Origin of the sequence: Aliikangiella marina (assembly GCF_007004765.1) — a bacterium.
GTDB lineage: Bacteria > Pseudomonadota > Gammaproteobacteria > Enterobacterales > Kangiellaceae > Aliikangiella > Aliikangiella marina.
Genome location: NZ_VIKR01000005.1, coordinates 403,700 through 461,370 on the forward strand (window position 1 = coordinate 403,700; position 57,671 = coordinate 461,370).

At 42.2% G+C, this 57,671-nt stretch carries 49 protein-coding genes (1 of these 49 cut by a window edge); 27 read left to right on the plus strand and 22 right to left on the minus strand.

What is annotated here, in order from left to right; genetic code table 11:
• Positions 1-164 precede the first annotated feature (164 nt).
• The 3 genes from FLL45_RS19065 to FLL45_RS19075 form a co-directional block, all read right to left on the minus strand.
• The gene (locus FLL45_RS19065) at positions 165-1,265 is read right to left on the minus strand and encodes a GGDEF domain-containing protein (RefSeq protein WP_142943649.1); all 1,101 of its coding nucleotides are present in this window, start codon (positions 1,263-1,265) and stop codon (positions 165-167) included.
• Positions 1,266-1,410: 145 nt separating this feature from the next.
• Positions 1,411-2,178 (minus strand): SDR family NAD(P)-dependent oxidoreductase, encoded by a 768-nt coding sequence (locus FLL45_RS19070; RefSeq protein WP_185964551.1) that lies wholly within the window; start codon positions 2,176-2,178, stop codon positions 1,411-1,413.
• Positions 2,168-2,893, minus strand: coding sequence for a helix-turn-helix transcriptional regulator (locus FLL45_RS19075; RefSeq protein WP_142943651.1), 726 nt, complete (start codon positions 2,891-2,893; stop codon positions 2,168-2,170). The genes FLL45_RS19070 and FLL45_RS19075 overlap by 11 nt, the downstream gene beginning before the upstream one ends.
• 310 nt (positions 2,894-3,203) lie before the next feature.
• Between FLL45_RS19075 and FLL45_RS19080 the strand changes: the two genes are divergently transcribed.
• From FLL45_RS19080 to FLL45_RS19100, 5 genes are all read left to right on the plus strand, one after another.
• Positions 3,204-3,821: a fused MFS/spermidine synthase gene (locus FLL45_RS19080; RefSeq protein WP_142943652.1), complete on the plus strand. Its 618-nt coding sequence runs from the start codon at positions 3,204-3,206 to the stop codon at positions 3,819-3,821.
• Between the two features lie 47 nt (positions 3,822-3,868).
• Complete coding sequence (locus FLL45_RS19085; RefSeq protein WP_142943653.1) at positions 3,869-4,747, plus strand: spermidine synthase; 879 nt, start codon at positions 3,869-3,871, stop codon at positions 4,745-4,747.
• A gap of 121 nt (positions 4,748-4,868) precedes the next feature.
• A complete protein-coding gene (locus FLL45_RS19090) occupies positions 4,869-6,980 on the plus strand; it encodes a tetratricopeptide repeat-containing diguanylate cyclase (protein ID WP_142943654.1) in 2,112 nt (703 codons plus the stop codon).
• Between the two features lie 119 nt (positions 6,981-7,099).
• Complete coding sequence (locus FLL45_RS19095; protein ID WP_142943655.1) at positions 7,100-8,182, plus strand: GGDEF domain-containing protein; 1,083 nt, start codon at positions 7,100-7,102, stop codon at positions 8,180-8,182.
• 276 nt (positions 8,183-8,458) lie between these two features.
• A complete protein-coding gene (locus FLL45_RS19100; protein ID WP_142943656.1) occupies positions 8,459-10,633 on the plus strand; it encodes a pre-peptidase C-terminal domain-containing protein in 2,175 nt (724 codons plus the stop codon).
• Between the two features lie 68 nt (positions 10,634-10,701).
• On the opposite strand, the gene FLL45_RS19105 is transcribed toward FLL45_RS19100, so the two are convergent.
• Both FLL45_RS19105 and FLL45_RS19110 read right to left on the minus strand, forming a co-directional pair.
• Entirely contained in the window at positions 10,702-11,310 is a 609-nt protein-coding gene (locus FLL45_RS19105; RefSeq protein ID WP_142943657.1) for a GDSL-type esterase/lipase family protein, read from the minus strand.
• A 204-nt stretch (positions 11,311-11,514) separates the two neighbouring features.
• Positions 11,515-11,886: a VOC family protein gene (locus FLL45_RS19110; protein WP_142943658.1), complete on the minus strand. Its 372-nt coding sequence runs from the start codon at positions 11,884-11,886 to the stop codon at positions 11,515-11,517.
• A gap of 312 nt (positions 11,887-12,198) precedes the next feature.
• On the opposite strand from FLL45_RS19110, the gene FLL45_RS19115 reads away from it, so the two are divergent.
• The 4 genes from FLL45_RS19115 to FLL45_RS19130 all read left to right on the plus strand — a co-directional run bounded on the left by FLL45_RS19115 (position 12,199) and on the right by FLL45_RS19130 (position 15,391).
• Positions 12,199-12,774, plus strand: coding sequence for a hypothetical protein (locus tag FLL45_RS19115; protein WP_142943659.1), 576 nt, complete (start codon positions 12,199-12,201; stop codon positions 12,772-12,774).
• Between the two features lie 726 nt (positions 12,775-13,500).
• The gene (locus FLL45_RS19120; protein ID WP_142943660.1) at positions 13,501-14,037 is read left to right on the plus strand and encodes a hypothetical protein; all 537 of its coding nucleotides are present in this window, start codon (positions 13,501-13,503) and stop codon (positions 14,035-14,037) included.
• Positions 14,038-14,280: 243 nt separating this feature from the next.
• Entirely contained in the window at positions 14,281-15,009 is a 729-nt protein-coding gene (locus FLL45_RS19125) for an SIMPL domain-containing protein (RefSeq protein ID WP_142943661.1), read from the plus strand.
• 142 nt (positions 15,010-15,151) lie between these two features.
• On the plus strand, positions 15,152-15,391 hold the full coding sequence (locus tag FLL45_RS19130; protein WP_142943662.1) for a TIGR02647 family protein: 240 nt from the start codon (positions 15,152-15,154) through the stop codon (positions 15,389-15,391).
• Positions 15,392-15,407: 16 nt separating this feature from the next.
• Here FLL45_RS19130 and tesB read toward each other — a convergent pair whose 3' ends face one another.
• A complete protein-coding gene (tesB, locus tag FLL45_RS19135) occupies positions 15,408-16,268 on the minus strand; it encodes an acyl-CoA thioesterase II (RefSeq protein ID WP_142943663.1) in 861 nt (286 codons plus the stop codon).
• 149 nt (positions 16,269-16,417) lie between these two features.
• Here tesB and FLL45_RS19140 point away from each other — a divergent pair, with 149 nt between their 5' ends.
• The 10 genes from FLL45_RS19140 (at position 16,418) to FLL45_RS19185 (ending at position 26,851) form a co-directional block, all read left to right on the plus strand.
• The gene (locus FLL45_RS19140) at positions 16,418-18,481 is read left to right on the plus strand and encodes a S9 family peptidase (protein WP_142943664.1); all 2,064 of its coding nucleotides are present in this window, start codon (positions 16,418-16,420) and stop codon (positions 18,479-18,481) included.
• A gap of 236 nt (positions 18,482-18,717) precedes the next feature.
• Positions 18,718-19,176, plus strand: a complete 459-nt coding sequence (locus FLL45_RS19145) for a hypothetical protein (protein WP_142943665.1) — start codon at positions 18,718-18,720, stop codon at positions 19,174-19,176.
• A 17-nt stretch (positions 19,177-19,193) separates the two neighbouring features.
• Positions 19,194-21,359, plus strand: a complete 2,166-nt coding sequence (locus FLL45_RS19150; protein ID WP_142943666.1) for an alpha/beta hydrolase — start codon at positions 19,194-19,196, stop codon at positions 21,357-21,359.
• 19 nt (positions 21,360-21,378) lie between these two features.
• Positions 21,379-21,924, plus strand: a complete 546-nt coding sequence (locus FLL45_RS19155) for a DUF1569 domain-containing protein (RefSeq protein ID WP_185964552.1) — start codon at positions 21,379-21,381, stop codon at positions 21,922-21,924.
• A gap of 246 nt (positions 21,925-22,170) precedes the next feature.
• Complete coding sequence (locus FLL45_RS19160) at positions 22,171-22,545, plus strand: VOC family protein (protein WP_142943668.1); 375 nt, start codon at positions 22,171-22,173, stop codon at positions 22,543-22,545.
• A gap of 201 nt (positions 22,546-22,746) precedes the next feature.
• Positions 22,747-23,085 carry a hypothetical protein gene (locus FLL45_RS19165; protein ID WP_142943669.1) on the plus strand — a complete coding sequence of 113 codons (339 nt, stop codon included), beginning with the start codon at positions 22,747-22,749 and terminating at the stop codon, positions 23,083-23,085.
• A 488-nt stretch (positions 23,086-23,573) separates the two neighbouring features.
• Positions 23,574-23,780 (plus strand): cold-shock protein, encoded by a 207-nt coding sequence (locus FLL45_RS19170; protein WP_142943670.1) that lies wholly within the window; start codon positions 23,574-23,576, stop codon positions 23,778-23,780.
• A 137-nt stretch (positions 23,781-23,917) separates the two neighbouring features.
• Positions 23,918-24,853 (plus strand): aldo/keto reductase, encoded by a 936-nt coding sequence (locus tag FLL45_RS19175; protein ID WP_142943671.1) that lies wholly within the window; start codon positions 23,918-23,920, stop codon positions 24,851-24,853.
• A 59-nt stretch (positions 24,854-24,912) separates the two neighbouring features.
• The gene (locus FLL45_RS19180) at positions 24,913-25,512 is read left to right on the plus strand and encodes a GNAT family N-acetyltransferase (protein WP_142943672.1); all 600 of its coding nucleotides are present in this window, start codon (positions 24,913-24,915) and stop codon (positions 25,510-25,512) included.
• A 235-nt stretch (positions 25,513-25,747) separates the two neighbouring features.
• Positions 25,748-26,851, plus strand: a complete 1,104-nt coding sequence (locus FLL45_RS19185; protein ID WP_142943673.1) for a 1-acyl-sn-glycerol-3-phosphate acyltransferase — start codon at positions 25,748-25,750, stop codon at positions 26,849-26,851.
• Between the two features lie 34 nt (positions 26,852-26,885).
• On the opposite strand, the gene FLL45_RS19190 is transcribed toward FLL45_RS19185, so the two are convergent.
• From FLL45_RS19190 to FLL45_RS19230, 9 genes are all read right to left on the minus strand, one after another.
• On the minus strand, positions 26,886-27,752 hold the full coding sequence (locus FLL45_RS19190; RefSeq protein WP_185964553.1) for a DUF3750 domain-containing protein: 867 nt from the start codon (positions 27,750-27,752) through the stop codon (positions 26,886-26,888).
• A gap of 791 nt (positions 27,753-28,543) precedes the next feature.
• Complete coding sequence (locus FLL45_RS19195) at positions 28,544-29,710, minus strand: NAD-dependent epimerase/dehydratase family protein (RefSeq protein WP_210247232.1); 1,167 nt, start codon at positions 29,708-29,710, stop codon at positions 28,544-28,546.
• A gap of 79 nt (positions 29,711-29,789) precedes the next feature.
• The gene (locus tag FLL45_RS19200) at positions 29,790-31,109 is read right to left on the minus strand and encodes an NTP/NDP exchange transporter (RefSeq protein ID WP_210247233.1); all 1,320 of its coding nucleotides are present in this window, start codon (positions 31,107-31,109) and stop codon (positions 29,790-29,792) included.
• A gap of 308 nt (positions 31,110-31,417) precedes the next feature.
• Positions 31,418-32,725, minus strand: coding sequence for a fumarylacetoacetase (gene fahA, locus FLL45_RS19205; protein WP_142943675.1), 1,308 nt, complete (start codon positions 32,723-32,725; stop codon positions 31,418-31,420).
• A gap of 161 nt (positions 32,726-32,886) precedes the next feature.
• Positions 32,887-33,720 carry a formyl transferase gene (locus FLL45_RS19210; protein WP_142943676.1) on the minus strand — a complete coding sequence of 278 codons (834 nt, stop codon included), beginning with the start codon at positions 33,718-33,720 and terminating at the stop codon, positions 32,887-32,889.
• A gap of 179 nt (positions 33,721-33,899) precedes the next feature.
• A complete protein-coding gene (locus tag FLL45_RS19215; RefSeq protein ID WP_142943677.1) occupies positions 33,900-34,082 on the minus strand; it encodes a hypothetical protein in 183 nt (60 codons plus the stop codon).
• 356 nt (positions 34,083-34,438) lie between these two features.
• Entirely contained in the window at positions 34,439-35,200 is a 762-nt protein-coding gene (locus FLL45_RS19220) for a dimethylarginine dimethylaminohydrolase family protein (protein ID WP_142943678.1), read from the minus strand.
• A gap of 10 nt (positions 35,201-35,210) precedes the next feature.
• A complete protein-coding gene (locus FLL45_RS19225) occupies positions 35,211-36,311 on the minus strand; it encodes an aromatic ring-hydroxylating oxygenase subunit alpha (RefSeq protein WP_210247234.1) in 1,101 nt (366 codons plus the stop codon).
• A gap of 92 nt (positions 36,312-36,403) precedes the next feature.
• Positions 36,404-37,828 carry an aldehyde dehydrogenase family protein gene (locus FLL45_RS19230; RefSeq protein ID WP_142943679.1) on the minus strand — a complete coding sequence of 475 codons (1,425 nt, stop codon included), beginning with the start codon at positions 37,826-37,828 and terminating at the stop codon, positions 36,404-36,406.
• Positions 37,829-38,033: 205 nt separating this feature from the next.
• On the opposite strand from FLL45_RS19230, the gene FLL45_RS19235 reads away from it, so the two are divergent.
• A complete protein-coding gene (locus FLL45_RS19235; protein WP_142943680.1) occupies positions 38,034-39,347 on the plus strand; it encodes an amino acid permease in 1,314 nt (437 codons plus the stop codon).
• Between the two features lie 12 nt (positions 39,348-39,359).
• On the opposite strand, the gene FLL45_RS19240 is transcribed toward FLL45_RS19235, so the two are convergent.
• Positions 39,360-39,887, minus strand: coding sequence for a 2'-5' RNA ligase family protein (locus FLL45_RS19240; RefSeq protein WP_142943681.1), 528 nt, complete (start codon positions 39,885-39,887; stop codon positions 39,360-39,362).
• 556 nt (positions 39,888-40,443) lie between these two features.
• On the opposite strand from FLL45_RS19240, the gene FLL45_RS19245 reads away from it, so the two are divergent.
• The 3 genes from FLL45_RS19245 (at position 40,444) to FLL45_RS19255 (ending at position 44,613) form a co-directional block, all read left to right on the plus strand.
• Positions 40,444-40,899 (plus strand): GNAT family N-acetyltransferase, encoded by a 456-nt coding sequence (locus FLL45_RS19245; RefSeq protein ID WP_142943682.1) that lies wholly within the window; start codon positions 40,444-40,446, stop codon positions 40,897-40,899.
• Positions 40,900-40,943: 44 nt separating this feature from the next.
• A complete protein-coding gene (locus FLL45_RS19250) occupies positions 40,944-41,429 on the plus strand; it encodes a P-loop nucleotide/nucleoside kinase family protein (protein WP_142943683.1) in 486 nt (161 codons plus the stop codon).
• Between the two features lie 154 nt (positions 41,430-41,583).
• Positions 41,584-44,613 carry a ligand-binding sensor domain-containing protein gene (locus tag FLL45_RS19255; protein ID WP_142943684.1) on the plus strand — a complete coding sequence of 1,010 codons (3,030 nt, stop codon included), beginning with the start codon at positions 41,584-41,586 and terminating at the stop codon, positions 44,611-44,613.
• A gap of 40 nt (positions 44,614-44,653) precedes the next feature.
• On the opposite strand, the gene FLL45_RS23150 is transcribed toward FLL45_RS19255, so the two are convergent.
• The 6 genes from FLL45_RS23150 to FLL45_RS19285 form a co-directional block, all read right to left on the minus strand.
• Entirely contained in the window at positions 44,654-45,106 is a 453-nt protein-coding gene (locus FLL45_RS23150) for a MarR family winged helix-turn-helix transcriptional regulator (RefSeq protein WP_142943685.1), read from the minus strand.
• Between the two features lie 144 nt (positions 45,107-45,250).
• Entirely contained in the window at positions 45,251-45,730 is a 480-nt protein-coding gene (locus FLL45_RS19265; protein WP_142943686.1) for a DUF2306 domain-containing protein, read from the minus strand.
• Positions 45,731-45,916: 186 nt separating this feature from the next.
• Entirely contained in the window at positions 45,917-47,065 is a 1,149-nt protein-coding gene (locus tag FLL45_RS19270; RefSeq protein ID WP_142943687.1) for an efflux RND transporter periplasmic adaptor subunit, read from the minus strand.
• 16 nt (positions 47,066-47,081) lie between these two features.
• The gene (locus FLL45_RS19275; RefSeq protein WP_142943688.1) at positions 47,082-50,231 is read right to left on the minus strand and encodes an efflux RND transporter permease subunit; all 3,150 of its coding nucleotides are present in this window, start codon (positions 50,229-50,231) and stop codon (positions 47,082-47,084) included.
• A 278-nt stretch (positions 50,232-50,509) separates the two neighbouring features.
• Positions 50,510-51,355: a LytR/AlgR family response regulator transcription factor gene (locus tag FLL45_RS19280; RefSeq protein WP_210247235.1), complete on the minus strand. Its 846-nt coding sequence runs from the start codon at positions 51,353-51,355 to the stop codon at positions 50,510-50,512.
• The gene (locus FLL45_RS19285; protein ID WP_142943689.1) at positions 51,352-52,416 is read right to left on the minus strand and encodes a sensor histidine kinase; all 1,065 of its coding nucleotides are present in this window, start codon (positions 52,414-52,416) and stop codon (positions 51,352-51,354) included. The genes FLL45_RS19280 and FLL45_RS19285 overlap by 4 nt, the downstream gene beginning before the upstream one ends.
• A gap of 293 nt (positions 52,417-52,709) precedes the next feature.
• On the opposite strand from FLL45_RS19285, the gene FLL45_RS19290 reads away from it, so the two are divergent.
• The 4 genes from FLL45_RS19290 to FLL45_RS19305 form a co-directional block, all read left to right on the plus strand.
• Positions 52,710-55,199 (plus strand): PQQ-dependent sugar dehydrogenase, encoded by a 2,490-nt coding sequence (locus FLL45_RS19290; protein WP_142943690.1) that lies wholly within the window; start codon positions 52,710-52,712, stop codon positions 55,197-55,199.
• Between the two features lie 57 nt (positions 55,200-55,256).
• Positions 55,257-56,018 carry an SGNH/GDSL hydrolase family protein gene (locus FLL45_RS19295; RefSeq protein ID WP_185964554.1) on the plus strand — a complete coding sequence of 254 codons (762 nt, stop codon included), beginning with the start codon at positions 55,257-55,259 and terminating at the stop codon, positions 56,016-56,018.
• 102 nt (positions 56,019-56,120) lie between these two features.
• A complete protein-coding gene (locus tag FLL45_RS19300; RefSeq protein WP_185964555.1) occupies positions 56,121-57,122 on the plus strand; it encodes a GGDEF domain-containing protein in 1,002 nt (333 codons plus the stop codon).
• Positions 57,123-57,249: 127 nt separating this feature from the next.
• Positions 57,250-57,671 carry the 5' portion of a tetratricopeptide repeat protein gene (locus FLL45_RS19305; RefSeq protein ID WP_185964556.1) on the plus strand. The gene runs 283 nt beyond the window's last position, so only the first 422 of its 705 coding nucleotides appear in the window; it begins with the start codon at positions 57,250-57,252; the stop codon falls past the right edge of the window.

A 57,671-nucleotide genomic window follows, 5' to 3' on the forward strand; every position in this document is an offset into this window, starting at 1 on the left:
TATTGCTATTATTCATTATAGATTACTTACGGCGAGTTAAGCGGGAAATGAGTTATTCGCGGAATTGAATTAGACAATCTTTATGATCGTAATACTTGGTATTTGTCTGTCATCAGTTTCATATTCAGCTAGTTAGACGACACCATTAAAAGAAACCTCTTAGGTTATTCAGCTATCTCTATTCGATTTCGGCCGTTTTCTTTAGCACGGTATAGCGCTTTGTCGGCTTCTCGCATGACCGATGCGACTCCTTCTCTGTCTCTAAATCGAGCAATGCCAATACTCACGGTAATCGAAAATTGTTGGTTGCCTTGTGAGAGTCTTATATCCGCAACAGCCTGCCTAATTCGCTCATAAACTCTTTCGCTAGAAATGTCGATAATTTCAGTTAAAATCACCAGAAACTCCTCGCCTCCCCAGCGGGCGACGTAGTCATTATGGCGTACGGTATTGGTAAGACACTTTGCGACCATTCTGATCGAGTTATCGCCTGCGGCATGACCATATTGATCATTCACTTTTTTGAAGTGATCGATATCAATTATTGCAACGGAAGCATAGCGTTTACTACGAATACCTCTAAGGTACTCGCGATATAGTGCCTCCTCAGCGCCGCGTCGATTCATAAGACCTGATAGCTCATCGGTTCTGGCGACCACTTCGAGTTTTTCGGTCAATAGCTTGTTGTGTTCATCAACTCGATAACGAGAAAGCTCTTGGATAAACAATAAAAAACAAACTACCGCAAATATGATCGGAAACCGGGTTTTTACTGTTTCGGGATAGTCAGCTTGCAAGAGAATAAAGTCATCAACATTTAGTATCAATAAGGAAATCGTTGATAGTACTAAAGTGATGAGCAATCCCCAGCGATGACCCAGAAAAAAGAAAAACAACGGAGCAATCGCAAAACACCAAAAGAGTCCTGTTTGATTTAAGCCACCGGTTAAAAACAAGTAAAAAAATACAATTAGAATTAAAATTGCAGCGATAGTCGCAGCGGCCCAAATATTTTTTGTTGTACGCAATAAAAAATAGTTGCCAATGTTCGCTACCGAAAGCATCGCCAAGAAGTAACCTCTTGAGTCCGCTTGATTGACGAAAGAAACATAAGCAAATATCGATATAATGACAAAACCAAAAACGGATAAAAAAGAGACACTAAAAAATAGTCGGATAGAGTCTGTATTAGCGTTATTAGCAGGTGGTTGGATCAAAAAAATATCCAACATTTTACGCAGCAACTTTTCGAGTTTTCGAATCATGAAGTGGTAAGTGCTTGTGCTATGTCGTTAGGCCTTTAATTGGCGACTCTAATGGTTAACTAAAAGATAGCAGTCGAAACCTAATACCACCACTAATTGCCAATAATTAGCGCGTTTATTCAGATTGCATCTATGGTGCAAGGTTTTATAGTCGATTAAAGAACCAGCCGGGAAGTAGCATTAAAAGCCAAGCAATCAGTCTCCATCGCTTGGTAACATATGCCACCGACCTTTTTTTATGAATCGCGCTAACAATCTGCTTTGCGGCTTTTTTAGGGCTCGCTTTCCAAAACTGGCCATCGCCCTTCGCCATAGCAGTATCAACGAAGCCGGCTTTGATGTCGGTTATGTGAATGTTGCTGTTAGTTTTAACAGCCTTCTTTTGTAATCCTTGCAGGTAATTTGATTGATAGCTTTTACTCGCATTGTAGCTCGGCGATACGTCACCCCCTCGCAACCCTGCTATTGATGTTATAGCGGCCAATTGGCCGGATTTCCGTTCTAAAAAATATTTAAAACCGCGATTCGCAATAGCGGTAAAGCCTTGTACGTTGGTTTCGATGGTTCTGTCTGAGATCGACCAGTCAAGTTCAGGGTCGATATCTCCGGTTCCTGCGCAGATAATCAAAACCTCCATACCCTGCATGTGGTCAATTAAGTAGTCCAGTTGAATACAGGCTTTTATCGGGTTGGTGACATCGATTTGTTTGATAAAGGCTTGGCCAAGGTGTTTTTGTTGGAATGCTTTGAGGCGCTCGAGACGGCGACCAGCAACGCCAACACGCCAACCCATATCGGCATACTGTTCTGCCAAGGCCAGCCCAATGCCGCTAGTGGCTCCAACGACCACCACTTTTCGTGGCAACTCTTCTTGTTTAGCTTGGCTTCGTGATTTTTGGTGATCATTTATCATAGGCCATAGACTCATCAAAATGATTTTCTTTCTCGTAGATAGCTTTCTGAATCGCGATATAGTCGTCGAGTGATTGTCCTTTAACATCAGCAATAGGCGTATTGCTTGGTTCAATCTGACTCATTCTGTCGATTCTAAACACTCTGAATGCGTTTCTTAAATGGCACCATGCAACCAATGTCCAAACCTTCCCCCAATAGTAAAGACCTAACGGTGATAAAGCGCGTTGGGAGTGCTCTCCGTTGAGTTTTTGGTAGTCCACTAACACCTGTCGCTTGTTGTTGATCGCTTGACGCAGGCTTTCGAAATTGGCTTTGTGCTGGTTAGGGATGGCAAATGTCGGCACAAATAGCTTGCTATTTTGGAGGTTAGTGCGCAATTCTGGTGGAATCACGGCTTCAATTTTGTCGAGTGCCGATAGCGCTGATTTAGCTAACTCGTTACCAGACCAGGCGGTAATCATTTTAACACCAAGAATCATCGCTTCTAGCTCGTCGGCATCAAACATAATCGGTGGTATATCGAGTGAATGGCGCAGCATATAGCCAACTCCAGCTTCCGACTCAATTGGAACGCCTGATAGGGATAGGTCTTGAATATCACGATAAATAGTGCGCTCGGAAACCTCCAAACGTTCGGCGAGCTGTTTTGCTGTGACTAAGCGCTTGTTGCGTAAAATCTGGGTGATTTGAAATAATCTATCAGCGCGCCGCATCGAGTATCATCCGAAATATTTGCCACAAAATATTTGATAGGTGGATCGGCAGTTTAACCTGCCTATTTATTGATTAAAAGCTGATTAACTAAATCTGTTGCTTGAGCAATCGTTTGCGGATTATAGGTGGTTTACAATTAATGCAGAGTTTCCCTGCAATAGTTATTGCTCCTAATTCTTAACCTCGGTATGGTATAGCCAAACGATAAAAATATCGCTGGTCGACTATGGCGTATACACGGCCTAACGCAAAGACACTGTTGAAGCAACGTACCAGTGGTTTTACCAACAATTATAAGCAGTAGGACGAATGAAAAAAGCAACCATTCTGTTACTCGCCTTCAGCGCGGGCTTTTCGATTATGTGTTTCCAATTATTGGGCGGACGTATGTTAGCGCCTTATTTTGGGAGTAGTGTTTATGTTTGGGGGAGTATTATTACGGTATTTATGCTGGCGCTGTCCATAGGTTACTTGAGCGGCGGTAAGTTTTCACTCTATAAGCCGAACTTGATCCGCTATGGGGGGATATTCGTTTCTGCAGCGCTCACCTTATTGCCAACAATTTTTTTCTCAGAATCTATATTTGAGTTTGTATTTCAACGAATTGAAGATCCTCGCTACGGTTCGTTAGTTGCTTCGACACTCATATTTTTGGTGCCTAGTATCATTATGGGGATGATTGCGCCGTATTCGGTAAGAATATTAACGGTTTCCGCAGACTCGTCAGGGCATACTGCCGGTTTCTTATACTTCGTCTCAACAATGGGAAGTGCTATTGGGACGATTTTGACATCATTCTATTTGGTGCTTTGGTTGGAAGTAAATCAAATTCTTTGGTTAACCTTTTCAACTTTGTTTATCGCTGGTTGTCTAGCCTGGATAGTTTCAAGTATTGACAAAAACGCGGCTCAACCTTCGGTAGCTTAAATCACTCACTGTTTTTAAATGTATATTAATTGAGAATAAAACGTATCATGAAAAAAATTCTTTTAATGGTTCTGGCTGCTAGCGTCACTTGGACAGTTAACGCAAAAGAAATAGTTAAAGAGCGGTCGATATATCGAAATGTCGTGATAGTCGAAGAAGGTGATTTGCGTTGCATGCGGTTTGAAACTCGCCGTCGACAAATAACCAATCAAGCTTGCATGGATATGACCGACAGCAATCGTCTCGTTTTTGAGTATGCACACGGGGCACTTGCAGCCTATGCAATTAATCCGCAACCTAAACGAATTTTGGTCTTGGGTCTGGGAGGAGGAACGCTGTCGAATGTACTGCATGAGTTGTCACCCGAGGCGGAAATTGTAAACGTAGATATTGATCCGGTCGTGGTTAAGCTAGCCAAACAATACTTTGATTATCGAGAAGATGAACGGGTCACTTCAGAGATAAAAGATGGTCGTGTTTATGTTAAACGTGCGATGTTAAAGAAAGAAAAATTTGATTGGATTATTTTAGACGCTTTCAATGGTGATTACATTCCTGAGCATTTGATGACCAGAGAGTTTTTAACTGAAGTAAAAAGCTTACTCAATGAAGGCGGTGTTCTGAGCGCCAACACCTTTAGTAATAGTCTCTTGTATGATTATGAATCTGTCACTTATCAAAATGTATTCGGTAAGTTGCATATCTTTAAAGCACCAACAAAGGGGAATCGAGTCATTTTTGCATGTAATTGTGATTTTGAAAAATTCCCAGAGTTTGATCAGCAGCTGGCCCAAAGAGTTAAAAAGTATGGAGTGGACTTAGCAAAAGTTTGGAGTCGTATTAGCGATAGAGTTGATTGGAATACTGATAGTCAGATTCTTACTGATCAATATTCACCAGCCAATTTGTTAAAGCAGCAAAACTAGGTTGTTTCAATCAACGCTTTTAAAGGTTGAAGTTTAGTCCGAGCCCAGGGTTAGTGGATTTATGCGCTAACTTGGGCTATAAGGGTTAAGAGTCGTATTTAATCGGTAGTCAATAATTATAATGAAGACTTTGGTAAACACTTGCATACTTGTTGCACTTTGGCTAAGTATCTCGTGCCAAGTCAGCGCTGAATCTGAAACCAATGATGACAGTCAACTTTCCGAAGCACTAACCTATCAACATGTTAATCCTCGACGAGCTATCCAGTTGCTTGAACAAGCGATAGCAACCGCCAGCCAACAAGATCAATTTATCGGAGAACCTGAAGCCATTAAGCGTCTTTGGTTAATTTACTTGCTTTATAAAGTCGGTTTAGAACAACAAGCCGAAAAGTATGGAGTACAGCTGTCTTCGAGAGAGGCTACCAGCAAAGCAAAACCCTGGGTCAATCTAGCCGAAGCGGTTGTTGAACTGAATAAGCAAGAAATCAATAACGCTCAACGGCTTTTGGATAAGGTCGCTTTATATTTAGATGAACATAACAATGAACGTCTCACTATGTGGCATTCACTCAGTTTAGGAGCGATTGAATCGAGAGGTAGTCAGTACGAAAAAGCCCTAATTCATCTTAATCAAGCAGAAAAACTAGCCAGTGAATTTAAGAATGCACTAGTACTTATGAACGTATTGTCGCAGCAGATTAATATCGAGTATTACATGAGACAATACAGCAAAGCTTTGGAGCATAATGAGAATTTTTTAAAGCAATCTAAACGCCTTCAAGATGAGTTTTATGAAGTTTTTGCCTATTCAAATGCAATGAATATTCACTATATGCTGGCACTTCAAGCGGAACAAGCAGCAGCCGAGATAATCGATGAATCTCTGCAAAAAACTAAGCTTCAAACTGCTGAACGTCACCGTAAGTTATCAGAGAAATACCGTGATTTGGTGCTTACCGTTGGGGAGGAAGTCGGAGCATTCAAACCCAGAATGCGAGCCTTAATCCAATTACAGAATCAGTTTATTCGAGATGAAAATTTAGACCAAGTAAAAGCCCTTGTTGCAAAGACGATAGAGATTGCCGATGAGCAAGGTGTTTTATATGAGAAAGGTGTTTCACTGAATAATCTTGCGATAGCCTATCGAACTGCCGGTTTATATCAAGAGGCACTTGAAGCTCTGGCTGAAGCCGACAAAATCTACCAGACGATACAGCATCCTCAATCAATGCTATGGGCACTAGAAGACTATTCTATTATTTATGAGTTAGCCGGCGACCATGAAAACGCTCTAAACTATTATAAACAGTACCATCAGAAGTCACTTGAGTTAATTCAAGAAACCAACAGCGAGAGAGTTCTTGAATTACAAGAAATTTTTGAAGCTGAGAAAAGTCGCCAGGAAATCCAGCGTCTCAATCAAGACAATACGCTTAAAGCGAGCGAGCTGAAAGCTCAGCAGCTGCAAACTGCGGTTTTTGTTGGCTTAGGGCTATTCTTGGCGACGGTATTGATATTTTTCTATAGTCGTAACAAATTGATAACAGAGAAAAATACCAAACTCGATCAGCTAAATGCTAAGTTGCAAGAACAAGCTTTTAGAGATCCGTTGACTAAATTACAGAATCGCCGCTTCCTCAAAGAAATTCAGCCACGAATGGAGAGTTCAGTTATTCGTCGCGTTCACAAGGATAGCGACTCAAAACAAAAGTTAGGAATAGTTATATTGGACATCGATCATTTTAAAAACATTAACGATCAATTTGGTCATGATATTGGAGATACCGTGATTAAAAACTTTGCCGATATACTGACGACAAACCTTAGAGAGGGGGATATTGCGATACGTTGGGGAGGCGAAGAGTTTTTTGTGACCTTATTTGATACAGACATCCTAGGCGTAGAAACATTTTGTCAGCGGATCATGCAAACTTGTAATCAAGAAACAATGAAAATCGATGAGCATGAGATTAAAGTGACAGCTTCCCTCGGCTACGCACTGTTTCCTTTAATCAGTGACAACCCTGATTGGTTTAACTGGAATGAAGCAATGCGATTGATCGATACTTATCTTTATGCGGCGAAAAAAGAAGGGCGAAACTGCAGTGTGACGGTGGATTTAGAAGCACTTGACGATAGTTTGAGAAGTAAACAAGTCATTCTTAGCGCGGACTTTATTGACAAGATTAGTACCACGAGCAGTTATAAAAAACTCACTATTCGCTATTAGTGTTACCAGCAAACTATGTCCAATTGAAGTTAGCTTTGTTCTCTTTACCTAATTCTGGATGCATCCCGCTTGGTGGACTACACTTGAAAGACTGAACTGTCGATAGAGCCTTTTCGTTAGTGACTCAAACGCTGCCAACCCATTCCGAATCCTTTAATGTTACCCGCGTAAGGGTCGTCTTAGCGATTGGTGGGTTCATGATTCTGGCGTTTATGTTCGCGGATCTCAGTTTAATTCCACAAGGATTGAAGGACACTTATATCGTCAGTCGGCTCGGGCTCCAGCTACCAGTCGTCATTGTTTTTTTTGCGCTTTCCTATTGGCGTCACTTCAAGCCGATTTATCAACCAGCGCTTTGCTTCGTATTGTTATGGCTTTCCTTTGTCAATTATGGATTTACCGTCATTTGTTGGCAGCAGGTTGGCTTTGTTTTTCCCTATGAAGGCGTACTGATGTATGCTTTTTTCGGCTTCTTTGCAATGCGTTTATCGTTTCGTTTTGCAATATATTTTGTGACAATCAATACGGTTGCTTTTTATTTTATTGTTCAGCTTTATCCGATTTACGGCGAGCGCAGCTGGGTTAACCTTGGGTTTGTGTTTGGCGCACAGCTGGTGGGACTAGTGGGCTTATATGATTTAAAACGAAAAATAAGCTCACTGAATGAAGCAAATTCTCGATTAAAGTCGTTAAGTGAAATTGATCAACTCACGGGGATCTATAATCGGCGCTATTATGAAAATAAATCGAAGGACTTATTTTCTTGGTGTAAAAGAGCTGGCGACACGCTCGCTGTATTTATGGTGGATATTGACCATTTTAAAGATTTTAATGATGGTTATGGACATCAGAAAGGCGATGAAACTATCGCCTTGCAGGCAAAGATATTACAGCAAATATTCAAACGAGATTGGGATCTCGTTGCACGATATGGCGGCGAAGAGTTTGTTATCGTTGCACCGCAATTAACCAGTGACCAAGCTCAGCATCAAGCAGAGCGAATTATCGCTGCTTGGCAGAAAAAAGCGGTTGAGCATACTCACGGTAATGGCACCGGATTAGTGAGTTGCTCGATAGGTATATTTTGTGGCGTGCCGAGTCAGACTCAAAATATCGAAGCTTTCGTCGACCATGCGGATCAAGCGCTTTATCAAGCTAAAGCTGATGGACGCGCTAGATTTTGTATTACGACCAATCCTTAAATACGACCAATCCTTAAAATCGATCTCATTCCACACTCACTCGCAGATTAAGATATCTCAATATTTTTTGATTTTTGTTTGCCACTGACATTTACGGCTAAATAAATGACACGTTCAGCCATGTAGCGTTTTTCATCTCTATGTTAGCGTCTTATTACACTTTTCCGTTTTTACTCGTCCTAACAAACGACGAGTATTTAACGGACGAGACAAGATGGATCGTAAATCTAAAAAATAATCGAATCGATAATAAAAAATTATTTCACGAGGCTGAACATGAGCAAAAAAATAATACTGGCTAGCGGGTTGTGCCTTGGCATACTCTTTTCTGTTACTTCAATCGCAAATTCTTCGAGCTCAAAATCTTCAGGTTTTACCGCTTCGCAAACTCGAAATTTGGCGAGCCTAGATAACTTACAGTCGCAAAAAGTGCGAACAGCAAAACCGCTAGATTTTAAAGCGTTGATTACCGATAAAAGCTTTGTCAGTAGCGATAAAATTTCCCAATACAGTGCGATTAATCATAAAAAGATCAAGATTCATCGTCCTGGCGCGAGCTTTATTAAAATTCATTTTAGCCGTCTATATTTATCTGAAGGCACTTATATTGAAGTTAGAAATTCTGATGGCACTCAAGTACATCGATATGGTAACGAGAATCCGTCTTTATATACGTTGCGCGATGGAGACAACGGAGTAACTTCATTTTCGGCATTAACAGTATTTGGAGAGACTGTGATCATTGAGCTCATAGATCCGAATAATTTAGCCGCTAATTATCATATTGAAGTTGATTCAATCATGGAAGGACTTCCAGAAAACGAACTGGAAAACGCCTATATTGAGTCGGATAGTTTAGATCTTGTTCCTCTCTCAACGTGTGGCGTCAATGAGCGTCGTGATGTTGCTTGCTTTGAGGATTCTCATCCGATTGAGTTTGAACGGTCGCGACCTGTTGCTCGGCTGCTGATTAATGGTTCTAGTTCCTGCTCTGCGTGGCGAGTTGGTGAGGATAATCGACTTTTCACGAATAACCACTGTATCTCTGGCGTTGCAGGTCCAAGTAAGACAGAAGTATGGTTCAACTACCAAAAATCTGGCTGTAACTCTGGTTCGACATCGGGAAGGGTGATTGTCACTGGTGATCAATTACTAGCGACCAATAAAGAGCTTGATTTTACTTTATTCACGGTTAAGAACTTTGAACAGATTCAACAGTTTGGGCATTTTGGTTTAGATGTTAGGGACCCGATTGAACAGGAAAGGATTTTTATTCCGCAACATGGTCGAGGACAGCCGAAACAGCTCTCTATCGTCAGTGATCAAAATAGCGATGGTATGTGCCGAGTTGATGTGACTTTGGCTGATGGTTCAGCGCCAAACACTGATATGGGATATATGTGCGATACCATTGGAGGAAGTTCTGGTTCACCTGTTTTAGCGGCAAGCTCAAATAATGTGATCGCGCTACACCATTTTGGCGGGTGTCCCAACCAAGGGGTGCTAATTAACCAAATATGGCCACAAGTCGCAGAGTTTTTTAACTATCAAATACCGGTTGGCGACAATTCGCCGGTTGTTGGTCGACCGAATGCAGATTTTGAGTATTCCGCGAACTCGTTATCAGTCTCCTTTACCGATAGAAGTAGTGATGATGGCAGTATCGTAAATTATCTATGGGACTTCGGTGACGGTCAGCAGAGCAGCTTAAGAAATCCGACTCACAATTTTAATCGTTCAGGGACTTATTCAGTGAGCTTAACGGTTACTGACAATGATAATCTCAATGATACATATACTGTCGATATAACCGTCGAAAATGAGCTCGACGGTATGTTACTGAAAGGAGTACCGGTAGAGGGGGTATCGGGGGCGACTGGTGATGAGGTCGAATTTTATTTTGATGTACCTGAAAATGCGCGCACTGCTTCATTTAAAATTTTGGGTGGAAGCGGTGACGCGGACATTTATGTGAGGTTTGGCGCCGAACCAACGACAAGTCGTTATGATTGTCGTCCGTATAAAAGTGGTAATAGCGAAACTTGTAGCTTTAATCCCGCTCAAGCGGGCCGCTATTTTGTCATGCTCAGAGCTTATCGAAGTTATTCCAATGTTTCACTAGTCGCGGATTACACTGAAGGTTCTGGTGATGAATTGCGATTCGATGAAACTGGATTGTCTGGGGCACGTGGCAGTTGGCAGCACTTTACCCTCGAGCTGCCAGAGGGTATGACTGAACTTTCAGCCGTAATGTCCGGCGGTAGTGGTGATGCTGATTTGTATGTGCGATATGGCTCTCAACCGACAACCTCTGGCTATCAGTGCCGTCCGTATAAAAACGGTAACAATGAATCTTGCAAGATTAATAATCCTAGTGCTGGAACTTGGTTTATTAGTGTTAGAGCGTACAGCAGTTTCTCGAATGTAGATTTAACGGGCGAAGCCCTTTAGCGATGTATTGTGCCAAGGAGGGCATTCTAGACCGACTAATTAACAGGGTGACTAGTCGGTTGATCACTTTAATCAATCGCTCCGCTGGTTTGCATTAGTTGATAGATCCGATTAGCAAGCGCTTGGTATCCCGCGCCGTTTAAGTGGATGGGGTCAGACTTGTACTGTCTTGAGCGGAGCAGCTCAGAAAGCGAGTCACCGTCATAGACTAGGGCGTACTGTTCTGCCAGTTCTTGATAAAATGGTGCGCTATCTGAAAACAATTTCTTTTCTGGAACTCCCATAAAAATAATTCTAATCTCTCTCGCTTGTGCAATTTCGATCATCGTTGCTAGATTTTGTTTAGTCGTTTTGGGGTTGTGGTTTCGTAGGATGTCGTTACCGCCTTCCATCAAAATCACCATGTCTGGCTGATGCTTATCTAAGACTTGAGCAAATCGTTGTAAGCCACCGGTTGTTGTTTCGCCAGAGATGCCTTCATTGACCACTTCAAATCCTGTTAACTCGGCGAGAGCTTGCGGATAAGTCGGCCCGTTTCCTGAGCCGACGCCATAGGTTAAGCTATCGCCAAAAGCCACAATTTTTGAGCCATACGCTAAGGGGGGGAGTTTTGGCTCGCTGCAGCCGATGACCGCAAAAGTAAAAATAATCAGTAAAACAGATTTTAGTTTTAACATTTGAGCGTCCTAAACTTTCAGCACTAAATGGTTGTTTGCGGATAATAGAGGAATCTACGGATTAAATCGATAATTGGGCCAAATTGGGAACACCATTGAACAGAAAAGCGATTGTTTCGGGTTTACAACCAATTCGATTAGTAAAGCGTGTTGATAAGACTCCACCAACTGACGTAGGTTGACGGAGCCCAGTTGGTAAAGTGCTTATTGTTTTGAGTAAAGACCGACTCGGTTGCCTTCACTATCAATAAATTGCGCGAAATATCCGCCAGCGCCATCTTGAATAGCGGTTTTAGGGACGACAACTTGGTTGCCCAGTTTAGTAATTTTGCTCAAGGGCTCGCTGATATCGTCACCGCCATTAAGGTAAATTACCGTGCCTTGAGCACTGGGTGAATAACCTTCACCTGCTACGAGCGCGCCTGATACCAAATCTTCGTCAGTCGCGAACATAGCGTAATCGTATCCGCTCATATCTTCTCGTTTAAACTCGACATTCAAGATATCTTTGTAGAATTTCATTGCTCTTTCCATGTCATTGACAGGTAGTTCTGACCAAGTAACCATGTGATCCATATTTTTATCCTCGTGATTATGTATTGAAAAGTGAATCAGGGGTGTGTCGAGTAGGTTAGCCTGAGCCTCCTGACAGGGTAGTGTCAGGAGGTTATAAAAAATTTTTTCAATAACAAAAAATTATCAAATTGAAGAGAACCAATTATTGGCTTACGCATACGAATCACTTAAAATACCCCTTCAGGTTTGGGAAACGCCTGCCCTACAAAAGAGTTATGCTCACTCCTTAGAAAGAAATAAACTTTACATGAGTGTTTATTTTTAAACGTAATCGATTGCTTTGGTAGGGGAAAGCGATAGTAGGAGACGTTTATGAATCATTCATTTCCACAAAGAAATACCCTCACTGAACCCGCGATTCTTTTGGGCAAAAATCTTAATTTTTATAAAGCACAAGCGGCTAAACTACACAAACAAATTAAGCAGTCTGATTTGATTTTGCAAAGCGATCTCAATATTAGGCTTGCCCAATTTAATATGGAGTATTGGCTAGAATCACCGAGTACTGTTAAGCGTAAACAAGTGTTGAACCTTATTGCCTTAGAGAACGGGTTTGCTAATTGGCAGGCACTCAAGTCAAGAGTGGAATTGGAAACTGCGCTGGATTTCCAAACCTTTTTCTGTCGTCACGGATTAGGTGGCTATTTAAATCATTGGTTCACAAATTACGCTGAAGCAAAAGCGCATCAAAATGCCTACGGTGGAATTTTGCTGCCATATAGACAGCAATTTTTTGTGACGCCGATAAACTTTTTGGACAAACTCGGTTTTGACCAGTCAGATGAAGAATGGCGAGCAATTGGCTTTGATTGGGTCGTTCCAAAATCAAATAGAGCCAAGTTAAGGATCATCAAAACGATTGTCACTCAATTTACCAGCGAGGAGTAATGAGAGAGGAGCAAGCTGTTCTCGAGACCCATTGGCTCGATCCTTAATCTTTGCGTTCCGGTGTTCTCAATCAAAGATTAAAAATGCCCGGCTTTCGCCGGGCTGACAAACCATAACCGAGTAGAGATGGGGTCACCGTTGGTTACGGTTTATATAGGCAACATAAAGCTTCAACAGTAAGGTAGGTCGATAATTGAGATGCCTGACTAATCTAACTATCGAAATGACAAGGAGTGATGTTGAAAACCCTAACATTGCATATATCCTGTTTACAGGTGAGCAGCAAAAGCTGCCTAAATAGTTGACGGATTTCTTGGTTACTCTGAGAGCCCTCGTTCGAGCCACTGTAAGTCCAAGATAAACAAAGTGATTGCTTAGTTACGTCATAGATTTTTAATGACGGTTTACCATCGTCCAAAAATGCTTCTATTTGATAACTCATCTATTCGTCTCGCGTATTCACAGTTTACCGCTTAACCTGAATGAGAATCATTCTAAACAAGAAAAAATAAAAATGCAAATGATAATTGTTCGCAATAAGGTTTTAGGCCAATAAGATAATTGATGAGATGTTTTAATATGCGCTCGACTTAGGTAGAGTGAGGCTTTAAATATACCTGTAGGCACGATTTTTAAGCTGTAGGCAATATTTTTAAGCTGTAGGCACTATTTTTAGGCTGTAGGCACGATTTTTAAGCTGTAGGCACTATTTTGAGGAGTAGCTGATTGTCCCCCGATGAATTCCCCATAAGGCTTAATGAGCCACGAGAGCGCCATTACGTGATGGCACATTATGCGTTCAGGCAAATTTGTCTCGATGATAGTGATTATTTTTTTTCCCTCATGGCCAGTAACCATCAACAGCAATTTTTAAACAATCTGATTCAACAGGTCGAATCGAATTGCCCTGATGATACCACTACTTTGCAAGCCACGGATTTTGATGTTGTTACTTCACGAGCTGGTGATCATCCCTTGGTATTGATCAAGATGCCTCCCCCGCAAGCGCATGCTGAGGCTGCTTTTGTGGGAGTAGTGTCAACACTAGATTTAACAACGCCTTTAGATGAGCAGTCACCAGAAGTGAGATATTTTACGTTGGAGCTTGGTGAGGGTGAGCAAGGAGCCTGTTTTTTCTTTTGTCAGTGGCACTTGGATAATCATTTAAATCTTGGTGAGTTGCAAGGCGAGTGCACTCGTGAAGCTTTTGCGACGTTAATCGAACAGAGAATGGAACAGTTAGCACAACGAACAGCGCACTAGCGTATAGCATAGACCTACTTGACTGGCTGGTACGTTCCAATCTGGTGCCGGCTATAAAGGCTGATGAAATAACTAAGTTTTGAGACTTAGATGAAACTTAGGAAAAACCCGAAATCGACGAAAAAATTGGAACTTTAGAGAAAACAGAAATATTACCAACAACACCATGCTTAAATCGGGCATTCGACTAGGGTAAAAAAATATCGAAAGCCAGAAAATACCTTAAAACAAGGAGTTCAAACAATGAGCAATACGAGCGAAAACTCACCACTGATTCCTGCCGCACTCTTTCTGGCGATCGGTATTGCGGTCGGAGGCTATTTTATTTCGCAGACGCTTTATAACTCGCGAGTCGCACTAAATACAGCCGATGTTAAAGGGCTTGCGGAGCGCAGAGTCGAAGCCGATAAAGCCTATTGGACAATTAGTTATACGGTTACGGGCTCCAGTAAAAATGAAATCCCCGCGCTCTATGAGAAATCCGAGGTCGATAAAAACACGATTGTCTCAACGCTGAAACAAAGTGGATTCACCGAGACTGAGATCTCACCAGGAATTATCCGCTACAACAAAGAAGAGTATCGTGATGAGAATCAGAAACTCGTCGAAGAAAAGCATTTTTTAATTGGCGAAATCGAAGTCGAAACCGAGAAAGTTAAACTTGTCGCTGAAGGCAGAGCAAAGCTTAACAAACTGATTGCCCAAGGCTTAGATGTTATTAATAATGAGCCTGCTTATCACTACACAAAGCTGAACGATATTAAACCAGACATGGTCAAAGAGGCGACCAAGAATGCGCGCATTGCGGCCAATGAGTTTGCGAGTAATGCAGGCGTTAAAGTCGGAGGGATACGTTCGGCCCGGCAAGGAGGTTTTGTGATTAGAGATGTAGGCGAAAGATATGGCGATACGCGAAAAATCGAGAAAGAAGTCAGAGTGGTTACCAATGTGACTTTCTTTTTGACAGATTAACTTTGCTGTTATCAAGGTCACTCGGGGTTAACTTAACAGGTAATGAACAATAATCCTCGGTAAGTGGACTGGCGCAATAACAACTACCTATACGTTAAAAAAAATGCTACGGTGAAGCCATCTTCTATGTTTGGAGAATCTTATGTCATTGACACCGCACCTTATTGAAGAGCTAGAGTTGCTGAATCTGTTTAACCTCAACTCAACTCAAGAGGGCATCAAAGTTCATCATGATGCTGATCCCAAAATGGTTGCTGCCGCGCATCGTCTCTTTGATAAAGGGATTATCTCCCAAATGGACGGTGGTTATTTAACCGATAGAGGCGTAGAGACGGCGGAGCATGTTCAACTATTGGTGAAAATGCTCCAAGCGGAAAGTTAACCTTCGTTACATTGTTTTATTTACGCTTCCGCATCACGCCTTCTTGCGCGGTGCTGGCAACTAATCTTCCCTGTTGGTCAAAAAACTGACCGCGAACAAAGCCTCTATCATGACTAGCGGAGGGGCTTTCAATTACGTGAAGTAACCAATCATCGAATCGGAAGTCACGGTGAAACCACATACTATGGTCAATAGTCGCCATCTGAAACTCGGGGAGCATGAAAGAAACTTTGTGTGGCTGACCAGCGACTGGTAAAAAGGCAAAGTCAGATGCATAGGCTAAAACGTATTTATGAACTCTTAAATCGTTTGGAAGTGGGCCATTGGCTTTCATCCAAATATGTCGTTTTGCAGGCGCCTGTTCTGGACTCAGTGGATTGAAAAACTCAACCGGGCGAATTTCTATCGGCTTTTCACAAGTAACGATGTTTCGAATCCGCTCTGGCACTTTATCGGCAAATTTTCGAGCGATATCGAGCTCAGACATGAGGTTCTCTGGGCCGGCAACATTAGGCATCTCTGCTTGATGTTCAAAACCATCGCTGGCTTCATGAAATGATGCGGTCATAAAGAAAATGCGTTTGCCATTTTGAATTGCTTTTACCCGGCGAGTTGAAATGCTGGCGCCATCACGGATATTTTCGACATCGTATACTATCGGTTTGGTCGCGTCGCCTGGCCGCAAAAAATAACTATGAAATGAGTGACAAGGGCGCTCTGATGCAAGCGTCCGTTTGGCGGCTGAGAGCGCTTGGCCAATGACCTGGCCGCCAAATACGTGGCCGAGTGCAATATCCTGGCTATCGCCTCGGTAGAGGCCTTCTTCAATTTTTTCCAAACTCAACAAGTCGAGTAACTCTTCCAAAACTTGTGACATAAGCGTCAGAGATCCTACAAAGTTAATTGATTAGTGGGTCTATTTTAGGTGAAAACGCCCTTCAGTCGCAAAATAAAAGTAAAAATGGAATAATGGGGTAATTTTTTACCCAAGTGCTTTAATTTTAATTATTTATTTAGGAGACTGAATTGAATCCTATCAATCAACTCAAAAGTCATCATTATTCTCGTGGCTCATTGTTAATCGCTTTAAGTGCTTTGCTTCTGAGCTTCGTAGTGACCACAAGCACTCAAGCAAAAAAGCTTCCCGGTTTGTCGCCAGATGACTATTTTGATTTCAAGTTTGTTGCTGATCCACAAATCTCTCCAGATGCATCGAAAATTTTGTTTGTAAAAAGGCAAGTAAGTGAAGACGGCCGAAAGCGCCATGCTTCGTTGTGGATGATTGAAGGAAATTCAGAGCCAAGACCATTTACCTTTGGCAACAATGATAGTAACCCCAAATGGTCACCCGATGGAAAACAGATTACTTTTACTCGTAAAAAAGATAAACAAACACAAATTTGGATGATGCCTGCTTCCGGCGGTGAGCCCAATGTAGCCACTGACATTGAAGATGTTTTACTAGATTATGAGTGGTTGCCCGATAATTCAGGTTTTATTTTGACTCTAGAGTCAGACCCGGAAAAAACGCATAAAGAAAATACAAAGAAAAATAACAAAGCAGCTGACAAAAAAAGTAAGCGTGCTAAGCCAGATATTATCGAAGTTAAACATGCGTTGTACCAATCTAATAGTATTGGTTTTTTAGATGAGAAACGAAGCCATATTTGGACCTTTGATCTCAGCACAAAAAAATTAACAAGACTCACTTCGGGTAAAGACTGGAATGACAATCATGCGCGACTTTCTAGCGATGGGAAGTTTATTTATTTCGACTCTAACCGAACTGGCGAAGAGTATGATGGAAGCGAAAACTCTGATATTTGGCGAGTTGCGACTAAAGGTGGTAACCCTCAAAAGATAACTGACCATGCCCATCGCGACAGTTCTCCAACGCCATCACCTGACGGCCGGTTAATTGCCTATTATCACGCTGAGGATACTTACGAACAAACCGATTTATGGGTGATGGACGCAGACGGAAAAAATAAAAAGAATCTAACGGAAAAGTTTGATAGACAACCTCAAAGTATTATTTGGTCGCCCGATGGTCAGCTGATTTATTTTATTGCTGCTGATCACGGCGCTACTCGATTATTTAAGGTTGATATTGCCAGCAAAGAAGTCAGCAAAGTCTTTGAGAAAAACATGTCTGTTTCTAATCTGGCGGTCGCAGCTAATCACCGCTTTTTAGTCTTTTCACTAGAAGACGCTACTCAACTGGCAGAGCTTTATCAGTTTGATTTAAGCAGTAAAAAATTAAAGAAGATAACGAGCTTCAATGATTCGCTATTAAAAAATCGTCAATTAACGACTTTAGAAGAGTTTTGGTTTACCAACGATAAAGGGATGAGAGTTCAGGGGTTTTACCAAAAACCAATTAATTTTAAAAAGGGTAAAAAGTATCCATTAGTGCTTAATATCAAGGGTGGTCCTGGCGGGATGTGGGGACATCGTTGGTTTCAAGAGAATCAAATGTATGCGGCGAAAGGTTACGCTGTTGCGTTTGTTAATTATCGTGGAAGTAGTGGCTATGGTATTGAGCATGCCAAAGCAGTGAGACTTGATTACGGTGGTGCTGATTATCAAGATAATATACAGTTTCTCGATAAGTTATTGGCCGAAAAAAAATGGTTGAATGCTAACAAACTCTATTTGACGGGTGGCAGTCATGGAGGTTTTTTAACCAATTGGATTACCACGAAAACCGATCGGTTTAAGGCGGCGGTAACGCAGCGTAGCGTAAGCTCATGGATATCTGAAGCGGGTACGCAAGAATTTACACCAAGAGCCATGCGTAAAGAGTTTGGTGGTAATTTATGGGAAAACTTTGACTACTACTGGAATCGTTCACCGTTACAGTTTGCCAATCAAGTTAAAACACCGACCTTGATTATTCATAGCGATAAAGATCTGATTACGCCTTTAGGTCAAGGGCAGGAATGGTTTTATGCCCTGAAAAACAATAATGTTGATACCGAAATGGTGATATTTAAAAATGAGACGCACAGCCTATCCCGTAGTGGAAAACCAATAAATTTAGTTGAGAGAATAAAAAGAATTATTGAATGGTTCGAACGCTATCAATAGCTTTTAGCGTAAAATGGCGGCAATAGTGTGATATATTATTTTCATCGCATCTTTGCACAAACGTAATTTGGTAAAATAACATTCGGCGAACCAATGCCAAGTCATTGATCATAGATCATTGATCATTGTGATTAAAGCAGTTCAAAGGCTCGCGCTTTTCCAATAGTGTGAGCGTTTTTATAAACGTTACTATCCAAAAATAACTAGCATGAAAAAACATTTGGAGGTAGTTGCCAATGCTGTGGGAAGAATACAAATCAGAATTTATCCCCAATGGTTTACAGCGAGATTTGTTGATTAGAGATGTTGATACTCAAGATTGGCAGTCTGTGATTCACTTTCTAAAAAGTAGTCATGCTCGGCTTATATTTTATGTCGATGGTAAAGAAGCTCCATTGCCGAATAATTTTGCCGCGTTTATCAATGATCCTTCCCACCAATATCTATTGTCAGTAAATTTAGGCGGGGTGGATATGAATTGTCCGTTTAACTCAGCCGATCAAATTGAATTACTATTTGACCCGGTAATGATTGACGATGAATTTAAGGCAAACTTAATCTTTCGATTAATGTCGACTATTGGCCGTACTTTGGATAAGCCTGTTTATTGTGCTCACGTCGACGAATATCGCGATCCTGTTTTTCAGTATACGCCGGGACAAAGTGTCGAATACCTCGCTAAACTCAAAAAATAATTACATAGGCAATTTTTATGAACTTTAATCTGTATTCCGTAGCGCTATTAGCAACCTTGATGATATTTTCAGTTAGTGCCATTTCTGCAGAGTCTCGCTCATTAGAAATGAATTCCAATGACAATGCCAGTATTGACAGTTCGCTGGATAATGTTACATCCGAATCAAGCGTTGATATTTTTGCTCGCGATACTTTCAAGCTAGATACAATCGTTTGTCCTTTTAAAGCTGAGCTTGATTATGAGCCGGGTGAAATCGAATGTAGTTTGCTCGAGGTCCCAGAAAATCGGGAGGATCCGAAATCAAGATATATTGAGTTACACGTTGTTAAAATAAGCGCGCAATGGTCGGAAGAAGACGAGGAGAAAAGCGCTAAGTTAGAAGCGGAGGACCCAGAAAAAGCAAAAGCCAAACCTGCCGCAGGCAAACGAAGCGATCCCGTAGTTTATCTCACAGGAGGTCCTGGCGCGCATGCGCTAACTTATGTTAAGCGATTTAAAGACCATGGACTAGTCAAACATCGCGATTTATATATTCTCGAGCAAAGAGGTATCGGTTTTTCAGATGACTTTTGTGAGTTTTACAATGCACGAAATCCCAAATTGAGCGATGTAGATACTTTTGCCGCTAACCAAATGGCCGGCGTTGAAGCGGCGGCGCAATGTGCGCGAAATGCCGCCAAATCAGGGGTTGATTTAAGTGGGTATAGTACAACCGAAAATGCCCGCGATGTGAAAGCGTTAAGAATGGCTTTGGGGTTTGAGCAATGGAATGTGTGGGGAATTTCTTACGGATCGATCCTTGGTCAAGCTTATATTAAACAAGACCCACAGGGTATAAAAGCGATTGCGCTCGACGCTATTATGCCGCTATTTGCTCGTGACGATGCGTTATTTTGGCGAGTTGCTAAATGGTATGACAGAGACCTAAAAAAGCTCGATGAGGCCTGTGTGGCACACGGCGATTGTGCAGAGCGCTTTCCTGAACTGGGGCAAAGAATACGACAAGCGGCTCAATCGGTGATGGGTAACCCAATTGTGGTAGAAGTGAAAGATACGGAAGTTTATCCAAGCGGCAAGGCATACGTGTTCGAAGATATGGCAGCAATGCTGCCTTTTATGATGCTGTATGAACAATCGAATTACCCCGCTTTGCCAGCGATTATTTATGCTTGGTCAGACATTGTTGAGCGAAGAGATGAGACTTATTTTAAGTTGCTTACCCAAATGACCAGTAACTTTTTCACCTCGAGTCCTGGAATGAGAGACGCCATCTTGTGTAATGACGGGGGCAAGGATTCAATCAAAAACTCGGGACTGCTGGATATTAAAGAGCTTCCGATATTGGGGGCTGCCATAGGTACAGAAGAAGCGTTAAAACGATCCGCGGAGCTGTGTTCGATAGTCGGTGCAGAGCCTCGATCTGCTTCTGAATATACGATGACTGAAACAGACCTTCCAGCACTCATCATTGAAGGTGATATGGATCCCATCACCCCACCGCCGCTGGCCAAAGCAATTTTACCTGGCTTTAAAAATGCGACCTATGTCGAGTTCCCCTATGCAGGACATGGTCCGTCTCGATCAGTAAAATGCGCAGGAGACATGCTCAATTTATTTTATGATTCGCCGAATACAACGCCCGATTTAAGCTGTGTTGAATCAATGGAATTACCCGACTTTGTTGGTCCACTGTTTCATACAACTTTTCCGGCAAAAATCGCTTTAACCGCAATTGAAGATAAGAAAAAGCTGGCAGGACCAGGTGGTTGGTTAGTGCTAAGTAGCCTAACGCTTCTGATTAGCTTTATTGTATTAACTATCGGTCCTATCGGCCGCTGGATAGATAATCGAGATGCTCCGCGCACATTTGGCGCGAGACGAGCTGCGTGGCTGACAAGCTCAGTTGCGGTTGCGACGATGATTGTGTTCGCAATTGCGGCAAGTCAAACGATGAAAGCCTCTGAATTTTTAATGCTTTTTGGAATGGTCGCCACGGCCAAATGGGGGGCTATCTTGGGCTTATTTACAGGGTTGTTAGGTCTCATCACTGTTTGGTTGACGATAAGATCGCGATTAAGATTGCCAATGAGTTTTGCAAGTTTGAGCGGGTTCCTATTAACGGGTTTTGCGGCTATCAGCTTGTGTTTATTTATGATAGTTTGGGATTTATCGATATTTTAGCATTCGAACTTTATACATCGTGAAGCGAAGAAAATTACTTAAAGCGGGATTATCGGCCAGTGGATTGTTGCTAGCGGGTGGCACCACTGGCTTTTACCTGGGCCGTGTTGAGGATAGGAGCATACTATCCCTAGACGTTTTGAGTGGAAAACTACAACAACTAAAAGGCGAAACTCTCAATAGCTCGGGCGACTGGAATCCGGTTAAAGTTTTTCTGCACTGTGCCAAAAGCATCGAGTTTTCGATGATAGGCTTTCCGGTTCATCGTTCATCGGCGTTTAAAAACGTGGTTGGTACGAGTGCCTTCTCTACTTTCGCTTCGCTTGGGAAGATGCATCATGCGCTCGATGAGCCAATTCCGGGAGAAGATTCACTAAGGCTTACTGACAGCAAAGTTACCTCGACTGCGGCAGCGATTAATATCTTATTAGATAGAATCAATGCTTTTACCAGTTATCAAGGGGAACTGAAGGAACATTTTGCTTTTGGGAAACTCTCGAAGGACGAATATGAGCTAGCGCATGTGATGCATGTTTATAACCATTTAGCTGAAATTGTGACCTGAATACGATTTACACAAGATTTTACATCCCAGATTAGTTAAATTAGATTGCTTAAATTAGATTACCCACATCAGGTTACTTAAATCAGGTCACTACAACAACCTGACTCAAACAAAGCAACTTGAGTCGAATGATTGCCACTAAACCTGTTTGATAAGAGATTTCGATAAGGAAATTTCTTTCACTTACTGAGTTTCGTTGAGGTAGAACACGAGAGCTGTTCACTATCAATGCCATAAGGAAGCATTATGAAGCTTGATCATCTGGTTATTCTGTTAACAGATCTAAAAGCCAATATCGACTTTTATGATGCGCTTCTGCCGTTAATCGGTTTCGAGAAAACCCGCGATAATGTTTTTGTGAATCGAGAAGGCATTTATCTTGATTTTAGACAAGCGGATGAACCTAATCATGAATATCGCCGTTATGCCCCTGGTTTAAATCATTTAGGGTTCACTTGCGAGAATAAGGCTGCCTTGATACAAGTTAAAGAAAAGCTCACTGAAGCAGGTTTTCATTCGCCAGAGATTCAGGTCTTTCCTGATGGGGAAGCTATCTTCTTTAAGGACAAAGAGGGAATGAGAGTTGAGCTCGCCTATTACGTCGACTCAAATGAAAATTGAGTCTTTCATATCGATTCTCCTCCGCAGATCGCAGAGGGGGCAACCTTAAGCATTGATGCAATCCGTTGCACTGATATTAGGGAGAGTCAAAAATCACGGGGTTAAAAGTTCGGTCAAAAGCTGAATATAATAGAGCAGACTTGAAATACTGAATTATACTGTTAACAAGATAACTCAACTCAAATCAAGAATGGCTTTAAAATGAAGCATGACTTACCTTTGCCTTTAGACAAAAAACTCAATGTACTATTTCGTGTTGAACCGGGTTGTTTAGGGCCTGACGGGCCAGAACATATTGAAGCTTTTTGTCAGTATGCAGAAAAATCCGTTGAAAATTTAGATGCCGACTTTGTTCACTGGGAAATCGTTCCTCGCTTTGATAAAAATTTACCCGAGATGGAATATAAAGTGAATACTCGTCGACTTAATCACGACCAAGCTGAACGATATCTACAAGTGTTTAAAAAAGAACTCGACGAATTTGAAGCGCATCTCAATGATAAACTTGGTGAGTTGATAGAGGCTTATCTGGAAAGATAAAAAGTTTTGAGATATTTGCAGAATAAAATTCTTTATCTTAATTATCGCTAGACCTAAAACTTAACAATTATTGCTAGTGATTCAGTTCACAAAATAAAAATTAGACACTTAACCTGCCCAAAATATTATGCTTGTTCGCACCATAAAGGTGAATGTAACTTACTGCTGTAAAACAAGTTTTTTGAATATTCATAACTAAAAATTCACCCCTTTTAATGGCAATGTCACATTTTTTATGTATACTCGAAACAGTTAGAAGTTATCCTGCTTGACATTAAAAAGGCCTGAGCATTACTCAATAAGTTGCAACGCGAGAGTCATGTTTTAGCGCTAATTTAAGTCGAGTTGAATTAGTTTTAATCACTTGATGCTTGTCACCAAGGTCACTTCTATCGCAGACGGCGTTGAAGAATCGGTTTAAGATTTTGAATGCGTCATTACAAACAATAATTGAAGAAACAAAGCAAAGATAGTTAGGAAACAAAGTTATGTCTACAATTACAGGCACCGTTAAATGGTTCAACGAATCAAAAGGGTATGGTTTTATTTCTCAAGAAAGCGGACCAGATGTATTTGCACATTATAGTGCTATCCAATCTGAGGGATTTAAGACTTTAAAAGAAGGCCAAAAAGTTGAATTTACGGTTGCTAGTGGTCAAAAAGGCCCTCAAGCGGAAAATATTGTCGCGCTATAATCATCGATCAAACCATAAGAAGCGTTATTAAGTTAGCGCTTTTTTATTTGCATTACTATTCATTCGTCTCAGTCGATTTTGTTAAAACGACATAAAGCGTTATAGTGTGGTGTTTCCATTTTTAGGAGGGATCGCCTATGACAAGTCGACGAGATGTGATCAAGTGGCTTACTGTAGCACCATGGGTGGCTGCAGCTCCTCCTGGTTTGTTCGCAAATCAGGCTCGGTCCTCTGTATCTCTTGCTCCTTCAATATTCCACAAAATACCTTCGACTGGGGAACGGTTGCCTGCAATTGGTATGGGTTCATTTCAAACCTTTAATGTTGGTGATGAGCCGGCTGCTAAACAGAGGCTATTGGAGGTACTGAATACCTTTTTTACCATGGGAGGAAAGCTAATAGACTCATCGCCCATGTATGGTCAATCTGAAGCGGTGATCGGCGAATTAATTGGCCAACTAACACCAGAGCCATCCTTATTTGCCGCGAGCAAAGTGTGGACCAATGGACGACAAGAGGGGATTTCTGCGATTGCTGAGACTCAACGAAGAATGCAAGTTAAAAAAATGGATTTAATGCAGGTGCATAATCTGCGCGACTGGCAAGTCCATTTGGACACATTGGACGAATATAAGTCGCAAGGAAAGATTCGCTACACTGGAATCACGACCTCTCGTTTGGGGCAATACGACGATTTTGAGCGGGTTATGCAATCCCGTAAACTGGATTTTGTGCAATTGAATTATAATATCAAAGTGACCGAAGCCGAAAAGCGATTACTGCCCCTCGCGCAAGACAAGGGCATTGCAGTTTTGGTTAACCGTCCCTTCGAAAAAGGGCGTTTATTTAAGGCGGTTAAGAATAAGCCCTTGCCAGATTGGGCTAAAGAGTTTGATTGTCATTCTTGGGGGCAGTATTTCTTAAAATTTATCATTTCCCATCCGGCAGTGACCTGTGCGATTCCCGCTACTTCCAAGGTCGAACATATGAAAGACAATATGCTGGCTATGTCCGGGCGATTACCGGATAGCAGTATGCGTAAAAAAATGCTGCATTACATGGAGAGCGTGTAACTTGATTTAACCGAGTATGACAACTTGGAAGAACAAAAAATGATTCAAGGAGAAAAATTGTGGCTTATCAACTCGTTTTTCCAGAGTTAGCAGAAGCACTGCGTTTAGCGCTTAAGGAAGATGGTTTTTATAAGGCAATGGAAGATTCGGTGAGTGGAGAGCAAGCTGACAAGCATCAAGCCATGCTCGCGTATATGGACTATTCCATCGTTGAAGCTAAAGAGTTTGGTCGTTGCTTTATTCCTGAGCAACACTATGGCGTTTCGATTTGGTCTTTTCCTTTGGACAAAGAAAAAGAATCTTTAAAAACGGAACAAAAACGCCAATTCATTTCAAAACAAATGGGCGCATCAAGTCTCAACGCCTATCAATCAATGTGTGATTACATGGCAGCACAGTCTCGCTCGGTTATAGCCGATGATTCCTGGTATTTATCGATAATCGGCATTCTCCCTGACTTTCAAGGTCAAGGCTTAGGGCCGGGCTTACTTGAAGGTACCTTAAGTGAATTAGATCAAACGGGAACTGGTTGTTATCTGGAGACTTTTACGCCGCGTAATATGACATTCTACCAACGCCTGGGATTTGAAGTCGTGGCGGAATTTGACGAGCCGTTTTCTCATTCTAAATATTGGATAATGCAGCGGCTGCCCAAATAAAAAATGGCGGTGCTTGCATTACAATCCTCTGACCAGTGAATAGGATGATGAATCTTAATAATTAATTCAGTGGCAAGCGATATTTTTCCGCTATAATGGCGCGTTTTTATTTTCAAGAAGTGTTGAAAACATGTTACACAGATTCTGATTGATAGTTAGTCATGAGAGTCGTTTTGATAGCTTTCGCAGGAAGTTAAGGTAATTATGTTTTTCGTGTAAGTGTAAAGAGTATTTTATGTTTGATGATATTCGCCCGTATCGTGACTCAGAAGTCGTATCGGTGATTAATAAATTAGTTGCAGAAAAAGAGCTACAAAATTCCGTGGCAATTTATACACTGCCATACATTTATAAATTTTTTCCGTCTTTAGCGAGACTAATCGTAAAAGTCTCACTAAAAATGCGTGTCAAGCAAGTAAGAAGTGTATCTGATGTGCAGAATGAAATGGCGAAATATTTGTTTCGTCTGATTAAAAAAAGCACGGACGGCTTTTCTTATTCTGGACTTGATAAACTTGATATGAATCAACCGACTTTATTTGTCAGTAATCATCGAGATATTGTTCTTGACCCCGCATTAGTAAACATGGCGCTTTTTGAATCCGGTGCCAACACGGTAGAAATTGCGATTGGTGATAATTTACTTACCAAAGAATGGATCTCTGATTTAATGCGCCTTAACAAAAGCTTTATTGTAAAGCGAAATGAAAAAACCAAGCGAGCGATGTTAACGGCATCAAAAACGCTATCGGCTTATATTCATCACGCACTCACGGATAATGGACAACATATTTGGATTGCGCAGCGTGAAGGAAGAGCTAAAGACGGTTTGGATAAAACTAATGCCGCATTAATTTCGATGTTGCTGCTCAACAAACCTAAAGAGCTGTCGATTAGTGACTATCTTAAACAGTTGAATATTGTACCTGTTTCAATCTCTTATGAGCTTGATCCGTGTGACAGAGATAAAGCGATAGAATTAGCAACAATTGAACAAACCGGCAGTTATCAAAAAAGTGAGCACGAAGATATTCAAAGTATTACACGCGGGCTAGTTGGCCAAAAAGGCAAAGTTCACATTGCTTTTGGTGAGATTATTGACGGGGATTTTCAGGATAGTAAATCGATTGCTGCCGCTATCGATAAGCAGATTATCAATAATTACCGCTTATTTGATAGCAATAATGCAGCTTATGAGTTGCTTAAGGACAATTCATCAGTACCTGATGAATCTCATCTAGAATCACGAATGGTGAACTTGGACGCCAATCAACGCCGCTGGTTGTTGACAATGTATGCTAATCCGGTGGCCGCTAAAAAAGGTTTGCAGTTGAATTAAACGCTGCTGAAATTGGCTTAAGGGGACTGACGTTTTAGTCCTCTTTTCTGTCAGCGATATTGGCTTTTTCTGCAGCATGTGCCTCGGACCTCTGAGGCGAATCTGCCGTTATTTGCTCTGAATAAGGGCTCGATGGCTCTGGATTGGTTGGGCCCGCGTCCGAGGGACCTATTCTTCCGAAACCGGGCAACTCAATAGCCAGATCTAACAGATCCAGCTCGAAATTGAGCCCTAATAAATTAAACTCGAGCCCTTCTTCTGTACCCACAGCGATTCCCAATAACCCCCATAAAGAAGCTTGTACTCCGCTACCACTTGCAGAAAAACCGACAGACTCGCTGATTTCTCGATAATCTTTACCGATGGCAGTAGAGGGAAGATCGAGTCCCATATCTGGAACTTGGCGGCCAATGTAGGCAGTAAAGGTATTGCTGTTTGGTCCAGGCCAAGCGTGATAATTATTTTTATGCGGGTAATTAGCAACCGCCTGTTTGATTTGCGGAATTAAACGCTGTGCTTCTTTGCCTCTAATATCAAGAATAAGTTCAGGTTGATGCCCCCACCAATCTCTATCGGGATTGCCCCTTCGCTCAACTAATGCGGTTCCAGTTCGCCGTAACCGCCAACCGATTATTTCATAAGAAGTGTATTCAGCCTCTCCATCGGCTTTCATACTAATCCAAGTGTGAACCGCCAAAACTTTTTTAGTGCCTTTCGTTCGCGCTCCATAAACTTGGACTACTGCGTCGCTATAGGTTTGAGTATCGGGTGCGAGTGTTCCCGCTGTTTTGGTATGAGTTGATGCGCAGCTTGATAAAAGTACACTGCAAATGGCGCCAAACAGATAAAGGCTGACTAATTTAAAACTTCTTTTTAAAATCATAGTAATTCGGTTTTTCACTATCAATTACCGCAAGGTTAATGTGCGGATCTATCTCATTCTACGTTGAATAGTGTCGTTTAGTTTAAACAATTAAATCTCACTGACAATGTCTAATGCGCTAGTGCGAAAGATTTTAACGTCGATAAACTAATTTGATTGATTGCGATTTAGTGTAGCAACTTTGGCAAGTTTTGAATTGACTCGCTGGAGAATAAACAGGAGAAAGAGAAATAATAACGGTTGGATAACGAAACCATAGAATAGAGAAGGTTGCAAAAACACACTAATAATTAAGCATAAAACCATCCCAATAAAACACATTAAGCGGAGTCCCTGCAAAAATTGGAGATTGTTTAATACCTTGTTTGATATCCAGTTTCTAAAGTACTCGCTAGTCGATTTAGATCGATTGTTGGGTTGATAACTTGAAGCATTCATATTGACATTGATTTTGAAAAACATTCAATAATCGTCTCGTTGAGTTAATATTGACGCAAACAATGTGACTGATATTGCGTTCGATGACAAACGATAAGAATGCATGTGATAGTTGAAAAAAGTTCACTTATCGTCTTTTAAGTTCTTAATACTGGGATGTTACCGATTAGAAACCTTTATGCAAAACTTGAAAGTTAGCGAACAAGACGATTTCCTAATTTGTTTCTTATTGCAGGGAAGAACGGGACGAGTGTGTCGCACATGACAATAACGATTTTCGATTGATATTGCATAAAAAGTGAGACTGAAGCAGAGAAAAGAGCCAAGTAAATATCACTAGGCTCTTATTTTTAATCACTTAATCGAAAAAATTAAGCCGGTGAGTTTTGTTTTGATTTCCATTCACCGAGGACCTTCGCTTCTTTTTCTGCTTTTATTCCCCACTTAAGGTTAGCTTGTCGCTCCTCGGGTAAGGTGGTAAACCAGTCGTAACAGTCTTTAATGACAACCTCCATCGGACGCTCTTTTAAACCATTCGCATAAGCTTTAGCTGAACTCATCATACCGCTACCGCCGTATTCTCCCTCGGCAGGAATCCAAACTGGCATCTCTTGCCAAGGCGCAACCTCTTGCTCTTGGAGGAACGCTTTGTCTGCCCATACTAAATTAGCTGCTGGATTAATAACCTTAACGCAAGTATCCAGTAATTGCTTCATGGTAATATCACTACCGTTTGTTTGCGCATTAAAAATGCCGTTAATATTTTGTTCAACGCAGTAAACCATCCACTCTGCTAAATCGCGAACATCAATATATTGAATAAAGTCGCTGCCGTCGCCTGGGGCTAAGACGTCACCGCCTTTTTTGATGCGCACGGGCCAGTAAGTAAAGCGGTCTGTTTTGTCTCTGGGGCCAACGATAAGTCCTGGGCGAATCGTACAGACTTTACCGGGCATCTGTTTTTCGGCTGCCTGTTCACAAAGTGCTTTCAGCGGGCCATAGGTCTGACCATTGACTTCTTCTACCGTTGGATCTTCTATAGTCCCGACAGGCGTTGATTCGTCCATTCCAGGCTTTGACCAATCAGCGTAAACCGAGATCGTCGAAACTAATAAGTACTGACTGATATTTTCTTTTAACACTTCCATTGCCATATTAACTGACCTTGGGTAATAGGCGGAGGTATCGATAACAACATCCCATTTTCGGTTGGCTAATTTTTGAATGTCAGCGGTATTTCGATCACCTTTTATTTTTTCTAGCTCACTAAACATCTCAGGATTCGTTTTTCCACGATTAAACAAAGTCACTTCATGGCCTTGAGCGATAGCAGCGTTGACAGTATGTGGGCCAAGAAATCCTGTGCCCCCTAAAAACAAAATTTTGAGTTTTTTGGCGGGTTGGTTATTACTCGTTTCTTGCTCAGTTTTCCGGTCACTCTCTTTGCTACTTTCTTGCATACACGCGGTTAATGAGAGCGTTGATAGGGCAACGCCGGTCAAACTCGCATTTTTAATAAAATCTCGCCGTTTTGTCATTGTGATCTCCTGTTCCCGATTTTTGTTTTTCGGTTTTCTTTACCGATTTTATTAGTTATTTTATAACTTATTTTATTACTCAACCTATTTGGCTTTCACCTTTAAGGGGAGTCTGCTGATCTTGTTGAGCGGCTTTCTTTCCGAGGTAAATGCCCACTGATGCCCAGACTCCAGCAATTCCAGCCCCGACAAGGGCGACACCTGCCATTCCCAGTCCAATTACCGTAGTCAGTAATGTAAAAGCCCAGCTCCAAAAAACATCCCCACCTCGGTAAACCACGACGTCAATAACTTGCTTGGCTTTAAAGCGAGTTTCTTGATCAACATAAGTGAAAAGCATTTCTCTTGCTGGTTTGGTAATCGCATAGTTACCGCCGCGGCGGAAAATTTGTAAGCCGACGACAATTGAAAGTAGTGGCAACATAGCCACCGATAATAATCCGCCGAGCACGATAATCGGTAAAAATGCCAATGTCAGTCCCAATCCGAATTTAGTCGCCAACCGCGATGTAACAAATAAACCTGCAATGATGGTTAGACTATTTGTGGCTAGATCCATAAAAGCCCAAATTTCTGTTCGTTGTTCCCGAGTAAAGTCTGCCATCAAATTTTTCAATTCAAAGTAAATGAACGAACCAATACCTGTGTACAAAAATAAGAATATCCCTATTCCGAGCAGAAATGGGTTAGTAAGAAATAATTTAAAACCTGCTAGTGGGTTACCCCCTAAAGCATTGAGTTCGTTGCGAGGAGGTGACGTGAAACTGTCTTGTTCCGGTGTGAAATCTAAACGCCGTAAATAGATAACGACAGGTAGTGTAAAAAGCAAAACGACCGCTGCGAGCAGCATTAAATTGTAGGTACCTAAGTCAGAGAATAATAACGGTATTGATGGGCCAATCATTGCGCCCACGCTGGCCCCTGTAGTAATGACGCCGAATAATCTTTTGGATTGTTCACGACTGTATATATCAGCCATAAAGCTCCAAAACACAGAGAGAGGAAATAAACTAAAAACGCTTACCCAGACGTAAAAGCCTTTGTCGATATAGGTCGTATTATCAATAACTGTGGTAACTAAATAAAATAGGATAAAAGTTGAAGCGAAAAAACCATAAACACTGGGTACTAACTTTTTAATTGAAATTTTTGAAGCGGCGAGACCGTAGAAGGCGACAATAGCGAAGCTAAAGAAAAAATTGATCGTCCAAAGGGTACTAACTTCCGCATCACTCCAATCACTGGCCATTGCATCTCTAACTGGGCGAAGGATGTAATAAGCCGCCATTAAGATCATCACGAGTAAGAAAGAAATGACAGTGGCTTTGATTTCGTGAGGCTCTATTTTGGAGAGCGCTTTAATCATTTTGGTGAAAGGGTTGGCGCTAGTGGCGTTCACTTTGTTATACCTTTTTTAATTGCGACGCAAAAATTTATTTCCCTGATGTTATCAGGGGTATTTCGACGAGGTTAGCAACTGTCTACTAATTGCTCAAGCGAGCTGATGTAAGACTATGTTTCGATTGTGGTCGAGTAAGCAAGAATAGTTGTTAACTGGGAACAAACTTGCGCTAAGAATAGAGCTGAAGGTAGAGCTAAAGGTTGAGCTGAGAGTCGAGTTTTTCGTTGATTAAGAATTATGAACCGCAGGCGATTGGGCTCACAATAAAAGACGAGGGCGCTTAAACAGCGCCCTTTATAACTTATTTAGTCGGCAGCAATAACCGTTGAAGTGACTTCACCAAAGCCAATCCGTTTAGCGCCTTCTCTAGCACACCAACCGCGCATGATAACGGTATCTCCATCTTCCAAGAAGGTGCGTTTTTCACCATTATCGAGACTTATTTGTTCCTTGCCACCGCGACTAAGCTCCAGCAAAGAGCCTGCTTCTTTATGCTCTGGCCCGGATTGTGTGCCGCTGCCAAACATATCGCCAGGCATTAAGTTACAGCCGTTCACGGTATGATGAGTGACCATTTGCGCGACCGTCCAATAAGAGTGTTTGAAATTAGATAATGATAAATGGCTGGCAGGCTCTCCAGCTTGTTTCATTTTTTCAGTTTCTAATTGAACTTCTAGTTCAATATCATAGCCGCCTTGCGCGCGATTGTTCTCAGATTCGAGGTAATCCAGCGGCTGAGGGTCAGCGGCGTCTCGCGTCCAGCTTGCTCTGAACGGTGCAAGCGCTTCGCTAGTGACAATCCACGGCGAAACTGTAGACGCAAAGTTCTTGGCGAGAAACGGTCCGAGTGGTTGATATTCCCACCCTTGGATGTCTCGTGCGGACCAGTCGTTGAATAAACATAAGCCAAATACATGATCTTCGGCCGCTTCAATCGAAATAGGCTCTCCTAGATCGTTACCTTTGCCGATGTAAATTCCGACTTCCATTTCATAGTCTAATCTCTTGCAAGGTGCAAAACTTGGTTCAGTTGCGTCAGGAGCCTTTATTTGACCTTTCGGGCGCTTAAATGCCTGGCCTGACACGTCGATTGAAGAAGAGCGTCCATGATAGCCAATAGGGATCCATTTGTAGTTAGGTAGTAACGGGTTGTCAGGGCGGAATAAACTGCCGACGGCTGTCGCATGGTAAATAGAGGTATAAAAATCAGTATAATCACCAATACGGCAGGGTAATGAGTATTCAACATCATCTTGGTTAACCAAACAGCTCTCAAGTAACGTTTGTTTTTCTGACCCGCTGCGCAGAGCTTGTGACAGAGCAAGACGCAATGCTGACCAAGCTTCCTTACCCATAGCCATAAAATCATTTAAGGCATCAGAGTCGCACGCTTCTAAGGCTTTTAGTGCTAATCCGTCGAAGGCTCCAGAGTCTTTGGCTGCAGCTAAGTCGAGTACTTCTTCTCCTATCGCGACGCCGCCTCTAAAGGATTCGTTGGTGCCTGCTCGTCGAAATATTGCGAAAGGCAAGTTTTGGATTGGGAAGTCTGTATTTTCCTCGTTAGCGGATGAGACCCAACTAGTCAGTTCCGGGTTATGAGTTTCGTTTAGCATGCTTCTCAAGACTCCTTTATGGGTTGGTGATGATGAGAATTTGATTAAGTTATCTCTAATACCATCGAAAATATTGAATATTTGAAGGCGCTTATTATAGCAGTGGCAGCGGGAAAGGCTATTCTATCTGAGTGCTAGATGATATAGGATTTGAATCGACTTTATTCGTCGCCTTGATAAGCTTTGACTAGCTGTATGATATGGTTTGTATCGAACAGGGTTAAACCACGTTCAAAAAAGGTTTGTAGCTGGTTATCTGTCGGGAAGGTAAAATATTCCGCCTTTCCCTGTTGAGGTTGGGCGTTTAAAGCCTGTCCGCTTGAGAGCTGTGTAACCGCCTCAATCATTGCGTCACAGCCGGTTTCGTACAAGGCTAAAACATTCTCTAAATAACTCTTCGAATAATCGAGAGTGGCTGTATTGCGATTGATTATCGGTCCTGCATCAATTGCCGCACTATCAATAAAATGTAACGTGGAACCATAGTGTGAAGCTTGGTTATACATCGCCCAAAAGGTTGCCATAACGCCTTGGTATTCAGGTAACAATCCTGAATGTAAGTTAATGACGCCAAGTTTGGCTGTGGCGATTGCTGGTGACTTGAGTATCTTTCCAAATCTGACAGAAAGTATCAGGTCTGGTGCTTCTGCGGTGAGTTTTTCGAGTCCGGTGACTTGATTAATATCGTTTAAGGTGGCCAATTCATGGCCCGATTCTCTGGCGAGTTGGTGAAAGGTTTTTAGTTGGGAATTTGCTGAATTAGAATTTGCCGGATTATTATTAGTTTCCTGATTATCAATATTCGGAAAAACGATCTGATTGAATAAGTCTTGTTCAAAAAACTTTAAATCAAGCAAAGCTTTTGGCTTTTTAGATTGGGCGCCAACATGATCAGATAAAAAAATCCGGATGATGTGTTGCTTCAACCCGCGAACCAAATAGTTAAGCGCGATATTACTAGCAATATCTTTGTTGGCAAGGATGACTAGCTTCATTATTCACTGATTGGCAAATTCATTGGCTGGTAAAGCCTCGGCATATTAATACCATAGCATAGCGCTAGTTAGGGCTTAGTCCTAGAGAATTTAGGTTCTATTTATAAAAGACTATATGCACCAGAAACAAAAAAGCAGTGCGATTTGCACTGCTTTAGATTGAGCCTGCTTGACAAAAATTAGCAGCGCTTAAAGCGAGAGCCTGTTCTCTTTCGTTCACAATCTCTGCCGATAGTCTGTTTCTTTTCTTCTTTCTGCGCAACTTTCTCTTGTTGCGAGCTGTCATTTGATGCAACTTGAGTTGTTGAAGCACAAGAAACAACTAAAAGCATCGAACTTAAAAATATCATTTTTTTCAACATTATCCCAAAACCTTTTTTTCAGTGTTTAAAATTTATTACGCGCCAGAGCAGCCCCGTCCTTTTGTAACAACTCTACAGTTGACAACTCAAGAATTAATACCACTAAAGACTGAAGGAAAATATTCTGTCTTCCTTGTCAGAATCTTCAAGTTGAATTTTTATTGAATAACGGTGGTAAGCTGTTCAGTTAGCGAAAATAAAACAAAAAAAGTTGCTGATCAATGGGAAAATTACCGAAAGTTATAGCCGTTAACTTTCGGTTACATTTAGGAAATCGTCACAAAAAATTTTTACGGTTTTTAACAAATTACTTGAATTAATTAGTCGAAACTTATCGGTTATTGATAAGCTCGAATTTAAAAGCGAAGCGATAAACAGCTTAAGCCACCATCGATTTTTTGGAACTCAGAAACATTGACTTCTCTGGTTTGGTATCCGGCTTTATTAATCAAGGCGAGCGTTTTCGGAAAGCCGGCCGGGACTAAAACGCGATTATTAATCCACAGGCTATTGGCTGCATAGGACTCGTCTCGGTCTACCTCGAGTATACTGAATGTCGCAAACTCGGGTTTGTTTAAAAACTCGCCGCAAGCCAGTAGCTTGTTGTTTTCCAGATAGCCTAACCCTGTTTTTAAGTGAAGTACTTCTGAAAGAGAAACAATCGAGCCGCTCATACCATGCTTCTCAAGAAAGGTGATCATTTGCATGGCCCCGATTTCGTTAGTCCTCGCGGATAGCCCGATGTAATAGTGATCACCGACCATCATGATGTCGCCGGCTTCAACTGTCCCAGGTGCGTCGATAAACTCTACGCGATCATAGAATTGCTCTACCACTGGTATCATTGAGGTAACTTCCCCCTTACGAGACGCTGCACCCGGATTAGTGATGATTGCACAATGGGGAGTTAAAAGTGCTGTGTCTTCAACGAATGTAGAGTCAGGAAATTTTTCATCGGCAGGCAAAATAGTGACCTGTAGACCACATTCAATGAGCGCTTCGATGTAATCGGCATGTTGAGCGAGCGCTTTGTGATAATCGGGCTTGCCTAAGTTTGCAGTTGTGATTCCCTCAATCATAGATTGGCATGGCGTTCTCACGATGGCTTTTGAAAACATCTTGGATCCCCTAATCATCGGTGTAGGCACTTTTTAGTGAGTGCCTGATTAAATCTTGAAAATGGAGTACACCTGATTCCCGTTTCATACACAAGCGTCCTGCCTGGTAGCTACCAGAATTAAGGCCTTTTTGTACTTGCTCACAGATCATAATATCTTCTTCTTGAATTTCGTCGCTAAATTCTCGGTCTTTTGCGATCAATGACTCTGTCTCTTTAGCGCCCATATTGTCATAGTAATAATCAAAATAGATTTTAGTTTTTTCTACACCATCAGGAATAATGATATTGGTTTGCAAACGCCCTGGTAAGATGTTGAGCATAAGATTTGGAAAAACACAGTAGTAATGAGCTTGGCCATCACCATAAAAGTTACTGTCGTCGGTCTCTGGGTTATCCAGAGGGCTATATTGATAACTATGCCAGCGATGCAATATGGTGTCGTAACTACGGTAGTCTAATAGTTTATTCAAGCCTGGATGGACATGGGGTAAGTGATAACCCTCCAAATAGTTATCCATGTAAACTTTCCAATTACAGTCAATTAAATATTCATCTCGATGACTGAAAGAAAAAGTCGAGAGGTCGATTGGTAAAATGGTTTGCTGTATACCCTCCAATAAGTCGTCGAGCGCTGGCGGCGATTCATTAATGCATACGAAAACAAAGCCTTGCCAAGTTTCAATTTTGGCTTGTGGTAAGTGATATTGGCAGACATCGAAATGAGGCGTAGAGTTCATTTCTGGTGCACTCCTTAATTCACCATCGAGGGTGTAGGTCCAGCCATGATACTTACAACGGAGAACTTTATCGTTAGCATTTTTTATTGCGACCGGGCCCGCTCGATGACGACATACGTTGTGAAAAGCTTTTAGCTCATTTGATGAGTTTCTAACGACAACCACTGGTATTCGACCAACCTGACAAATCAATTGGTCGCCGATAGCTTTTAGTTGGTCAATATGGCCTACCAATTGCCAGTGTGATTCGAATATGGCTTGGTATTCAAGTTTAAGGATGTCATTGTCAGTGTATAATGAGGCGGGAAGCGTGAAAGCATTGTCAGGATCCGCTGGCATTAGTTGGTCGAGTATCTCTGGTGATAATTGCATCAGTGGTTCCTATTCATCGCTTATGACAATTTAAACTAGCCCCTGGCAGTATTTTAGCGAGGGGCTCAAAAGTATAAAAAATAAATATCCCGCTATTCCAATCCACTGACCGCTTTGGTTTCTAAATAGTCTTCAAACCCGTGCACACCCCACTCGCGTCCATTGCCGGATTGTTTATAACCGCCGAAAGGTGTATTCAAGTCGCCGGACTGGCCATTGATATTGATATTACCAGCGCGAATTTTTGAAGCGATGTGAGCGACGCGTTGCATATCCTGACCTTGGATATAACCAGCTAAACCGTAAGGCGTATCATTGGCAATTTCAATGGCTTCTTCATCAGTATCGTAGCCGAGAATCGATAGTACGGGACCAAAAATCTCCTCGCGTGCAATAGTCATCTGGTTATTTACTTGGCTAAATACCGTCGGTTTTACAAAATAACCCTTTGTCACTCCTTCGGGCTTTCCGCTACCGCCACAAACTAGGTTTGCGCCCTCTTTAATACCGGTTTCAATAAGGTTTTGTACTTTATCAAATTGCATACTACTGACGAGTGGCCCCATCGTTGTGGATTCCTCTTGTGGGTCTCCAACTTGAACTCTTGCTGCAGCATTCGCTGCAATTTCTGCCGCTTCTTCCATGCGACTATTGGGTACTAACATTCGGGTCGGTGCATTACAGGATTGGCCAGTATTATTGAAAACACTGAATGCCCCGCGCTTGACTGCGGATCCAAATCCGGCGTCATCGAGTATGATGTTAGCGGATTTACCCCCAAGCTCTTGCGTCACGCGCTTGACCGTTGGGGCGGCGTTTTGCGCAACTAACGAGCCGGCGCGGGTTGAGCCGGTAAAAGATATCATGTCAACATCAGGATGACTGGATAGCAATGTGCCAACTCCTGGACCATCACCATTGACTAAATTGAATACGCCTTTCGGTACGCCGGCTTTGTCCAATATTTCTGCAAAAATATAACCCGACAGAGGCGCAATTTCTGAGGGTTTAAGCACCATAGTACACCCTGTGGCGAGTGCAGGTGCGACTTTGCAGGTTATCTGATTAATCGGCCAGTTCCAGGGAGTAATCAAGCCACAGACGCCGATCGGTTCTTTAAAAATCCGACTATTACCACTTTGCTCGGTAAATTCGAACTCTTTAAGAACGGCCATGGCAGTTTTCAAATGCCCAAGACCCGAGCCTGTTTGTGCTTTGGTCGCTAAGGAAACTGGCGCACCCATCTCTTCACTAATCGCAGCGGCCATATCATTGTAGCGATTTTTATACTCTGCGATTATCGATTCAAAAATGGCTATCCGCTCCTCCTTGCTGCTGATTGACCAAGTCTTAAATGCTTCTTTTGCGGCCGCGACAGCTGCATCAACATCGGCTTGGGCACCGAGTGAAATGCTGGCACACACCTCTTCCGTCGCTGGGTTTATTACATCAAATGAATTGTCAGCAGCAGGGTTGACCCATTCGCCGTTTATATAGAATTGTTGGTAGTGTCGCATTGATTAGTCCTCGTAAACTGGACCGCCCAAGTTAGCGCCAAACCTCGTTATGATCAATAGAGCATGAGTAATTATTCTCGATTAAGTGCCCAGAAGCTGTTGCTAGTCTTTCACATGTTCGAAAATCGTTCATGAATGAATGCGAAGTGTGACGATTGACATAACATAAAGCAGCGCGTAAAAAGGTAAGAAAAAAGAGTCGCATATGCCAAGCCAACCCTCTCCAGAACCTGTGTCTAACAGCAAACCTCTAGGATTAATCATCTGCTGCGCGCTAGTTGTTGGCAATATGATAGGCTCAGGGATTTTCTTGTTACCGGCATCCCTAGCCTCTTATGGTGGCGTTAGTATTCTGGGGTGGTTAGCGACTGCTGCTGGCGCACTGATGACTGCTTTGGTGTTTGTTAGATTGAGTCGTCGTTTTCCAAAGCAGGGTGGTCCCTACCGATTCGCATACGATCACTTTGGTCCGTTAGCCGGTTTTAGTGTTGCCTGGTCATACTGGGTTTCTATTTGGTGTGGTAATGCTGCGATTGCGGTCGCCGGGATTTCATACTTGAGTGTTTTATTTCCCCAATTAACAGATTCACCGGTTATCGCCGCTGGTGCTTCATTATTGCTGGTATGGAGTCTAACTTTCCTCAATACTCGCGGTGTAAGGCAAGCGGGTATTTTTCAGCTTATTACCACGGGTTTAAAGCTATTACCTTTGGTAGCAATGGCGATCGCCGCGTTTTTTGTTTTTGATGGCAGCGCGCTTCAACCATTTAATCCAAGCGAAGAACCAATTAGCGTCTCAATTGCGGCGACTGCTGCATTAACTTTGTGGGCTTTTTTAGGCATCGAGTCCGCGACTATTCCCGCTGAGAATGTTCGTGACCCGAAAGTGACGATTCCACGAGCAACATTACTGGGCTTTGCAATAGCAACAAGTGTTTATCTGTTGGGACAAATCGCCATTATGAGTATTGTGCCCAACGAGCAATTACAAAACTCCAGCGCGCCTTTTGCTGATGCAGCAAAGTTCTTATGGGGGGAATGGGCAGGGTATGCCGTTGCACTCGGCGCTGCAATCAGCTGTATCGGTGCGCTTAATGGGTGGATCTTGTTACAAGGTCAAGTGCCAATGACTGCTGCAAGAGATGGTTTGTTACCGAAGAAGTTTGTTGACGATAAAAAAAGTGGGGTGTCAATCGCAGCACTCGTTTTCTCGAGCGGCATTATTTCAGTATTAGTCATTGCCAACTACAGCGAAGGGCTTGTCGCGTTATTTACCTTTGCGATTTTAATGTCGACTTTAGGAATATTTATTCCATACTTGTTGTCAATTGCGGCTGACCTCAAAACAACTTTTGTGCGTTGGCCTGTCAAACGTAACTATCTCAATGTAATTACCGGCTTGTTGGCAATGTTTTATTGCTTGTGGGCGGTCAGTGGTATCGGCAGTAAATCATTAATATGGGGAACCGTTTTAATTATCTCAGGACTGCCAATTTACTGGTGGATGAAAAAAGAATAAATTGTGCCTTAACTAACGTTTGAGATTAAAATTTCTAACCGTTTTAAACACGAATTGATGATTGGGCTTCATTAAAGTCACTGCTTCTTGGTGGTAGGTGCTCACAGGAAACTTCTGATTCAATTTGCGTATAACCGAATCATTATTCGCAATACCCATTTCACTGACTGTCATATGAGGGATGAAACCCTCAGTAAACGGCAAGTTAAGATTGAAAAAGCCCGTCTGATGGAGCTTTTCTCTTAGTGTCAAAATAACTTTCTTAGGCGCTATTTGAAAAATAATACATGTTTGAGAAAGGTTTGAAATCGGCCCATACTGAATTTCAAACTGGCTAAATTGGCTGATTATTTTTTCAATTAAATTGAGCTCGTCTGTTGATATTTCTTTTATTAATGGTTGGGTCAGCGTTATATGAGCAACACAAATTTTATGCGATTGCGGATCATATTGTTGTCGAAGGGAATTGACAATTTGCATTACTTGCGGTGGTGGCAGTAATAATAGTGTTCCGTATTGATAATCTTTTTGCCAACTCATGACAAACAAAGTACTCAAATTTTTTATTTTAAGTTACATACTAGCGTTGGGTTAAATGGCTGACAAGTACTAGCCGTTTATAAGGAGACTGTCATTTGATGAAACCTTTTCCTCAATACATCTTTAAAGTCTGACGAGCAGGCGAAAAAAACGCGGACCACTTTAATACGAATGCTTTTCTTTTTTGAAGTTGCAGCGAGCTCTGAATCAGCACCATGGGAATTTAAACTTTCAGAGTTTGAGTCATTGAGGGATAATTGAGGTCGCATTGAGGTTTTATAGTGGTTTTATTGAAGCTACATAGAGGCCAAATGGAGGCCAAATGAAGGCCAAATGAAGAAGCATGCATGGTGAAACTCGAAAAATATTGAGTCAAATCTGATGCTAGTCATACCGAAAATACTCCCTGCTCGCAAAAAATATTGGCATTGAGTAATGTGTTAACCATCCAACTTAATCACTTTTTTGAATAATCAACTAGGCAAAAAGTAAGTACAATAAAGTTGTTCTTGTTCAGTTTATTTTTTTGATTTGATCGTCATGATGTGAGTTAACTGTGGATATACGCTACCGAAGAGCAACAAAAAATGATCTCCCTCGATGCATAGAAATTCGAGGTTTAACCAACGACAATGCTCTTGATAAAAAATATTTAGCGTCGATAGGTGTGACAGAAGACAGCTGGACGCCTTATGTGGAGGATGGCACTTATATCGGGCATATTGCGCAAACCGAGGGTAATATCGTTGGATTTTGTTTTGGTGACACTCGATCAGGCGAAATATTGGTGCTTGCTATACTCGCCGGATTTGAAGGGAGCGGTATCGGCCAGCATTTATTGTCGCTTACTGGTGAGTCGCTTTTTGAGCGAGGTCACAATGAATTATGGTTAGCCGCAGCTGCAAAGCCGATAATTCGAGCATATGGCTTTTATCGACGTATTGGATGGCGACCTACGAATAAGTTCGATATTAATGGTGATGAAATTCTCAAACTAAAAAAGCAACGTTAATTTTATTCTGTTAGGTTTACTCTAAGCAAAAGTTGGTTGTGATTATGTTAAAAGCTCAGTTAATACTTTTCTGCGGTAAAATGGGGTCAGGTAAATCGACCAAAGCCAGTGAAATTGCAGCAGAAATTAATGCAGTGATGATTTCAGAAGACGATTGGTTGGGCACGCTGTATCCCAATCTAATAACCTCACTCGAAGACTATGTTGAGTATGCTAATCGACTTAAACCAGTAATCAAACAATTGACGCAATCTATGTTACTTGCTGGCACCAATGTTGTTTTAGATTTTCCTGCAAATACGGTCAAGCAGCGTCAATGGCTCAAATCGATATTTACGGAAATTAACGCATCCCACCAACTGTTTTTTCTCGATGTAAGTGATGCTACTTGTTTGTCACAAATTGAGAAACGACGGGATGAAAATCCTGAAAGGGCTTCTACGGATACCCCACAAATGTTTTTGCAAGTAACCAAATACTTTGCTGAACCAGAGCCTGAAGAGGGATTTAATGTAAAAGTTATCAGTTGACTATCTCCATTGGAGTGCACAAACAACTTTTTAAAACGTGCGAGTACTGAATAGCAAACCCTTTCTACAAAGTGAGTTAATATTGGCCAGTTTGCCTAAATCAGCGACTCCTTCTATTCTTAATACTGATAGTTTTTCGTCCTACGGTTGAGTGTTGAGAAATAAATTGCGGAAGTATGCGCTTGATAATTACTTAAGTATGTTAATGGCTTTGGCTTTTAGCGTTTACTCAATTGGATTACAAGCAGCGACAAACTTGCAGTTGAAGCCTAATATTCCTACTTACTTTCGGCATGTTTCTGTTCAGCAAGGTCTATCCCAAGTCACTGTTGCCGATATATTACAAGACAAGAGTGGCTTCATGTGGTTTGCAACACAAAATGGTATTAACCGTTTTGATGGCTATGAGTTTATCCAATATAAACGCGACAAGCTTTTTGAAGGCGTAGGCCCCATCGGTGACTATGCCTATAAACTTGCGCTTGATGACGAAACCTCGGATATCTGGGTAGCGACTTCAGGCGGACTAAGTCGCTATTTGTACCAACAAGATCGGTTTAAGCATTACGACCTAATCGGTGCAGATGGGGAGCGCCGCTATATCGTTACCACAGTGGTCTTTGATCGCTCGGGACAAATGTGGGTGGGGACTCGCCATGGGTTATTTCGTTATCAGAAGAGTAGTGACTCGTTTTCGCCAATTAAATTAGATATCTCAGCGAGTGCCTGGGTACTTGATATCGCGCTGGATAAAAGCGGTGAGCTTTTAGTGGCTACAACCGAAGGCCTTTTCGGCATTGATATAAGTGATCCTACACGAGTTAACTATGCATTAATTGGCGAACAAGTTAATGATATCGAGCTGCTGGATTCAGGCGATTTTTGGTTCGCCACTACCGGGAAAGGCGTCTACCGTAAAAAGGACGGCGATACACTGAACGCTAGTTTGTTTCCAATAAAAAGTTTGTCTGAGGCCTTAATCAAAAGTGGTGTCAATTCGATAAAACAGATTAAAAATCAAGATATTTGGATTAGTGCGAATGCCGGATTAACGATCGTACACTCCGATCAAAACGGAAGAGTGACTGGTATTGATTTAACCAATAAGAGTAATGAAGGCAGTTTATTGAGCGCAGCCCACATGACACGTACTTATGAAAGTCAGGCTGGATTAATTTGGCAAGGTACTTGGACCAGCGGCTTTTCGGTTTATGATCCCGAAAGTCAACAAATTGGTTCCTATGCAGCGGTACCAGGCGGATGGATCAGAGGCCTTGCGCGAGACAATCAAGACAATGTTTGGTTTGGAGCGCCAAACGGGATATGGAAAAGACATAAAGACGGTACTCGTGTGGGGCCTTGGCTATTTCCCTTTCAAACTCGCAAGAATCAGGCAGCTAAGCAACGTTACATTAGAACTTTGGCTTTTGATAATAATAAAAAACAACTATGGGCGGGGACAACGTCAGGGTTATATCGACTGATCCCGTCATCCAGTGTGTTAGAAAAAACAAATGTGTTGGTTGATACTAATATTTTTGTACTTGATTTAGACCACCAGGGCGACTTATGGATAGGAACATTTAACCAAGGATTGTACTGGTTAGATGGAGACTCTCTGGAAGTGAAAGGGCATTGGGCAGTAGCGACTGTGACTCATATTTTCATGAGTGAGGACACCGTTTACGCCGGCACGATAGAAGGCCTCATTTTAATTGATAAACGCTCTCGTGCGCTTGTGAATCTTAATGACGAAAATCGTCCAATTGAACAACGTAGTCCAAGAGTCGTTACCTGGATATCAAAAGCAAATAATGGCGACTTTTTATTGGGCACTCAAGGATCGGGGATCTATCGCATGCGGGTCGATATGACTGCACTCACTTTTGAGGCTCTTTACCCGAACTCGCATTTGGCGACTTTGTCAATTGGTGGTATCCAAGAGGATGAATCAGGAAATTTGTGGGCGAGTACGACCGAAGGCTTAGCGAAGATAGAAACGAGTCAGCAAACGATTTCTTATTACAATAAGCGAAATGGTGCGTTTTCGGAGGGGTATTACATTAACCATAGTCTTCAGCTGTCTGATGGTGAAATTATTTTTGCTGGTCCCAAAGGGATGTCATCATTATTTCCCGATCATATTAACCTGTCTTCATTTAGACCGGTTGTTGCGGCGACTAAACTATTGGTTCTTAATAAACCTATCAGTGTATCCTCTCAAAATAAACGAGGAATGCCGTTAACCAAACCAATCCATATCAGTGATACTATCACGCTCGGCCCTAAGGACAATGTGTTTAGTATTGAGTTCAGTGCATTGGACTATTCTGCCCCTGAAAATAATTTGTATCAGTTTAAACTCGAAGGTTTCGATGGCGATTGGATTGATTCTGATGCTAACCATCGGGTCGCCACTTATACCAACCTTGATCCAGGAAACTATCAATTAAATATTAAAGGTTCAAACAAAGATGGCATATGGAGCGATAAAGTTAAAACATTAGAAATTATTGTTCTTCCGCCATGGTATTGGAATACATGGACGAAAATACTTTGGGCGCTTTTGACTATCGGCCTTTTTAGCGCGTTCTATCGCTGGCGGATTTGGTCGCTCAAGGCTCACTCTCAAGAGTTGTCGATGCTGGTTAAACAGAGAACCCTCGAACTTGAAGCCATTAATGCTAAGTTAATGGAATTATCAACCAGAGACGAATTGAGTCAACTTAAAAATCGTCGTGGGTTTAGTTTGCTTGCCGAAAGTGAGCTACAAAAGTTTAAACGTACTGAAAAACCATTTTCCATTTTGATGGTTGATATTGATCACTTTAAAGACGTGAATGATGAATATGGACATGCTGCTGGCGACAAGGTTTTAGTCGGTACCGCTGAAAAAATGAAGGGACTTATTCGTAAACAAGATCATATTGCACGATGGGGTGGTGAAGAGTTTATCATTCTAGCTGTGGAAACGCCGCTTGATGCCGCGGTAATCCTAGCTCAGAAAATTCGCAAAAATATAAAAGACAATGTTATTGCAATAAAGAGCGGGCAGATAAAAGTAACGGTTACTATCGGAGTCAGCGAGATTCAACCTCATCAATCTCTTGAACAGTGTATCAACAGAGCCGACAAACATTTATATCGTGGTAAGGAGTCTGGTCGTAATCGAGTATGTTATTAAAAGGCACTCAAGAGCAGTTGGCATTTCAGTATTACGATAGTTATTGTGAGTTAGCCACAATTTTTAAACAAAGTGTTTTTAACTGCTGGTGTTCTTCTATCGTCAATCCGGTTTTTTTGGCAACTTTTGTCGGGATATCTTTGGCCAGGCTTTTTAAGGCATTGCCAGACTGAGTAATACGAATAATTCTACCGCGCTCATCAGTTTTATCTCTCTGACGGCTAATAAAGCCTTTGGCTTCAAGTCGTTTAAGCAGCGGGGTGAGCGTACCTGAGTCGAGGTTTAAACGTTCGCCCAAAGTTTTGACATTGCTCGCTTGTTCTTCCCAGAGCACCATAAGCACCATATATTGCAGGTAAGTAATTTTTAGCTCATCCAGATAAGGGCGGTAGGCTCTTACGACTGCGTTGGAGGCTGAGTAAAGCGGGAAACAAATCTGTCGTTTGAATTGTAGGTGATCAGGAACCGAAGGTTTGACGTTCTTGTGACTCATGGTGCTACCTAACAAGATTGAGCGCTAAATGTTGAAGCCGAGTTTTAAGTGAAGCCATTAATCGGCTTTAGTAAATTATCTTTGCTTAATAAACTCAAGCAGGCTTCGCCGATTCGCTGAAACGAAACCTGTTATTGATTCATGCTACTTTTGACGGCGTAACCACACCATTTGCCAAGTCAGCATTATTAAAAAGACAATTAAAATCACCAAAAATGTTTTTTGCAAAAAGGGATCTTTGAGTGACGTAACGATTGGTGCATCCATAGGGAAGCGAGTTAAGATTTCGGTCGCTGTGGGAATTAAATGAAACAAAATGGTTGCCGAGTAACAGAGGTTAGTGAAGTACTTGTTCCAAGATTTAAACAGCACCGTTTTTTCTATTATTAAGCCGGAAAACACCGCTAAAATAGTCAGAATAGCCAATCCATGAGCAGCATTAAACCCTCCATGACGGAAGATGGTTAACGCGGAAGCTGCCGTTATCAATGTTGCGATCAAGTAGGTTTTACCTGTGACTGATTTGTAGGTCATTTGTTTGCTTTGCCACAACATCATAAAGCCACTGATTAAAGCGACCATACCGACCACCGTGTGTAATATTCCCATCGGGCTCAAAGGCATGATTAATCTCCATTGGACGAATTTCCAACAATAATAGCGCGCTATTAGATTGTGCGCAATTTAAGTTTAGATTGGCGTTAGAATTTATTCAGACAACAGCCATCGAGAGAAATATAAAAAAGCCGGGTAAAGACCCGGCAAGACACTGAAGCTTGTCTCGAGGAGAAGACAAGCAAGGTTTTGAAACTAGTTTGCGGCGATAGACTCGCTGGTGTTGATTGGCGTTTGTGCAATCCGCACTTTTTGACCATCTCTCAGGCGTTCACCACCACGAATAATAACTTGGTCGCCCGGATTTATGGAGCCTGCTACCGATATCCAGTCACCGACGCCTCTGCCGAGAGATACCTCGATTCTTTTCGCTTGTAATTGGTCGTCAACAGTGACAACAAATGTCTGTTTATCCCGCAGTATTAATGCGTCTCTCGGAACCATGGTCGAGTCAATGATTTGGTCGCTTGGCAATGAGACGCTAACGCTGCTGCCACCAACTAATCCCAGGCTTGATGCATCAAGACGAACGTTAAATGTTCTTGATGCCTGGTCTCCAGCAGGGCTCCAAGTTCTTACCGGGACGGACTCTAATTTATCCTGCCACTTGATCAATACATTGCCTTGTTGTTGTAAGTGGGGAGCAACGCTAAAAGGTGCGGCGACGCTGACATCGATGGAACTGGGATCCACCAGTTCTACGAGAGTCGTTCCTACAGTTACATATTCACCGACTTCGGCTAGTTTGCGATTTATTTTGCCACTGAAAGGCGCTCTAATAGTCGCTCTATCGAGGGTTAGTCTAATTTGCTTTATCTGAATTTTTAGACTGTTGCGTTCTTCTTCTGCGATATTTAAATCACGGGTTACTCGGTCAAGTTCAATTCTCGCGGTGCTGTTGTTATCCAGCAATGCAGAAAGACGGTCTTGCTGTTTGCTTAAATAGTCGATATTGGCGGCGTGACGGCGAAGTTGCGCTTTACGCTCCGCAATTTGTAGCTCTAGTTCGCGCGCATCTAATTTAGCAATGATATCGCCCGCTTTAACGCTTTCACCAATGTCTAAAAGTTGCGTTAAACGGCCACTTTGCTCAGCGGAGATTTGTGCACTCATACGGTTAATAACATTCCCTGCCAGCCAAATAGTCGGCGATACTTGCTGTTGCTTTGCTGCTTTTGTTGTCACTAGACTGGCAGGGGGTTCTTTGCCAGCTTCAGCAGCGATGACTCGGCTACTAAGTATTGTTGTACTGGCAGCGAGTCCGAATAACAAGAGCGAAGTTGTCATCAATGGGCGCTTCATTAAATTAGTCTTAGTGAGTGTCATTGCCTTGAGAATTATCATTTTCTTCTCCAGAAATTTAATGTTGATTTGCCGATTTAATCGATAAAGGCGAATTAGTTTCAGTGTCGTCGGCCTGGTTAATTGAGCTTGTTGATTTTGATTGGCGCGAAGCAAAGTTGAATAAAAGTTGTTTAAAATTAATTTGTAGTAAACAAGGTAAAAGTAGAATTGTGAAAATGGTACTGACTGCTAAACCACCCACGATTACCGCTGCCAGTCCACGATAAATAACGCTTCCAGCTCCCGGCATTAACAACAAAGGCAGCATGCCGAAGAAGCTAGTAAGGGTACTCATAAAAATCGGTCGTAAACGCATTTTCAATGCAGTATGTACCGCTTCCCTACGGTTAAGTCCTTTGGTTTCGGCGTTGCGAGTTTGATGAACGAGCAAAATAGCATTGTTGACCACCAGTCCGAGAAGGATTACAAATCCGATCATGGTGAGTAAATCGAGGGGTTGAAACACCGCCAAGTTGAGTAATCTTAGCGCCAGAATCCCGCCGACAGTGGCCAGTGGAATGGTAACTAACACAAGCGCGCTGTCTTTGAGAGATTTAAACAGAGCTGCGAGCAGCATAAACAATATGGCTAGCGCGAATAAAAAGTTTTGCCCCATCACAGTGATGGCTTTCTCTAATTGATCAGCACTTCCGCCATATTGAATACTGCCGTCTGCAGGCAGTGCTTGGCGAAGTTTAGGATCAACTTGTGACTTAAGCGTGTCGATCGTTTCCTCTAACGACCATCCCTGCGGTGGATTGACATTAAGCGTGATTGTCCGGTGGCCATCAATTCGGGCAAGTCGTGTTGGCCCGACGGTTCGATTAATATCAACTAACTCTCGAAGTTGAGTGATGTTGCCGTTGGCGGTAACAACTGGGACATCACCGAGATTATCGGGGTCATCCCAACCTTCGGCTCGGAGAATGATATTCATTCTTTTACTGCCGTTAAAATGTTCTCCAACATACATACCGTCACCCAAAGTGCGAACCACAGTACCAATTTCTCGTCTCGTCCATCCTTGCTCCAATATTTCGCGATCGCGTGGCAGCAAACGTAACTCTGGTTCGGCAACTTCAAGACCTGGATTAGCATTGACCGAAGCACCAGGGATTGCTTCGCGTACCCAAGCCATGCCTTCAGCGGCAACTTGCATCAACGCTTCGTTGTCGCTAGATTGCAATAGAATTTGTACCGAGCGGGCCCCACCAAAGCCTCCAAATAAATTACCTTGGTAGGCTACTGCCGTGGTATCCGGTAAATCGACTAAGATTTCATTGCGAACCACGTCTAACAGCTCATTGACTTTCGTTTGATCTTTCGCTCGAACGCCTAAGTTACCGCCAAAAGGCCCCGTAAAAATATAGTAATTTTTAAGCGCCGGCTCTTTAGTACCTTCCATATAAGGCTTTAGTCGTTCTAAGATGGGTTGCACGACTTCCTTGTCGATGGTTTCTACATTTGCGCCGGGGGGGAAACGCAAATTGGCATCAACCGCATCTCTTTTTACTGGTGGCAGATAATCAAGTTTTGGGGTTGCCAACCAAGTGAAAAAGACGGGTAGGAAAATTAAACTTGTTGCCAGTGCAGCACGTTTTTTTCCTGTATTTGTTATGTTCATAACGAAGTTTGAAACTCGTTCCCAAACACGTTTGTTAGGGTCAAGTATCTGGCGGTCTTTAATCATTAACTTTGCCAGTACAGGTAGTAAAACTACGGCTACCAATAAGCTGACTGATACAGCAATTGCAATGGTCAATGCCAAATCACCAAACAGTTGACCTTCGACGTCTTTCAAGAAAAATACCGGTAAAAATATTGCAACCGTTGTCGTGGTTGACGCTAAAAGTGCTGGCCAGACTTGAATAGCACCTTTAAGTGAGCTTTGATGATTATCTTTACCTTTCTCACGCATCCGTAAAATATTTTCTAGCACAACAATCGCCGCATCCAACACCATACCAACGGCAAAGGCTAAGCCTGCCAATGAAATGACATTTAAAGAGCGACCCAAAACATCCAAGACGAAAAATGTTGCTAGTAGCGAAATAGGGATGGCGGTCGCGATGATGAGCGTTGCCCTAGCACGTCTGACAAAAAACCACAGCACTGAAAGCGATAGAATCACGCCTGCAAATAAGTTGCCGGTAACCAAGTTTATCGCTCTGTAAATAAAGACAGACGCATCAAATGATTGCGCCATTACTAGTTGTTTATCAGCTAACAATTCTTGGTTAATCTTTTCTACTTCAGCTTTGACGAGGTTTAAGGTCGCTAAGGTATTTGCACCATTCGCTTTATTGATTCTCATAGAGAAGGCGGGATTACCATTTTGATAGGCGGTTGCACTCACGTCATTCCGTGCGACCTCGACTGTGGCAATATCACCGAGCCTTATATTGCGCCCGTTACGGTTTTCTAATATTAATTCAGCGAGTTGTTCAGCTTGATACTGACCGCTAAACCTCAAGGTATACTGACGCCTTCCGACATCCACAAAACCGCCAGATACATCACTTCCACCGACCACCATATTCACCAACCGTGGAATTTCAATATTGAACTGAGCCGCTTTAATTGGATCAAAACGAATTTGTAGCTCCTCGCGATTGTTCTGATCGAAAGTTTGGACACTCGCAACGCCTGCGATACTCTCTAATCGCGGTGTCACGTTACTGTTAACAAAGTCAATGTAGTCTGCGACCGGTTTGTCATTGCCCGGTAATGCCTGAAGGAAGAAAAAAGTCAGCGCTGGTGTACCACCACCAAAACCGCCGAGCATTACCTGAGGTGGAGTTGCGTCTCTCGGTAGCGGTGGAATTCGAGTCATACGACTGATCACTTCGATCAATGTTTGATCCATATTGGTATCAACACCAAACTCAAGGTTGATAAAAGCGTTCCCTCTATTGGCAAATGCATTCAGGCGCACCAATCCAGGTATCCCCTTGAGAACTTGCTCTTGCGGCTCGATGATCTCCGATTCAATTTCAAGCGGCGAGGCTGCGCGCCATTGTGTTTGGATCGCAATTCGCGGACGCTCTATATCGGGAAACAATTGCACTGGGAGTTTAAGTAAACTCAAAACTCCTACCAGTAGAATAAGTGCTACACCCACGGCTACAGAGGCAGGACTTTTTAGTGCTTGTTTGGTTAATTTCATTTGGTTGTTACCCGCGGTATAAAGTTAGATAAAGCTTATCAACTGAATGCGATAAAACATCTTTTTAACGATTAACCGATGTCAAAACACGTTAAAATTCACGTCAGAAATATCTAGAAATATTCTGATAAATTTGTTCGAATTTATTCGCCAAAATGTGTCAAGAAATAAGCATTCAGGTTGGTGCTATGACGAACCTGAATGAAGTAAAGTGTGCAGAAAAAAGATTGAATTTTGTGCAGATTTAAAAAGTTTTAAAAACTAGAGGGGTTATGAAATCAAATAATATGCTTGATCTTGTCTCGATAGCTTCGGCTCATTTTTAACCGAGAACCCGAATCTAAGATTAAGTAGTATTCTCCGTTGATATGCGAGCATACTTTTTCGATTCGTTCTAAATTTACAATCGTCGAGCGGTGGATACGTTGAAAATTTTGAGGATTTAATTTGGCTTCGAGGTTTTTCATGGTGGAGCGCAGTACATGAACTTGATCATTCGCATGGATGCACATGTAGTCTCCAGCTGCTTCAATCCAGGAAATATCTTTACTTGGAACGAGAGTCGTTTCTCCACGATCTTTTATCGCTATTTTTTCAGGATATCCTTGTTCTGGTAGTTGGCCCGCAGAGAGTAGGTCGTTGATTTCTGCGGGAGATTGTCCTGTGATATTGGTGATTAAATCCATCAGTCTTTGCTTATGGTTTTCGCTTTCTGACTGCTGCAGGTGTTGTCTGACTCGTTCCACTGCAATGGTGAGTCGTTCTTCTTCAATAGGTTTTAACACATAATCCACTGCATGAATTTCGAACGCTTCAATCGCATATTGATTAAACGCCGTCACAAAAACCACTAAAGGCATGGTGTCGGCCTGAATTTTCTTTACGACACCAAATCCATCGATTCCTGGCATTTGAATATCCAAGAAAACTAAATCGGGTGAATGCTCTTCAATGGCTTTCAGGGCTTCTCTTCCATTGGTGCACTCTTCAATTATCTCAATGTCTTCAAAAGCCTGGAGACGCAGTTTTAAACCGCGTCTGGCAAGAGATTCATCGTCGACGATGATAGTGCGAATCTTTTTCATAGATTGGGTGTTTTTTATCGGTGTTTTTAGTGGATTCATTCAGCGATCTCATAAGGTAGCCTGATACTAACTTGTAAACCACATGGCTGTATGTTTGAAATCGTAAACGAATGTTTATCGTTATATAACTCGCTCAGTCGTTCGCGGGTATTTTTAACACCGACGCCTCGACCATTTGGAAGTTCGCCATCTACCATTTCGACACCAGGACCATCGTCTTTTAACTCAAGTAATAGTTCACGGGCGAAGACTTTTGCACGTAAACAAATACAACCACCATTTTCCGATTTTGCGATCGCATATTTGATTGAGTTTTCGACCAGTGGCTGGAGAATTAAACTGGGTATTAAGGCTTTTTCCGCTTCAGAATCAATCTCAAAATTAATTTCGAGTCTTTCTTCAAAACGTACTTTCTCAATACCTAAATAGAGCTTTAGCGTAGTAATTTCTTGTTCAAACGTCACCTTTTGCATGGGGTCATTATCCAATGAGTAACGGAGGAAATTAGAAAGCCGTGTTACCATTTCATTCGCTCTTTCGGTTTGATTTTCCAATACAAGGGTTGAGATTGCGTTTAACGTATTGAATAAAAAATGGGGGTTAAGTTGATATCGCAACATTTTTAATTGTGCTTCATGGGCTAATGCATTGGCTTTTAGAGCGCTCTGAGTCGCCTCCTGCATACCTTGATAGAACTTAATCCCAAAGTACAAACAACTCCAACATAAATAGATATAAAATTTACTGACTGACCCGTTGATGTAGCTGACCCAATGTTTTGGACGATAGCCGTGTTTATAAACTTCCCAAAAAATGAGGTTGTCTGGAATTGCCCAGACCAGACTCAACAGCCAACAAGTGACAATAACCGTCAGCACTTTTTTGGTCGTTGAGAAGTTCCAAGCTTTTCGGTAGATGGGCCGTAGTAAAAAGCTTAATAAGAAGCCTAATACACCGCCGATAAATATTGCCCAGTAATAATTGATGGGCTTGTCCCAATAAATAGCGCCGACATGTGTGGTAAGGATATAGCCTGTCCAACCGACACAATTAAGGATGTAAAATTGATGCTTGGTATTCGCAAATAAATGGTTTTGCATTGTTGCTAGTTATCTATGTTGATGATTTTTAGAGTTTTTCACTGAATAGTATACCGAGATACGCTGTTTATGCATTGTTTCTAAACGCAGGTTCAGCTCATTTCGACGAAATTAACCGGAAGCAATGCGCAAAATTGGCGTAAATTAGCGTAAAAGACTATCTCTCAGTTGCTCACTCAATTCAGAGGCATATACTGAGTGTGGACCTTAACAAGATTTTTGAGACCGAAATTATAGTTTGTGCGTCTAACTCGGTGGAATTACAAAAATAAAATGATTTCCGGAGGTAGCATATGTGGTTGGGTTACAGCAGAGTGCGTTTTTCTTTTGTTTTTAGCGCCATGTTACTGCTAGTCATCAGCTGTGGCGGCGGTGGCGGTGGAAGCAGCTCTGGGGGTGGAGGCGGATCTGGTAACGGTGACCCTGATGTTATCCCTGACCCTATCGGGTTTAGCACCCAAACGACAACTGAGTTTGATACTTGGGTGGAGTCAAATTCGGTAACCGTCACTGGAATCAATCAACAAGTTGCCATTTCGGTCGTCAATGGAGAATATAGTATCGATGGTGCGGCCTTTACAAGCACTCAAGGATCCATCAGCGCTAATCAAACTGTTGTTGTTAGAACGCGATCGGCGTCAACATATGGCGTGACCTCTGTACTCTCACTCAACGTTGGTGGGGGATTAGGCGTTCAATCGACTTTTGAAGTCACTACCGCTCTCCAGCAGCCAGCGTTAAACCGAGTAGCTAATGCAAGCTGTGTCGCTCCCGCTAACCCCGGCAGCAGCAACATTGCTGTGACCATAGAAGCAGCGTTTCCTAATTTATCTGCATTGAATGCCTTAGTCGGATTATATCAGGCGCCTGGAGACTCAAGTCGCTGGTATGCCGTTTTACAGAGTGGTGAAATCTACTGGTTTGACAACAATGCTTCCGCAAGCAGTTTAAATCTATATGCAGACCTCAGTGCACAAGTGAACTATGCGGGAGAGGCAGGTTTACTGGGAATGGCTTTTGACCCAGATTTTGCCAACAATGGATACGTTTATGTTTCTTATTTCAATAACGGAACGACATCCGTAATATCTCGATTAACTGATTCCGGTTCAACGCCACTTTCTCTAGCAACCGAAGAAATCGTTTTAAGCTTGGTACAGCCAGCAGCCAATCATAACGGCGGAACGATCGCTTTCGGCCCCGATGGATATTTATATATTGGTTTCGGTGATGGAGGGGGCGCTGATGATGAATTTGGCCACGGCCAAAATACACAATCATTACATAGTAATATTTTGCGAATTGACGTCAGTAGCTTGCCTTATACCATTCCGGCGGACAATCCATTTATTGGGGTCTCGACTGCGCTTGATGAGATTTACGCCTATGGGCTGCGGAACCCTTGGCGGTGGAGCTTTGATCAACAGAACGGTGATCTTTGGGTCGCGGATGTCGGTCAAAATACCTTTGAAGAAGTTAACAAAGTGCAAGCCGGAGATAATCTTGGATGGCCTATCATGGAGGCGAGTGCTTGTTTCTCCAATCCGAATTGTAGTACTGATGGCTTAGTGTTACCGGTTGCAGAGTATGGCCACGGCGGTGGTGATTGTTCGGTTACTGGTGGTTATGTTTATCGAGGTTCCGACCATCCGGCTATCCAAGGTGTATATTTTTATGGCGATTTTTGTACCGGGCGCTTGTTCAGCGCCACTCAATTGCCTGATTTGAGCTATCAGGCCAGAGAAGAGCAATTAACCGGTTTAAGTATCTCGAGTTTTGCCCAAGATTCTGCGGGCGAAGTTTACGTGTTAAATTATTTTGGGGGCGCTGGCGAGGGGATATACAAGATTAACGCCACGGGCGCAGCGTCTTCAAATATTCCAACTAACCTGTCGGACACCGGATGTTTTGCATCTACCAATGATAAGAGTTATCCCGACTCGGTAATTCCATATGATGTCACCAGTCAATTGTGGTCAGATGGCGCGCTCAAAACTCGATTGTTTGCGATTCCTGACGGAGAGTCGGTTGAAGTATTAGCTGATGGAGACTTTGAATTTCCAACCGGTAGCATACTGATCAAAAACTTTACCCACAACGATCAATTTCTAGAAACGCGTTTGTTTATGCGCCATAACACTGGCTGGGCAGGCTATAGTTACCGATGGTTGGGTGACCAATCGGATGCCGTGCTCGTGGATGGTAACACTCAAGAAATAGTCACTGCGGGTAGTTTTGAGCATATTATTCCTACTCGAGGTCAATGTTTTGAGTGCCACACTAATGCTGCAAATAATACCCTGGGGTTAGAGACTAGCCAGCTCAATAAGGATTTGGCGTACCCCAACGGCAATACTGCTAACCAATTGGGCGCGTTAGTTGGCGCCGGTTTTGTTGGACAGATTACGACTGCTGATTTAATCGCCCCGATGGCGGCAATTGACGATGATACAGCAACGCTTGAGACCAGAGCACGCAGTTACTTACACAGTAACTGCAGTGGGTGTCATCGGCCTGGAGCGCAAGGTTCGCAGATTGACTTGAGGATAAACACTGCGCTTGCAAACACCAATGCTTGTGATATCCAACCGCAAGATGGCGATCTAGGAATTAACGACCCACGGATAATTTATCCCGGAGATGCTTCGCAATCTGTTTTGATAGCACGAATGGCTTCCTTGAATAGTGGTGAAAGAATGCCACCAGTTGCAACTCAAGTTGTTGACGATCAAGCCGTCAGCCTAGTGAGCCAGTGGATTAACAGCCTTGCAAATTGTAACTAAATCAAATTAAGTTAAACTGGAGCAGTTCCTTTCGTCTGAATTTTAAGGAGTGCACTCGTGTTTAATCACTGGTTAACTCACTTAGTGTTATCGCCTTTATTGTTGATACAAGGCGTTTATGTGAGAGTTAAAACACCTCGCTTACCCGAAGCTAAAGGTGAGCGTCAAGGCTTTGTTAGTAATGATAAGCCGCGTTTATCTTTTAAAGTTATCGGAGATTCTGCTGCAGCCGGGGTCGGCGCAAGTCACCAGCAAGAGGCCCTGAGCGGTCAGATTCTTAAATTTTTAAATCAGCGTTATTCAGTCAATTGGCAGTTAGAAGCCTGGTCAGGGTGTACTACCTCAGCGATGATATCTCACCTAGATAACCTGCCGTCGGAAAAGCAAAATATTGTTGTGACTTCGCTCGGGGTAAATGATCTTATTACCGGCGTATCAATTGATACCTGGCTTAGTCAACAGTCACAATTATTGCAGTTGATCCGTGAAAAGTATTCACCAGAAATGATAGTGCTGTCTGCATTACCTGAAATGAGTCGCTTTCCAGCTTTACCACAACCATTGAGAAAAATTTTGGGTGGTCGAGCCGAATTATTCAATCAACGCATGAGAGCCTTTGTAACAACGCAAAATGACTGTTTTCACTTGCGATTAGATATTGCCGATACGCCGTCGTTGATGGCAAGTGATGGTTTTCATCCAGGACCACAAGCCTACGAATTATGGGGGGAGGCAGTAGTCTCTGCGATAGAAATGAATCGCGCGGTTGTCATTGAAAAAAACTCCAATTCGAAACAACTGCTAGTTTATTCAAACTGAGCTATTATATAAAGATTGTCCAAGAAGAACTGTAAATAGCTTATGCAGCAAAGCGACTGGTGGTCCAGTTTTATTGATCGTAGCTCAAGTGCAGATGTAGAAATGAAACGACGTAAATTCGTGTTTTATTTCACAAGTTATGTCGGTAGTACCATTATTTACTTGTTTGCTTTTCAACATATTAACAGTGAAAACACTTTGTTAAAAACGGTGTTATTTGGCGGAGCCTCGCTAATCCTGGTTAATGTAGCCTTCTCTCATTTTTTTCATGAAAAGAAGTTTTTTACTTATATCTGTGGTCTTTGTGTTTCGCTGATGATGCTCGGCTTAGTCTATAGTGGTGGGCATATGAACACCGGTCTCTACTGGGTTTTTCCGTTTCCTTTTGTTTTATTTGTTCTGTTCGGTTATCAAGTAGGCTTGGCGAGCAATCTAGTGGTTTATGGATTGATTTGGTTTCTGCTGGTCAATCAACAACTAATTCCTGCTGAGTATTCTGATGAAGAAATCAGTCGCTTTTTATCTTCCTTTCTGGCAACCGTATTTCTTATGTTTATCGGTGAGTTTTTCCGCTATCAAAGTCATTTAGAGATGGAATCAATTAATATCGATAAGCACCGTCAAGCCAACACTGATCAATTGACTAAGTTACCCAATCGGCGTTTTCTTGATTCTGTGTATATCAAGCAGGTGATTGGTGAGCCCGGTTCGAACTTCCCATTGACTGTCGTTGCGCTTGATATTGACCACTTCAAGCAAGTCAACGATACCCACGGGCACCATATTGGTGATGAAATCTTAAAACACTTTGCCGGACTGCTTTCTTCTCATTCTCGTGACACTGATATGGTCGCAAGGATTGGCGGCGAAGAGTTTGTGATCCTGTTTCCACAAACTGAACTTACTCGTGGATATATTTTGGCTGAGAAGTTACGTCGCGTCATTGAAGAAAATTGCTTTTATTATGAAAACGCTCCAATTCCATTAACCGCAAGTTTTGGCGTTGCTTGTGCGCTTACTGACAGCGATTTGAATGTCGCATTCAAAAAAGCTGACGCTCAGTTGTATGAAGCGAAAGAATCAGGTCGTAATCAAGTCAAATAACACTTACTCCTTTTTTCGTAAAACAAATTTTTTGAGACCATTATTCACCTTAAACCGTCTTATCTTGAGAATAACACAAGTTAGGTTTCTTTTATTTTCAATAGACTTATTTTGCGGGGAGTGGTTCATGAAGAAAATAATGATGGTTGCGTTAATATTTAGTGTAGCTTTTATTGGTCGGTTGTGTGCATTTGAGTCAACCAATTCAAGACAAGCAACGCTCTCAGAACTTTGTGGTAAAAAGAGTTGCGGGTCAGTTTTTAAAAAGCTTCGCAAATACGCAGGTAACGGAAGTCCACACGCGCAGTCTGTGCTAGCGATGATGTATCTCGGTGGAATTGGAACCGACCAAAATGTTGAAGCAGGATATAAATTCATGCGTAAGTCAGCTAAAAATGGCTTAGCCTTTGCGCAATACCATTTGGCAGTAATGTATCGAGAAGGCGTCGTTATTAAGAAAGATGAAGAAGAAGGATTAAAGTGGCTTAAAAAAGCAGCCAAATCAGGCTATCAACAAGCGATAAACATGCTCAATAATGACGGGAAAAC

Coding starts and splice junctions, on each gene's coding strand:
- FLL45_RS19170 (WP_142943670.1), top strand. CDS start 23,574: ATGTCTACAATTACAGGCACCGTTAAATGGTTCAACGAATCAAAAGGG.
- FLL45_RS19065 (WP_142943649.1), bottom strand. CDS start 1,265: ATGATTCGAAAACTCGAAAAGTTGCTGCGTAAAATGTTGGATATTTTT.
- FLL45_RS19125 (WP_142943661.1), top strand. CDS start 14,281: ATGAGCAATACGAGCGAAAACTCACCACTGATTCCTGCCGCACTCTTT.
- FLL45_RS19100 (WP_142943656.1), top strand. CDS start 8,459: ATGAGCAAAAAAATAATACTGGCTAGCGGGTTGTGCCTTGGCATACTC.
- FLL45_RS19230 (WP_142943679.1), bottom strand. CDS start 37,828: ATGCGACACTACCAACAATTCTATATAAACGGCGAATGGGTCAACCCT.
- FLL45_RS19285 (WP_142943689.1), bottom strand. CDS start 52,416: ATGCAAAACCATTTATTTGCGAATACCAAGCATCAATTTTACATCCTT.
- FLL45_RS19075 (WP_142943651.1), bottom strand. CDS start 2,893: ATGCGGCGCGCTGATAGATTATTTCAAATCACCCAGATTTTACGCAAC.
- FLL45_RS19235 (WP_142943680.1), top strand. CDS start 38,034: ATGCCAAGCCAACCCTCTCCAGAACCTGTGTCTAACAGCAAACCTCTA.
- FLL45_RS19240 (WP_142943681.1), bottom strand. CDS start 39,887: ATGAGTTGGCAAAAAGATTATCAATACGGAACACTATTATTACTGCCA.
- FLL45_RS19185 (WP_142943673.1), top strand. CDS start 25,748: ATGTTTGATGATATTCGCCCGTATCGTGACTCAGAAGTCGTATCGGTG.
- FLL45_RS19145 (WP_142943665.1), top strand. CDS start 18,718: ATGCTGTGGGAAGAATACAAATCAGAATTTATCCCCAATGGTTTACAG.
- FLL45_RS19130 (WP_142943662.1), top strand. CDS start 15,152: ATGTCATTGACACCGCACCTTATTGAAGAGCTAGAGTTGCTGAATCTG.
- FLL45_RS19150 (WP_142943666.1), top strand. CDS start 19,194: ATGAACTTTAATCTGTATTCCGTAGCGCTATTAGCAACCTTGATGATA.
- FLL45_RS19280 (WP_210247235.1), bottom strand. CDS start 51,355: ATGAATCCACTAAAAACACCGATAAAAAACACCCAATCTATGAAAAAG.
- FLL45_RS19160 (WP_142943668.1), top strand. CDS start 22,171: ATGAAGCTTGATCATCTGGTTATTCTGTTAACAGATCTAAAAGCCAAT.
- FLL45_RS19080 (WP_142943652.1), top strand. CDS start 3,204: ATGAAAAAAGCAACCATTCTGTTACTCGCCTTCAGCGCGGGCTTTTCG.
- FLL45_RS19265 (WP_142943686.1), bottom strand. CDS start 45,730: ATGCCTTTGAGCCCGATGGGAATATTACACACGGTGGTCGGTATGGTC.
- FLL45_RS19110 (WP_142943658.1), bottom strand. CDS start 11,886: ATGGATCACATGGTTACTTGGTCAGAACTACCTGTCAATGACATGGAA.
- FLL45_RS19250 (WP_142943683.1), top strand. CDS start 40,944: ATGTTAAAAGCTCAGTTAATACTTTTCTGCGGTAAAATGGGGTCAGGT.
- FLL45_RS19220 (WP_142943678.1), bottom strand. CDS start 35,200: ATGTTTTCAAAAGCCATCGTGAGAACGCCATGCCAATCTATGATTGAG.
- FLL45_RS19070 (WP_185964551.1), bottom strand. CDS start 2,178: ATGATAAATGATCACCAAAAATCACGAAGCCAAGCTAAACAAGAAGAG.
- FLL45_RS19210 (WP_142943676.1), bottom strand. CDS start 33,720: ATGAAGCTAGTCATCCTTGCCAACAAAGATATTGCTAGTAATATCGCG.
- FLL45_RS19195 (WP_210247232.1), bottom strand. CDS start 29,710: ATGACAAAACGGCGAGATTTTATTAAAAATGCGAGTTTGACCGGCGTT.
- FLL45_RS19215 (WP_142943677.1), bottom strand. CDS start 34,082: ATGTTGAAAAAAATGATATTTTTAAGTTCGATGCTTTTAGTTGTTTCT.
- FLL45_RS19270 (WP_142943687.1), bottom strand. CDS start 47,065: ATGATAATTCTCAAGGCAATGACACTCACTAAGACTAATTTAATGAAG.
- tesB (WP_142943663.1), bottom strand. CDS start 16,268: ATGTCACAAGTTTTGGAAGAGTTACTCGACTTGTTGAGTTTGGAAAAA.
- FLL45_RS23150 (WP_142943685.1), bottom strand. CDS start 45,106: ATGAGTCACAAGAACGTCAAACCTTCGGTTCCTGATCACCTACAATTC.
- FLL45_RS19275 (WP_142943688.1), bottom strand. CDS start 50,231: ATGAAATTAACCAAACAAGCACTAAAAAGTCCTGCCTCTGTAGCCGTG.
- fahA (WP_142943675.1), bottom strand. CDS start 32,725: ATGCTAAACGAAACTCATAACCCGGAACTGACTAGTTGGGTCTCATCC.
- FLL45_RS19090 (WP_142943654.1), top strand. CDS start 4,869: ATGAAGACTTTGGTAAACACTTGCATACTTGTTGCACTTTGGCTAAGT.
- FLL45_RS19165 (WP_142943669.1), top strand. CDS start 22,747: ATGAAGCATGACTTACCTTTGCCTTTAGACAAAAAACTCAATGTACTA.
- FLL45_RS19175 (WP_142943671.1), top strand. CDS start 23,918: ATGACAAGTCGACGAGATGTGATCAAGTGGCTTACTGTAGCACCATGG.
- FLL45_RS19225 (WP_210247234.1), bottom strand. CDS start 36,311: ATGCAATTATCACCAGAGATACTCGACCAACTAATGCCAGCGGATCCT.
- FLL45_RS19115 (WP_142943659.1), top strand. CDS start 12,199: ATGAATCATTCATTTCCACAAAGAAATACCCTCACTGAACCCGCGATT.
- FLL45_RS19290 (WP_142943690.1), top strand. CDS start 52,710: ATGTGGTTGGGTTACAGCAGAGTGCGTTTTTCTTTTGTTTTTAGCGCC.
- FLL45_RS19300 (WP_185964555.1), top strand. CDS start 56,121: ATGAAACGACGTAAATTCGTGTTTTATTTCACAAGTTATGTCGGTAGT.
- FLL45_RS19105 (WP_142943657.1), bottom strand. CDS start 11,310: ATGTTAAAACTAAAATCTGTTTTACTGATTATTTTTACTTTTGCGGTC.
- FLL45_RS19085 (WP_142943653.1), top strand. CDS start 3,869: ATGAAAAAAATTCTTTTAATGGTTCTGGCTGCTAGCGTCACTTGGACA.